We start from the raw sequence: 56423 nt of genomic DNA, 5'->3' as shown, positions 1-56423 counted from the left end.
GCACCATCGCCGGCGCGCCATAGTAGGTGCATCCGCCCTGCAGGGCCATCAGCACGGCGGCGAGCATCGCCAGGAGGATGCGCTTCATGGCGTCACCTTGGTCCAGCCCGGTCCCGGATCGAACGAGGTCGTCGCCGCGGCCTTGGCCGCGGTATCGGTGCCCAGGTCGCGCTCGAAGACTTCGCCCGCATGGCTGACCATGAAGGTCTTCACACCGGTCTGGCCATAGCGGACCGGCCAGGCGATCACGGCGAATCCGCCGAACAGCTTGCCGCGCACCTGATAATCGAAGGCCCCACCCGGGGCATTCGCCCCCTGCTTCGTGAGCAGCTTGTAGTGGTAGCCGTAGTAGCCTTCGGCCCCGGGGCTGCGCTTGCCGGCGGTCAGGAAAGCCTCGCCCAGCGGGCTCGGCTTCTCTCCCGGCTTGGTTGGCCAGTACAAGCCGTCCTGCTTGCCAGGTGAACTGACAAGCTTCGCAGCGTATGCCAGCACACCACTGGCATCGTGATCGACCTCCGCATACTCGGCCTGCGCATCGTAGATGGCCAGCAAGGTCTGCATGACGGCCAGTTCGTTGCGCCCGATCTGGCGCACGCGCATTTCCTCCAGGCCGGCGGCCGTGTCGAAGCGCCAGCCCTGCGCGGTCTTGACCAGCGGGACAGGCAGCGTCCATCCGTCCGTACCGACGGCAATGCGCGCGTGCTGGTCATCCACGGCCTGCACCGTGTGCGATGCGCCCCAGGCAGTCAGGAACCGGGTACGGATGTCGGCACCGACAGGCGGGATCAGTTTTCTGAACCCTTCACCGAAGATCTTCTTCATGGCGGCGTCGTCGCTGCTCTCGACCGCAGACCCAAACGCGGCCATCGCTTCGTCGGCCGTGGGAAAGGTCTGCTGCGCGTGCGCGAACCCTGCGCCGCCAGCGACGAGGGCCAGCGCGACGGCAATCTGCCGGCACCGAGCCGCAAACGCCTTACCGGAAAAGACAAGTGGCTTGATCATGGCTGTTCCCCCCTTCAGCGCCTGCCACCACCGCCACGGCCGCCGCCCCCGCGGCCGCCGCCACCGCTAAAGCCGCCGCCCCCACGCCCACCGCCGCCACTGAATCCCCCGCCTCCGCGGTTGGCCGGCGACGATTGCAGGCTGCTGCGGCCCCGATCGAAGTCGCGCTGCGACGCACCGCCACCACCGACGCCCTGGAACGCGCTATCGCGGCCTCCGCCTCCGCCCCGGTTCGCAGTCGTTGCGCGGTTTCCGGCACCGGCCGCGGAGCCACGTTCGCCTCCGCCCGAGAACCCGCCGCGGTCTCCCGTGCCCGCCCGGTCCGAAACGCCGGCACGATCGCCACCACGATTCCCGGCACCGCCGCGATCGCCAACGCCACCCCGGTCACCTACACCGCCGCGATCGGCGACACCCCCCCGGTCACCTACGCCGCCGCGATCGCCGACACCCCCCCGGTCACCTGCGCCACCGCGATCAGCGAGCCCCTGCCGGCCTCCGGCACCCTCCCGCCCGCGGAAGTCATTGCGCCGATCGGCGCCGGGCACATTGCGGCCGAATTTCTCGCGCGTGGCATTGTCCCGGTAGGCCACGCCCTTGCGGTGGCCCGCGTCGTGCTGCCACTTGCCGTTCTGCACCTTGGTGCGGTCGAAGTTGCGGTCGATATTGGTGGCGCGGTTGACGTTGATATTGACGTCTCCACCACCCCAGTTGCAGCCGCCGAAGATGGCCCCCGCCGCTGCCAGGCCAACCCCCCAGGCAAAGCCGGTGGCCAGCGCGGCGCCCGGATAGTACGCCGGATACGGCGGCCAGTACGTCGGCGGATAGGCCGGATACCCCCATGACCCGTACACCACGGTCGGGTTGTAGGACGGCACGTAGATGACTTCCGGATTGGCCGGCTCGATCTTGACGATGGTCTGCCCTGGCTGCCCCGATACCGTGCCCTGCTCGACGGTCACTTGCTGCTGTTCGTTCGATTTCAGGTTGCCATTCTGCTGCGCCTTGGCGCGCAAGCGCTGCACCGCGGCCAGCACGTCCGATTCCTGCGCCAGGAAGGCATCGCCGAGCTTCTGGGTCCAGTCGAGCTTGTCGTTCATCGGCTCCAGCGCCTGTGGGAATGCGACCAGCGACTTGACGCTGACATCCCACGGCTGGTCGGCCACCGCCTTGACGGCAGCATCGCCCTTGACCTTGGGGTTGGCCTTTACCCAGCGGGCCGCCTGCACGATTTCCAGCGGATAGGTGGACGCCATCAGCACCTGCGACAGCACGGAATCCGGGTACAGCGCAATGGGCGCAACCAGCGCCTCCAGCTCCTCGGGCTTGAACGTGGGCGCCTGTGGCTGCGCGGATGCCTGCGGCGGTGCAGGCGCGGGCGCCTGTTGTTGCGCGATGGCCGTGCCTGCGCCTGACATCAGGCTGGTCACGAGCACGCCGCAAACCGCTCGGACCAGGCTCCTTCCCCAAACATTCATGGCGACTCTCCCCGGCTGAAGTCAGCGGAATCAAGCAGGCATGTAACCGTGCCCGCGCAAACCGTCCGGGCAGCACGAGTGACGGTCACGATACGACGATAGTGCGTCATGGCCACATTTGCAATTTCCGCCTCGTCCAATCCAGCCAATTTGAGTTCCAGTCGCGCGCCGCGTTTGCGTGCCGGCGCGCCACGGAGGGTAATGAAGCGCATCGAGGGACGAACAGATTCATCAGCACAATCGCAACGCCGCTCCGGCATCCGGCCAAGCCTCGGACGCCTGCCTAATATGGGGTGAACAGCGGCTCTTCTCTGCTTCGGCGGTCCTGCCGGAATGCATCTTCGAGCACGCTGGAGACGCCCCCGGCCGCGCCCTACGCGCGCCCTACGCGTTTTCCCCGACTGTCCCGAGATGCAAACAAGTTGTCCCGGATAGTCAAACCGCGACTTGCCAATACACGATACTTCGCCAGTCGCGACCGGAGCCATTCGAGTGCCCGGGCAACCAGCGGCGACGCTCTGCGGCCACTGGCGCAAGTGATCGAGTCTTACAGAAGAGAGACATTCATGCTTGGACAACATTCCACCCACCCCACCATGCTGACCGGCAAGCAGGCCGCAACCGCCTCGCGCCTATATCCGTGGCTGGTGTTCGCGCTGAGCTTCGGCCTGCTGCTGTCGGACTACATGTCGCGCCAGGTGCTCAACGCAGTCTTTCCGTTGCTGAAGGCCGAATGGGCGCTCACCGACACCGAGCTGGGGGCACTGGGCGGCATCGTCGCACTGATGGTCGGCCTGCTCACTTTTCCGCTGTCGATCCTTGCCGACCGCTGGGGCCGCGTCAGGAGCCTGACGCTGATGGCCGCGCTCTGGAGCCTGGCCACGCTGGGCTGTGCGCTGGCCAACAATTTCGGCGAAATGTTCATCGCCCGGCTGTGCGTCGGCATCGGCGAAGCAGCCTACGGCAGCGTCGGCATCGCCGTGGTGCTGTCGGTATTTCCGCGCCACCTGCGCGCCAGCCTCAGCTCCGCCTTCATCGCCGGCGGCGCGTTCGGCTCGGTGCTGGGCATGGCTGCCGGCGGCGCGCTGTCGGCTCAGTTCGGCTGGCGCTGGGCCTTTGCCGGCATGGCAATCTTCGGCCTGGTGCTGGTGGTCATCTATCGTGCCCTCATTACCGAACCGCGCCTGAAGGCTCAACGCCTTGCGCTCGGTGAGGACGCGCCCACCGAGACCCGCCGCGAGGGCCTGGCCCTGCGCCCGCTGCTGTCCGCCCTGTTCTCGGCACGATCGATCCTCTGCGCTTACGTTGGCAGCGCACTGCAACTGCTCGTCATGGGCGCACTGCTGGCGTGGATGCCCAGCTACCTGTCGCGCTATTACGGCATGGCGACCGATCGTGCCGGCGTGACCGCTGCTGCCTTTGTCCTGGCAGCCGGCGTCGGCATGGTAGCGTGCGGCGCGCTGACCGACTGGGTTGCCCGCCGTTGCCCCGCCCGCAAATGGCTGATGGCGATTGCCTATAGCCTTGCCTGTTGCGCCCTGCTGGCCGTGGCGTTCCGGCTGCCAGCCGGCGCCGCCCAGCTTGCGCTGATTGGCGCCGGCATGCTGCTGGTCGGCGGCACGGCTGGCCCCGCCAGCGCCGTGGTGGCAAACCTGACCCATCCGGCCATCCACGCCACGGCGTTCGCCACGCTCACGCTGGCCAACAACCTGCTGGGCCTGGCGCCGGGCCCTTTCGTCACCGGCGTGCTCGCCGACCGCATCGGCCTGCTCGGCGCGCTCCAGTGGATTCCGCTGACCGGCCTGCTCGCCGCAGCGTGCTTCATCGCCGGCCGCCGCTACTACGCCGCTGACCTGCAGCGCCTGGAACACCAGCGCGACGCCGGGTAAGCCAACGACTGACCTACTGGATTTTCTGGAGATCCGATGAGCCCTACCCCCGACACCACTGTCCTGCTGGTTCCCGGTCTGCGCGACCACGTGGCGGAGCACTGGCAGACACTGCTCGAGGCGCAACTGCCGAACGCCCGCTCCGTGGCGCCGCTGGAACACGACAAGCTGAGCCGCGACGCCCGCGTGGCCGCCCTGGACGCCGCACTTGCGGCGATCCACGGCCCCGTGGTGCTGGTTGCACACAGCGCCGGCGTGATGATCACCGTGCATTGGGCCGCAAAGCACCACCGCAAGATCCGCGGCGCGCTGCTGGTGACGCCGGCCGATCTCGAAACGCCGATGCCGGCCGGCTATCCGCAAAAGGAAGCGCTGGCCGAGCACGGCTGGCTGCCCGTGCCGCGCAAGCCCTTGCCCTTCCCCAGCATCCTGGCCGCGAGCCGCAATGACCCGCTGGCGACGTACGAACGCGCCGCGCAGCTAGCAAGCAACTGGGGCAGCGAGCTTGTCGATCTCGGCGAGGTCGGCCACCTCAACCCGGCAGCCGGCTACGGACCGTGGCCGCGTGCCACGGAGCTGATCGACCAGCTGCTCCGCATGGGCTGACGTCTACGACAAGAAGCCGGTAGCGGACCGCACGGTCCCGCACCGGCCAGCCCCCGCAGTACCTCGCAGTACCCCCGAGCACCCCGCAGCACCCCCGCAGCACCCCCGCAGCACCCCTGCAGCACCCCCGTAGCACCCCCGCAGCACCCATTTCGACGGGAATACCCGCATTACAACCAAAGGAAGAAACGGAGATTTGCCCCATGAAATTCAGGAGCACGGCCCTGGCCGCATTGCTTGCCTGTTCGGGAAGCGCATTCGCGCAATCCAACGTCACGCTGTACGGCGTGGCTGACATCAACCTCGAATACGTCAATCACGTCGGCGCCATTCCGCAGGCTGCCAACCAATTCAACCCGGGTCCGGCCCACAGCGTCTACCGCATGGATTCGGGCGGCATCTCCGGATCCCGCTGGGGTCTGCGCGGCACTGAGGATCTCGGCAACGGGCTGAAGGCACTGTTCGTGCTCGAAAACGGCTTCAGCCTGGATTCCGGCACGCTGCAGCAGAGCAGCCGCCTGTTCGGCCGCCAGGCGTACATCGGCGCGCAGAGCGCCACCTTCGGCCAGATCACGCTGGGTCGCCAGTACACCTCGATCTTTGAAGCCCTCGCCAACTTCGTGCCGGGTGCCTATGCCACGCAGTACGAGCCGGCTGCCCTTCTGACCGGCGCGAACTTCCGTGAAGACAACACGGTCAAGTACACCGGCCAGTTTGGCCCGGTAACGGCACTGGCCCACTGGTCGTTCGGCACCGGCCTGGCCCTGCCTGCCTTCATTGGCGTGGCCACGCCGATCGGCGGCAATGGCGAAGTCCCGGGCCAGTTCCGGCGCGACAGCGCCTACGGCGCAGCCCTGGCCTACTCGGCAGGCCCGTTCGGCGTGACCGCCGGTTACGACCAATGGAATCCGACCATTGGCACCGGCAACGGTACGGCCAAAAAGGCTGTGATCGCCGCCAGCTATACCTACGGTCCGGCCAAGGTCATGGGCGGTTATCGCTGGGGCCAGAACAAGAATGCGGCGGACGTGCTGGTCCAGCGCGACGACTTCTACTGGATTGGCGCCGCCTACCAGGTGACGCCGGCCGTCGCACTGTCCCTTGAGTACGACTACGACAACCTCAAGAACCAGTTTGGCAACACCGGCCTCGCCAATCCCTGGCAGGTCGCGTTTATCGCCAACTACGCATTCTCCAAGCGTACCGATGTGTACCTGAGCACGGCTTACTCCAAGCATGCCGGCCTGGCAATGGATTCGGTATCCAACTTCTACGCCACCAGCCTGGCCACGGGCAATAGCTACGCCCTGGCCAATGGGCAGACCTCGATGGTCGGTGTGGCGCTGGGTGTCCGCCACAAGTTCTGAGCGAACTTCAGTACGTATGCTCGTTGCGGCTGTGTCGGGAGACGATCCTGGCACAGCCGTTTTTTTTGGCTCCGCCGGATTGCGGGAATGGGGAAGGGTTGGGCTTTTCGTGCTTGGCGGGCGCCGCTGCTTCGCCGGCACCGCACCCCTCACGCGGAGAAATGCTCAAACGCCCATCTATAATGTGCGCCACCATACCGGCCAGTCGACCTGCGACGCCCCCGGGGCCAGCCGAGATCCATGCCTCTTTACCCTCTCGTCCTCTGCCTGACCATTGCCGTGGTAGGTGCCGTAGGCATGATCCTCACCGCCCTGCCGCGGCGCGATGATCCCACGGTCCGGGCATTCCTGACGCTGGCGGCCGGCGTGGCCATCTGGAGTGGCGGGCGCTTGCTCGAAGTCAGTTCGCCCGAGCTCGACTGGCGCATCCTCTGGGCCAAGATCCAGTACTTCGGCATCGTTGCCGTGCCCATCGGCTGGCTGGTGGCCATGGTGCACCTGAGCCGTCCGCGCTACGTGGTGCCATGGTCGATCCTTTCCCTGCCATGGCTGGCGGCAGTCCTGACGCTCGCACTGGTCTTTACCAACGAATACCACCACTGGATCTGGACGCGCATCACGCTGTCGCCGCCTGGCGTGGCGCCGGGCGCGGTGTTCGAGCATGGTATTGGCTACGGCCTGGCCGCCGCATGGACCTACGGGCTGCTGGCACTCAGCCTGTACTTCCTGCTGACGGCCGAAGTGCCGAACGACGCGCTGTCGCGACGCGGCCGCAACATCCTCGCCGGGGCCCTGCTGCTGCCGCTGTCGGCGCACGTGGCCTACCTTCTGCGTTGGACCGGCCCGCTGGGCGGCGACCTGACGCCCGCCACGTTCTCGCTCATGGCCGTGCTGGTGTGGTTCTGCGCGCTGCGCACGCATCTTGGCGATATCGGCCATTACGCGCGGCTGCGCGTGTTCGACGCCCTCGGCGAAGGCTGCGTGATCCTGAGCCCCGAAGGCATCGTGGTGGATTTCAATCCGGCGTCCGCGCGGCTCCTGCCGGAGATCGCCCGGAACCGGCCAGCGCCCGCGGCGCTGGCGGGCGTGCTGCACGAAACGGTTGGCGGCGCGGGGCCGGCCGTGCCGCCCGGCATGCCGTTCGAACTGCGCGCGGAAGCGGTCCGGCGCATGGACGGCAAGCGCATCGGCACCCTCGTCTTCCTGCGTGATATCAGCCGCTACCGCGAGCGCGAACTCGCACTGACCCAGCGTCTCGGGCAGACCCAGGCCCAGCTTTCGCGCATCCAGGCGGACCTGGACGTCGACGCGCTGACCGGCATTCCGAACCGCCGCTACTTCCAGCGCGAGGCCCACGCCGCCGCGGTGCGCGCGCTGTCGCGGGGCAGCCCGTTGGGCCTGATGATTCTCGATATCGACCGCTTCAAGCAATTCAACGATCTTTACGGCCACCCGATGGGCGACCAATGCCTGCGCCAGGTCGCGGGCGCCCTGGTGGCCGAGCTGGGCCCGGGCCAGTTCTGCGCGCGCCTCGGCGGCGAAGAATTTGCGGTGGTGTTGCCCGATTCGAGCCCGCGCGAGACGCGTGCCGTAGCGCAACGGCTGGTGGCGGCAGTGCGCCGCCTTGGCATCCCGCACACCGGCACGCCAACCCAGCCGATCGTCACGATCAGCCTGGGCTCGGTCTGCGCGGTTCCCGAGATGCCAGGCATCGACAATCTCCTGAACCGCGCCGACAGCGCCATGTACCAGGCCAAGCGCTCCGGCCGCGACCGCTTCGTGCAGGAGGAGCAGGCCCCCGGCATACCGAGTTCCTGAGGCGCCTGCGAGCGGCCGTGTCAGTTCCCGCCGCCGTGCAGGAACTCCCGCACCACGCGCGCGCTTTCACGCGGCGCCGTCAACAGGAAAAGATGGCCGTCGTTATCGAACACATGCAGCGTGGCGTTCGGAATGCACTTTGCCAGGATCCTCGCATTCACCAGCGGCACGATCGGATCATCGCTGCCATGCAGCACCAGCGTGCGCTGCTTCAGCGCCCCGAGCCACGGCAGGCTGCTCCAGCCCCATGCGGCCATCAGCTGATAGAGGTAGCCGCGCCCGCGCGGCGGATGCATGTGGCGGCCATGCTCATCGATCAGCGACGGGTCGTCGCGAAAGGCGCCGCCGTACAGATCGGCTCCCACACGCTTCAGGTACTGCTGATCGGAATAGCGCCGCACGCCGATCATCTTCGACAGCACGGAAGGCCTGCCCGGCACCATCAGGACGCCGGGCGACGTGGCGGCGAGCACCAGCCGGCGGCAGCGCCGCGGATACAGCCGCGCGAACTCCTGCGCGAGCGCCCCGCCCCACGACACCCCGAGCGTATCGACGGGGCCCGAATAGCCGAGGCGCGACAGCAGCTTGTCGGTCATCACGCACAGGTTGGAGAAGCGATAGGGAAGCAGCGGCGCGGGCGAGCCGCCTGCGCCGGGAATGTCGAAGATGATGACTTCCACGTCCTCCAGTGCGTCGACCAACGGTTCGACGAGTTCGAGGTTGGCACCAATGCCATTGAAGATGAGCAGCGGCGGATGCGTGCCGCTGCCGGGCCGGATGCCGACCCTGAGTGACTGCCCGTCCAGGTCTACCGTTCGGGTCTGCATGATCTTTCCAGCTTCGATGCTGGCGTTGTTGGTTGTCATCGAGTGTCCCGGAGAGATTGGCGGCGAAGCATGGCCGGGGGCGGCCATGCTTCCTGGCGCTTACTGCCTGGGGCGCAGGATGCCTTTCACCTCTTCCACGTTTTCCGCCAGGCGCTTGCCCACCGTGGCGATGCTGTCGGCCTGGGCCTTGTACACAGTATCGGTCAGGCCGCGCAGGCCGGACACGGCCTTCTGCAGCGAGCGCGGCAGCACTTCCGAGACCTTGGCCGCGGCCTCGCCGTCTGCGGCCTGGCCGCGGCGCGCGAGCGATTGCAGATCGGCTGCGGTGTCCGTCAGGAACTCGGCCTGCTGGCGCACCAGCGATTGCAGGCCAGCCAGCAGGGTGGCGTTGACGCTGGCGATCGCCTCGATGTCCTTGCGGCGCGATTCGAGGATCGCCGCCGGGTCCAGGCGGTTCTGCTTGACGAAGTCGAACAGCTTCTTGTGCACGGCGGTTGCGCCGGCGGCAGTGGTGGTTTCCATCTTTACTACTCCTTACAGGTTGCGTTGCAAAAATCGACAGGCCGGGATCAGGCCTCGGTCACATAGCGTCCGGGGGCATCGCCAAGCGGTGCGTGGCGCTCGCTGCCCAGGCCGGACGGCGCGGCACGCATCGCGCCGGAGCGCGTCTTGAGCCACTCGCCCCAGTGCTCCCACCAGGACGCCTGCTTGGCCGTGGCGCCTTCGAGCCACGCCTCGGGATCCGCCGCTTGCGCGTCGTTCAGGAAGTACTTCGCCTTGGCATTTCCCGGCGGGTTGATCAGGCTCTGTACATGGCCGCTGGAGCTGAGCACGAACTCGGTCTGCCCGCCAAAGGCGCGCACGGAGCGGAACACGCCCTTCCACGGCGTGATGTGGTCGGTCATGCCGGCCACCACGTACTTGTCGCAGTCCACCGCCGCCAGGTCGATCGGCTCGCCCAGGACGCGCAGCGCGCCCGGCGTCGCCAGCTGGTTCAGCGTCAGCATGTCCAGCAGCTGGCCATGCAGGCCGGCCGGCAGGCGCGTGGTGTCGTTGTTCCAGAAGAGGATGTCGAACGCCGGCGGCGCCTTGCCGAGCAGGTAGTTGTTGACCCAGTAGTTCCACACCAGGTCGTTCGGCCGCAACCAGGCAAATACACGCCCCAGTTCCTCGCCATCGAGCACGCCGCGCGCCTGGCTGCCCTGCCGCGCGGCATCGATGGCCTCCGGCGTGGCGAACAGGCCCAGCTGCGATTGCGAATCGAGGCCGAACACGGACACCATCAGCGTGGCCGCATGCACCAGCTTTTCGCCGCGCGCCGCGCAATAGCCCATCAGCGCCGACATCGTCATCGCGCCGGAGCACGCGCCATGCAGGTTCACATCGGCGCTGCCGGTAATCTCGCGGATTGCGCGGATGGCTTCGACCAGCGACCCCACATAGGTGTCGAGGTTCCAGTCGCGGTGCGCCGCGGTCGGGTTGCGCCAGCTCACCATGAAGACCTGCAGCTCGTTGCGCAGCAAGTGTTCGACCAGGCTCTTGCCCGGCGCAAGGTCGAACACATAGAACTTGTTGACCTGCGGCGGCACGATGAGCTGGGGCCGGGCATGCACCTTCGCGGTGGTCGGCGTGTACTGGATCAGTTCCAGCACATCGTTGCGGAACACCACCGCGCCAGACGTCGCGGCAAGGTCCTTGCCGACGCGGAACGCGCTCTTGTCCACCTGCGTCGGCATGCCCTGGTTGGTCAGCGCATCGGTCAGCAGGTTGACCAGGCCACTGACCAGGTTCAGGCCGCCGGTTTCGAACGTCTTGCGCAGCGCGGCGGGATTGCCCAGCAGCGTGTTGGTCGGCGCCACCGCGTCCATCAGCAGGTCGGTGAAATACTGCGCGCGCTCCTTGCTGCGCCCGTCCATCACCGAACGGGTGACGAAGCCGGTCAGCGCGTCGCGCCAGGCCTGGTATCCCTGCAGGGCCATGCGGTAGACCGGGTTGTCCTGCCAGGCGGGATCGCCGAAGCGGCGGTCGCGCGTGGCGGGCGCGGGTGCCGATCCGTCCACGACGGCCATCAGGTCTTGCGCGAGCCGGGTCTGCTGCTCCAGCAGCAGCGTCGGTTCCTGCACGCACTGCGCGCCGATCTGCTGCGCGGTGCTGACCAGGTCTTCGGGGCGCATGCCCACGAAGGGGTTCGGCCCCGTCACGGCCGGCGCAAGATCCATGTTCGCCGCGGCACCGGCCGCCCTTGCTGCTGTCTTCCTTGCCTTCTTTGCCGGCGCTTTTGTACTCACGGCTGTTGTCATGCTGCCACTCCTCGTCCTGCCTTGTTCGTGCTTGTTACGTGTCTTGCTTATGCCTCAGGCGACCAGCAGCGCGAGCGCCTCGGCCACCAGCGCGGGCTTGCCCTCGCCTTCGATTTCCACCGTGTTCTCCGTCCTGAGCAGCACGCGGCCATCGCCCTTGCGGTCCGCCGCGAGCAGGTTCACACGGTTGCGCACGCGCGCCCCGGCCTTCACCGGCGTCAGGAAACGCGTCTTCTCCAGCCCGTAGTTCACCGCCGCGCTCGCGTCGTGCGGCACCACGCCCATCTCGGTCAGCTGGCTCGCCACCAGCGAGAGCGTCAGGTAGCCGTGGGCGATGGTGCCGCCGAACGGGCTTTCCCGCTTCGCGCGATCCACGTCCACGTGAATCCACTGGTGGTCGCCCGTGCATTGCGCGAACGCGTCGATGCGCGCCTGGTCCACGTCCACCCACTCGGACACGCCGAGCTCCTTGCCGACGAACGCGTCGAGCGTGGCCATGCTGTAGCCTTCGATTGCCATCTTCTTCCCTTCCTTGACTTGTATTCCGCCTGCCGCCTCAGAAGCAGGCTTCGTCCAGCGCCAGGAAGCCGTCCTGGCCCGTCGTGCTGGTGACGGCTGCTTCCAGCGCGGAAGCACGCGGCAGGATGTGGTTGGCGAAGTACTCCGCGGTCGCGATCTTGGCGCCGTAGAACGCCTCGTCCTCGGCACGCTTCTGCGTTGCCACGATCAGCGCGCGCGCCATCTGCCAGCCCGTCAGCACGATGCCGGTCAGCTTCAGGTACGCCACGCTCGTGCCGAACACGGCATTCGGGTCCTTGCGGGTGTTCTCCAGCACGTGATCCACCGCATTGCCCAGGGCCAGGCGCGCAACGCCAAGGCGCATCAGCATGGCGCTGCATGCCGCGTTCCGGCAGCCGTCGGCATATTCCTTCAGTGCCTCCAGCGTCTTGTCGATCTCGGCGAGAATGCCTCGCGCGGCCGCGCCGCCATCGCGCACGGTCTTGCGGCCGATGAGGTCATTGGCCTGGATCGCCGTGGTGCCTTCGTAGATCGGCAGGATGCGCGCGTCGCGGTAGTGCTGCGCTGCGCCGGTCTCTTCGATGAAGCCCATGCCGCCATGCACCTGCACGCCGAGGCTGGTCACCTCCAGCGACATCTCGGTGCTCCAGCCCTTGATGACGGGCACCAGGTATTCGTAGGCCGCGCCAAAGCGGGCACGCGTCTCGGCGTCCGGCGACTGGTGCGCGAGGTCGGAGTAGCCCGCGGCCACCAGGGCCAGCGCGCGTGCGCCTTCGGTGAGCGCGCGCATCTCGGTCAGCATGCGGCGCACGTCGGGATGCCGGATGATCGCCACGGCGTCCTTGGCGGAGCCATCGACCGGGCGGCTCTGCACGCGCTCCTTCGCATAGGCCACGGCCTGCTGGTACGCGCGGTCGGAGATGGCGATGCCTTGCACGCCGACGCCGAAGCGCGCGGCGTTCATCATCACGAACATGTACTCCAGGCCGCGGTTCTCCTCACCGATCAGGTAGCCGGTGGCGCCGCCGTGGTCGCCGAACTGCAGCACCGCGGTCGGGCTCGCCTTGATGCCGAGCTTGTGCTCGATCGACACGCACTCCACGTCGTTGCGCGCGCCCAGCGAACCATCGTCATTGACCAGGAACTTCGGCACCAGGAACAGCGAGATGCCCTTCACGCCTTCGGGCGCGTCCGGCGTGCGCGCCAGCACCAGGTGCACGATGTTCTCGGCCATGTCGTGCTCACCGTAGGTGATGAAGATCTTGGTGCCGGACACCTTGTAGGTACCGTCCGCCTGCCGCTCGGCGCGGGTGCGCACCAGGGCCAGGTCGGAGCCGGCCTGCGGCTCGGTCAGGTTCATGGTGCCGGTCCACTCGCCGGCGATCAGGCGCGGCAGGTAGCGCTGCTTGAGTTCGTCCGAGCCGGCCGTGAGCAGCGCCTCGATAGCGCCGTCGGTCAGCAGCGGGCACAGCGCAAACGACATGTTGGCCGCGTTCATCATCTCGATGCACGGCGCGGCCACCAGCTTGGGCAGACCCTGGCCGCCGAATTCCGCCGGATGCACAATGCCCTGCCAGCCGCCCTCGCCGAACTGGCGGAACGCCTCGCGAAAGCCTTCGGTGGTCGTGACCTGGCCGCCGTTCCAGCTGCTCGGCTGGCGGTCGCCGGCAACGTTCAGCGGTGCCAGCACTTCGCCGTGGAACTTCGCGGCTTCCTCGAGCACGGCCTCGACCGTCTCCGGCGTGGCATCTTCGTAGCCCGGCAGCGTGGCAATCTTTGTCAGTCCGGCCAGTTCGCGCATGGCGAACAGCATGTCCTTGGTGGGCGCGGTATAGCTCATCTCGTTCCTCTCGCGGCGATGCAGCGTCGGCTCCGGCTCCATGCCCGCGGCGCTGCGACATCATTGATGACCCTGATCGTAAGGGGCATCCAAGCGAAAGCGATTACCCAAACCCGCCCTTTGAATGACAAATCCTGCCGCATTGCACAATGCCGCGGCCGGCGCACAGTGAGTGCGGCGTCAGAAGCGCCCGAGGTGGCAGGATTTGTCAGTCGGCGGCCAGCCTTGCCAGCCGCCGCGCGCGCTCACAAGGCGCGCCGGTAGGCGTTTGGCGTGCTGCCTGTCCAGTGGCGAAAGGCGCGATGAAAGGCGGTGGGATTGTCGAAGCCAACGTCGAAGGCAATGGCCGCGATCGGGTCTTCGGAGCGCGTGAGGCGCCGGATCGCGATGTCGCGCCTCACCTCGTCCTTGATGGCCTGGAAGGTGGTGCCTTCGGCCGACAGCCGCCGGCACAGCGTGCGCACCGACTGGTGCAGCGCCTGCGCCACCGCATCGATGGTTGGCGACGCCGGCAGGCAGTCGGCCACGTGCTGGCGCACGCGGTGGCAGGTCATTTCCTCCGCGAACGAGACGAAGATCCAGTCCTCCGGCGCGCGCGCGAGGAATTTCTCCAGATCGGGCTTGCGTTGCCGGATGGGCAGGTCGAGATAGGCGGCATCGAAGACCAGCCGCGTGTGCTGGCGGTCGAAGTGCACGGGTCCCGGGAACAGGTAGAGATGGTCACTGGCGAGCGCCGGCCGCGTGTCCGGCAACTCGACCGCCTGCAACGGTATGCGCTGGCGGATCAGCCACGACGCCACGCCATGCACGAGCTTGAGCATCAGTTCGCGCCCCAGCATGCTCGCGGCCGGGCCGGCCGGGTTGTCCACCAGCTCGACGATGCCGCTCGCATCCTCGCGCCGGGAGGCCATGCGGAAGTCGTCCAGGATCAGGTGGAAGAACTGCCCGAAGCGGCGCAGCGCGACTTCCAGCCTTGGCGCATCGAGCAGGCTCAGGCAAAGGTACTTGAGCGTGCCGTTGCGCAATGGCCGGCTGAAGATGCCGGGCATTTCGTCGTCCAGTTCCTTGGCAAGCAGGCGGTACAGCGTCGAGAACTGCTCCTGCGTGACCCGTGCGGCCGGCTCGGCCAGCAACTCGGAGGCAATGCCCGAGCACTCGGCCAGCCGCGCCATCGCCGCGGGATCGGCGCCGGACAGGAATCCGTTAACGACGGAAATGGGGACGGTGGCGGAGAAGTCGTTCACGTCGTTCACGTCATTCACGCGGGGGCGCTGGCAATGCGTGCGATGAAAAGGTGGCGGCTGGTGCATTCTGTCACAGCCGCCACGTGGTGAGAACCGGTCTGCTACATGTTGTTCCGCGCTTCCTCCTGCCGCGCGCGCCATTTCGACACGCTGCAGCCGAACTGGCTGCCAAACCAGCGCGAGAACGCGCTCAGCGACGAGAAGCCCAGCAAGGTGGCGACTTCGGACAGCGGACGCTCGCGGTTGTCGATATAGCGCACCACCAGGGTCGCACGGACACCATTGACGATATCCGAATAGCTGGTGTTTTCCTGCATCAGCCGCCGGTGCACCGTGCGGCGGTCCACGCCAATGTGCTGCGCCACGCGGTCGACCGAGCACATGCCGGACGGCAGCAGCACATGGACCAGCTCACGCACCTTGTCAGGCAAGGTGGTGTTTGCCTGGGCCAGCAGCGTGCCGAGGTAGCGCTTTACCTGATGCGCCATGACCGGGTCATACGAAGGCAGTGGCCCTTCAAGATCGGCAGCAACGCAGACGATGCCGTCGAAGTCCTGGTTGAACAGGCTCGGCATGCCGAAAACCCGCAGGAAGGTGGCCTGGCTCGCTGGCGCCGCATGCGTGAAGCAGATGCTGCGCGGCCGCCACGATGCGCCGAGGAACACGCTCAGCATGCGGTAAATCACGCCGACCGCAAGATCGGTGGCCTGGCGCAGCGTCCCCGGCTCGTCGTTGAGGATATGCAGGCGGATCATCAGCAGGCCCTCGGACTCTTCGATGCGCATCGCAAGCGCCTCGTTCTGCAAGCCCATGTAGCGCACCATCGACTCCAGCGCCCGCCGCAGCGTCGGCTGTTCACGGACGACGAAAGCCAGCGGGCCGAGGTTGGAGAACTGGCGCAACTCCGCCATGCGCAGTCCGAAATCGTCGACCTGCGCCGCGCGCGCCGAGTCGTCCAGCAGGCGGCCCACCTTCTTCGCCGGAATGCGAATATCAGGATCCAGCAGCACGTCGCGGCTGATCTTGGCCGCGCGCATCTGCTGATGCGGATCGAGGCCCACGGCGCGGGCCACTTCCACATAGTTGGTAAGGCTGGCACTGCGAAGGTAGTAGGACATCGCGTTTTCCCTGACTGTCCCGAAATGTAAATCGTGCGTCCCGAATCGTCAAATTCCTCCACACCATTCGCCGATACTTCGGTCACCGGAACGACAGTTCCCAGGACAAGGCAAGACGGCAGCACAGAGCGTCCGCAGCCACGCACATTCAGGAGCAACGCAATGCAATTCCTCGACGATTCCCTGCACCCCGAGAACCAGGACAAAGTGGTCATCACCGTGGCCCCGTACGGCCCCGAGTGGATGCCCGCCGACTTCCCGGAAGACATTCCGGTGACCATGGAAGAGCAGGTGCAGAAGGCCGTGGATTGCTACAACGCCGGCGCCACCGTGCTGCACCTGCACGTACGCGAACTCGACGGCAAGGGCTCCAAGCGACTGTCCAAGTTCAACGAGCTGATCGCCGGCGTGCGCGCCGCGGTGCCGGACATGATCATCCAGGTCGGCGGCTCGATCTCGTTCGCGCCGGAAGACGACGGCCAGGCAGCCAAGTGGCTGTCGGACGATACGCGCCACATGCTGGCCGATCTTGACCCGAAGCCGGACCAGGTCACCGTGGCGATCAACACCACGCAGATGAACATCATGGAGCTGCTGTACCCCGAATACCTCGCGGGTACATCGCTGTCGCACCCCGCCTACGTCGAGGCCTACCGCGAAATGACGGTGCCGGCCGGCCCGGGCTGGGTCGAAGAGCATCTGCGCCGCCTGAGCAACGCCGGCATCCAGCCGCACTTCCAGCTGACCGGCATCCACGCGCTGGAAACGCTGGAGCGCATGGTGCGCGCCGGCCTGTACAAGGGTCCGCTGAACCTGACGTGGATCGGCATCGGCGGCGGCTTCGACGGCCCCAACCCGTTCAACTTCTTCAACTTCGTGCATCGCGCGCCAGACGGCTGCACGCTGACCGCCGAGTCGCTGCTGAAGAACGTGCTGCCGTTCAACATGATGGCGATGTCCATGGGCCTGCACCCGCGCTGCGGCATCGAGGACACCATCATCGACCAGCACGGCAACCGCATGACCTCGGTGCAGCAGATCGAGCAGTGCGTGCGCGTGGCCAAGGAACTGGGCCGCGAGATCGCCTCGGGCAAGGAGGCGCGCGAGATCTACCGCATCGGCACCTGGTACGACAGCGCCGACGAGACGCTCGAAGCCAACGGCATGGCGCCCAACCGCAAGGCCGGCCAGAAGAACCTGCCGCTGCGCAAGGCCGCCTGATGGACTGCCGGCCGGCCAGGGCGCGTGCCCTGTGCCGGCCGGCATCCCTCGCCATCGCACCTCGCGCTCGCCATCGCCAGTGACCCAAGCCATGAACCCGTCCATTTCCGTCGCGAACCCCTGCATCAACATCTGCCGCATGGACCAGGCGGGCAAGTATTGCCAGGGCTGCGGCAGGACCCTCGTAGAGATCGGCCGCTGGGAACAGATGACCGATGGCCAGCGCGCCGAGGTGATGGCGTCGCTGCCCGCGCGCCGCCCGAACCGCAGCGCGCCGGCGCCGCGCGCCTGACCGCGCCGCGCCCCTCGCGCCCCTTTCTCCGGCGGATTCCCGCTGTCGCCATGACTCCAACCAACATCCTGTCGGTCGAAGCCTACTTCGACCTGATCTGCCCGTGGTGCCTGATCGGCAAACGGCATCTTGAATCCGCCATCGACCTGCTCGCGCGCGAGCGCCCTGACGTTACCGTGCAGGTGGAATGGCGCTCTTATCCGCTCATTCCCGCCACGCCGCCCGATGGCATTCCCTATCGCGACTTCTACGTGGCGCGGCTGGGCAGCCCGCAGGCGGTCGCCGTGCGCCAGGCGCAGGTCTGCCATGCGGCACGCGAAGCCGGCCTGACGCTGGCACTGGACCGCATCGAGACCTTTCCCAATACGCTGCTGGCACATCGGCTGGTGCGTTTCGTCCGCCAGCAAGACGGTGCGGACGCGGCCACGGCTCTGGTCGACAACCTGTTCACGCGCTACTTCATCCGTGCCCAGAACATTGGCGACGGGCAAGTGCTGAGCGACGCGCTGATCGAGTGCGGCATCAACACGCCCGGCAACGCCGGCACGCCGGTGCGGCACGACCTGGACTGGCTGCCTGCGCTGCACGGCCCCGAGGATGCGCCGCCGCGCAACGGACTTGGCGTGCCGCACTTTGTCTTCAACGGCACGCACAGCGTGTCGGGATCGCGTCCGCCGGCCGCGCTGCTGGAAGCCATGCTGCGCGCGCTGGCGCGCGCAAAGCAGATCGCCACACGCGCCGCCGCCTGAATTGCCGCTTGCTGAACGGGACGAAGTCAGTCCCGCATCGACATCATCCGCAGCACCCCGCGCCCGCGCCCGCAGTTGCGGGACGCGGGCGCCTTCACATGTCGCATACCAATAACGGAGACAACACAACATGAAGAAACGCCCAGCCCTGCTTCGCATGCGCCGTGCCACGCTCGCCACCGTCATGGCCCTGGCCATGCCCGCGGCCATGGCCTGGACCAACAAGCCGGTGCGCATGCTGGTGCCGGCCCCTGCCGGCGGCACCATGGACGTCATGGCCCGGCTGCTGGCCGACCAGCTATCCGCGGACCTCGGGCAGCCGGTCATCGTCGACAACAAGCCGGGCGCGGGCGGCGGCATCGCCATCAACACGCTGCTGGCCGCGCCGGCGGACGGCCAGACCATCATGGTGACCGCCACCAACGTGCTGACGGAAGTCCCGCACGTAATGAAGGCGTCATACGACACCATGAAGGACATTCGTCCCGTAGCCGCCGTGGCGCGCTCGCGCATGGTACTGGTCGGTGCGCCGACGCTGCCTGCCAAGGACCTGCCCTCCCTCGTCAGCTATGTCAAAGCCAATCCTGGCAAGCTGAGTTTCGCGTCCTACAGCGCGGGCACGGCGTCGCACTATGCCGGCATGATCATGAACCAGAAGGCCGGGATGGACCTGCAGCACGTGCCGTTCGCCGGCTCGGGGCCGGCCTTGGCCCAGGTCATGGGCGGCCAGATCGCGGTCATGTACGACGGCATGGTGACGTCGTTGCCGATGATCAAGGCGGGCAAGGTGCAGGCTTATGCGGTGGCTTCCAGGAATCGCTCGCCGCTGCTGCCGCAGGTGCCGACCTTTGCCGAACTTGGGTATGCGGATATGGACTTCAGCAACTGGATCGGGGTCATCACGTCCGCGCAGGTTCCGGTTGAACTGGCGCAGAAGATCCAGTCGGCGGCCTATAAGGCGGCTGCGACCCCCAAGGTGCACGACCGGATGGAAGCGCTCGGCTATGAGCCGATGGCGGCACAGACACTGCCTCAGCTTAGTCAGTCGCTGCGGGCGGAGTATGAGAGGAATGGGCAGATAGTCAAGGCGTTCGATATCAAGCCTTGATGGGATGGGTTGACTGGTATCTGGTGGTTGGGAGGCGCTCTCCGCTGTGGAGGGCGCTTTTTTTTATCTATCCTGATCGCCAGGGCTCGCCGGCAGCGCTGAACTCGCGGGCTGAGCACGCTGCTGTTTCGCCGGCGTGGCCGGCGGGGCCCTTCAATGAAGGATCGGATGATCGTGCTTGGCAGGCGCCGCTGTTTCGCCGGCGTAGCCGGCGACCTACTTCTTGTCCGAGCGACAAGAAGTAGGCAAGAAGCGCGTCGCCTGGCGGCTGGCCATCAACGATACGCTCCTTGTGTTCAAGCGGCTTTGGTCTCGCGATGCGTGGTTGCCCGTTCGGGCCTGCTACGCATAGTGATTCAGAACCAGTGCCTCCGATAACCGGCTCTTGTACGATCCCCATGTAGGGCTCGGGTACAGCGTTCCAAAAGCGTCAGTGGTGGGACGCCTACGGCTGCGCTGCGCGCACGCCCTAGTCGGTCTGCGACGGGCATCATCATCGCCAGTGCCGACGGTTCGGTTTCTCTGGTTCGCTGTGGCGCGGTTTGCCTGCGGCCTGGGTGCTCAGACCAGGGCTCTGCGCGTAGCGCAGCCGAAGGCGATTACACGATGTCGGTTGCAGCAGGGACCACGGACAGTTTCGGGGCTCGTTCAATCAGCGCTCTAATCCTGCCGCGGACGCGCACCACGCGGCAGGCAGCCAGGCACTCTCTGAAGCCCATCCCCGTACAACACCCGCAGCACACTACGATCAATATTCGCCCGCTAGGGCAACTCAACGCGCTTTTTGGTTACTTTTTGTCGCTCGGACAAAAAGTGACTCGCCGGCTACGCCGGCGAAACAGCGGCGCATGCCAAGAACGACACCCCCACCATCACCCATTCCCCGCAATCCGATAAAAAAAAGACGCTGGTCCCCCTTCAAGAACCAGCGCCCAAACTCTCCCTTCCCTACCTTCAGACTGCCTGTTCCCGCAGCTGCTTCTTATTAATCTTCCCTACACTAGTCTTCGGAATCTCCGCCACGAACGCGATCCGTTCCGCCTCAGGCACCGCGTACTTGCTGATGCGTTGCGTATCCACGTGTCCAAGCAATTTCTCGCGAATGGATTCCGCTCCAACCTCCGCGCCGGCCTTGCGCACTACAAACGCCATCGGCCGCTCGCCCCACTTGGCATCGGGCACGCCGATCACCGCGCATTCCTGCACGCCGGGCACTTCGCTGATGAGGTTCTCGACCTCGATCGACGACACCCATTCGCCACCGGTCTTGATGACGTCCTTGATGCGGTCGACGATCTGCACGAAGCCGTCCTGGCCCATGACCGCGACGTCCTGCGTATGCAGGTAGCCGCCCGCCCACAGATCCTCGGAAGCCGCCGGCTTCTTGAAGTACGACTGCGTCAGGTAAGGCGCGCGCAGCACGATCTCGCCGCGGCTCGCACCGTCGCGCGGCAAGTCCTGCATGTCTTCGCTGACGACGCGGAAGTCGACCATCACCACCGGGCGCCCCGTGGAGCAGCGCATGCGCACTTCGTCGGCGCGGTCCTTGGGCGTTACGCGCGGCGGCAACTGCGCCAGCGAGACGATCGGCCCGGTTTCCGACATGCCATATCCTGCAAAGATGTCGATGCCGCGTGCCAGCGCCGCTTCGCACAGCGCGGGCGGCAGCGCCGAGCCACCGATGATGATCTTCCAGCCCGACAGGTCCTGCCCGCTGCCCTGCGAGGACTGCAGCAGCATCTGCAGGATGGTCGGCACGCAGTGCGAGAACGTGACCTGCTCCTGCTCGCGCAGCTTGAGCAGCATGTCTGGCGCGTAGCGGCCAGGCAGCACGGTGCGCAGGCCGAGCATGACCGCCACGTACGGAATGCCCCACGCCAGTACGTGGAACATCGGCGTGATCGGCATGTACACGTCTTCGCGGTGCATGCGCTGCCCTTCGCGCGGCGAGCACAGGCTGGCGGACGTCGTCAGCGTATGCAGCACGATGTCGCGATGGCTGTAGCACACGCCCTTAGGGTCGCCGGTGGTGCCGGTGGTGTAGAACGTGGCAGCCTTGGTGTTCTCGTCGAACTCGGGGAATTCGAAGTCCGGCGATGCATCGGCCAGCAATGCCTCGTATTCGCCCGACAGCGGCAGCGCGGTCTGCGGCGCGGCCTGGCCATCGGCCAGCAGCACGAAGCGCGGATTGCACGTGAGCTCGCCGCGAATCTGGTCCAGCACCGGCACGAAGTCGGGATGGACCAGTACGATGTCCGCGGCGGCATCGTTGAGCGTGTACAGGATCTGCTGCGGCGACAGGCGCACGTTCACCGTGAACAGCGTCGCGCCCATCATCGGCACGCCGAAATAGCACTCCAGGTAGCGATGGCTGTCCCAGTCCATCACGGCCACGGTGGAGCCATGCCTGGCGCCAAGCGCAGCCAGCGTCGAAGCGAGCTGGCCCACGCGGCGGCGGAAGTCGCGGTAGGTGTAGCGCATCTCGCCGCGGTAGCTGATCTCCTGGTCGCCGTAGAGGCTGAGCGAGTGAGTCAGCAGTTGCTTGACCAGCAGCGGATAGGAGTACGCCGACGGCGTGGATACGATCAAATTGTTCTGCATGTAGTCTTCCTCCGGCCGGAGCTTCAGTACGGCTTGGTGCCGATGATGCCGGCGCGTTCCATCTTGCGGTGGCAAGGCGGGTAATCCATCACGGCGTAATGCTGCGTGGCGGTGTTGTCCCAGATCGCGACGCTGTTGGGTTCCCAGCGCCAGCGCACCTGGTATTCGGGGATATAGGCCTGGCTGATCAGGTAGCGCAGCAGGTCGGGCGCGCCCGGATTCGCATCCTGGCCGAAACGCACGCGGTCCGGCGTATGGAAATTGGTGAAATGGGTCGTGAACGCGTTCACGTACAGGATCTTCTCACCGGTCTCCGGGTGCGTGCGCACCACCGGGTGCTCGGCATCGGGATACTGGGCCTTGAGCGCCAGGCGCTTTTCGATCGGCATGGCCGCACCGAAACTTGCCTCGATGCTGTGGCGCGCGCGCAGGTCGGCGATCTGCGTCTTGATGTGTTCCGGCAGGCGTTCATAAGCCAGCGCCATGTTCGCCCACATGGTGTCGCCGCCGACCGGCGGGCACTCCACGCAGCGCAGCACCGCACCGAACTGCGGCGCCTCGCGCCACGTGGTGTCCGAATGCCACGCGTTTTCGTAGCGGTCGTTGGGCTGGTCCGGCGTCTTGTAGATGCGGACCAGGCCCGGATGCTCCGGATCGCTGCCGGCAACCGGATGGTCTTCCAGTTCGCCGAAGCGGCGCGCGAACGCGACGTGCTCGGCGCGGCTGATGTTCTGGTCACGCAGGAACAGCACGCGGTGCTTCAGCAGCAATGCCCGGATCTCCGCAAACAGGCCATCATCGCGGACGGCATCGCCGAGGTTCACGCCAACCAGTTCCGCGCCCAGCGAGCAGGTGAGTTGCTTGACTTGCATGGCTCAACTCCCTCAGATGACGAAAATCGACGAACCGGTGGTCTTGCGCGACTCCAGGTCCCGATGGGCCTGCACCGCGTCTTCCAGTGCATAGCGCTGGTTGATCTCGATCTTGATCCGGCCCGCGCCGACATGGCCGAAGATTTCGCCGGCCAGTTCCGCCTTCTCGGCAGGATCGGCGATGTAGTCGGCCAGGGCCGGACGCGTCACGAACAACGAACCCTTCATCGCCAGCAGCACCGGATCGAACGGCGGGATCGGGCCCGACGCGGTGCCGACGCACACCATCAGGCCGCGGCGCTTGAGCGAATCCAGCGAAGCCATGAAAGTGTTCTTGCCGACGCTGTCGAAGACCACCGACACGCCGACGCCGTCAGTCAGTTCGCGCACGCGCTTGGCCACGTCTTCGTGGCTGTAGTTGACGATGTGGTCGCAGCCGTGCGCGCGCGCCACTTCGGCCTTGGCCTCGCTCGATACCGTGCCGATCACCGTCAGGCCCAGCAGCTTCGCCCATTGCGACACGATCAGGCCGACGCCACCCGCCGCCGCGTGCAGCAGGATGGTGTCGCCTTCCTTGAAGTTATAGATGCGGCGCATCAGGTACGCCGAGGTCAGCCCGCGCATGGTCATGGCCGCAGCGGTCTCGAAGCCGATGGTCTCGGGCAGCTTGATCAGCGGCGCGGCCGGCACGAGGCGCTCGGTGCTGTAGGCGCCCAGCGTGTTGATGAAGCCGGTATAGGTCACGCGGTCGCCCACGGCAACGTTGGCGACGCCGGGACCGACCGCCAGCACCACACCGGCGGCTTCCACGCCCATGCCGGCCGGCAGCGGCACCGGGTAGGTGCCATTGCGGAAGTACGTGTCGGCGTAGTTCAGGCCCACCGCCACGTGGCGGATGCGTACCTGCCCCGGACCGGGCTCGCCCACGTCCATCTCTTCAACGCGAAGCACTTCCGGTCCACCGGTCTCGTACATGCGCACGACTTTTGCCATTTGCTCGTCTCCTGGATCTGCGTCGGCGCAAGGGGGCGCCGCTCATGCCCTGAAATGTAGGATGTGCCGGCGCGCACCGCTTTGCATTGGTCTCCACCGACTTTGCATTTCATGCCACGCACGCCTATCATCCTGCTGCGAAGACAAAACACAAGACAGTGCGCGCCGCGGCATCGGCGCGTGCCGCACACAGAACAAGATTGGGAGACAGCCTTGGACACGCTGGTACGCGCGGGCGCAGTGACCAATTTCTTTGAGGTTGCCCAGGGACTCGGCCTCAACCCGCAACCGCTGCTGCGCGAAGCCCGGCTGAGCCGCGCCCTGCTGGGCGACCCGGACCAGCGGGTCTCGGTCAATGCCTGCGCCAGGCTACTGGAACAGGCGGCGCAGGCGGCGCACTGCGAGACCTTCGGCCTGCGCATGGCCGAATCGCGCCAGCTGTCCGACTTCGGCGTGATGAGCCTGCTGATCAGCCAGCAGCCCACGCTGCGCGATGCGCTGGCCACGATCATCCGCTACCGGCACCTGGTCAACGAGTCGCTTGCAATCCTGCTCGAGGAAGCGGGAAAGGTGGTCATCATCCGTCAGGAGGTGGTTCTCGATACACCGTCGCGGCAGGCCAGCGAGCTGGCGGTCGGCGTAACCTTCCGCCTGTGCCGGGCGCTGCTCGGGCCGCACTGGCATCCGCTCAATGTCAGTTTCACGCATGCCGCCCCGGCCGACCTGCAGGTCCACCGGCGCCTGTTCGGCTGCCCGCTGGAGTTCGACTGCGAGTTCAACGGGATCACCTGCCTGGCGGCCGACCTCGATGCGCCCATCCCGACCGCCGACCCGGGCATGGCGCGCTATGCGCAGCGCTTCGTCGACACGCTGCCGCGCGTGAACGCGCCGTCGATCGGGCGCGACGTGCGCAGTGCCGTGTACCTGATGCTGCCGATGGGCCGCGCGACATGCGAAGGTGTGGCGCAGGGGCTTGGCATGAGCCTGCGCACCATGCAGCGCCAGCTCGACGAGGCCGGCGAAACCTTCACGGACATCCTGAACGAGGTGCGCCGCGAACTCGCGCAGCGCTATGTGGAGAATCCGCAGTACTCGCTGCTGCGCGTGGCCGAACTGCTTGGGTATGGCTCGGCGAGTTCCTTCACGCGGTGGTTCTCGTCGCAGTTCGGCGAGGCGCCGGTGGTGTGGCGGCGCAGGCGCGAGGCGCGCGCGCCGCAGGCTGCGGAGGGCAATCTTTAAGACTCGCTCCGGCGGCGGGGGTTCTCTGGTCCGGATTGGCGTTTTGTTCGACAAACCCCAACTCTTCCTCAATCTTTAGTGCGCCGCGAGCACTACCAGCGCGCGCCGAGGCGCGGATCCCACGTCGCGCCTGGCGCGCTCCCGTCGAGCGCGCTCAGTGAGCGCCCTTGGGCGTCACAGAGACCGCCAATGCCTCCGTATATACCGCCTGAACCTGGTCCCCCTTGCGAATGCCCTTCAGTTGCTCCGGATCATCGACATGGAGGTCCACCGTCCGGCCCTTCGGGCCCTTCAGTGTCACCTTGCCGGTCTTGGCGTTCACGGCAACCACATCGGCGGTCACGGTCACTTCGCGCCCGACCACGCCGCCGGGCTTGGCGCCGGGCGCGGCGCGGTCTTCGATCGCGCGCTCGGTACTGGAACGCATGCCGGACTGCTTCGTCAGGGCGACCGACAGCGCTTCCTTGTATTCCGCCGTGACCACGTCACCGACCCGGAGCTGGTCGAAATTGCGCACCTCGTCGCCGACATGGATGTCGGTGACCTTGCCCTGCTTGTTCTTCAGCGAGACGGTCCGCGTGGCGGCATCGATCGCCGTGATCGTCGCCGTGGACTTGACCGTGCCGGTCACCATGGCAGCTCCCACGCCGGAGGCTGCTTCCACGCGGGTCTCCGGCTGGGCCATGGCCAGGTGGGATGCCGCGGCCAGGGCGGCTGCTACCAGTACCTTGCTGGGGTTCATGCTTGGCTCCTTGCGCCAGTGTTGAAAGTCGGACGGCGAATTCCGCCCGCGGGCTACAACATGCGTGCTGCCTCGTCCAGCAGCGTGGCCTGCGACAGCATGTCGGCCCGCGCATACCGCACGATCGAAAACCACCGCACGAGCGGCGGATCGCCGGGCACGTGGGCGCAAAGCAGTTCCAGGTCGACACCGGGCACGGTGCTGCCCGGGGACAACATCACGTTCACCTGGCTCAGGCGGATCTGGCGCCTTTCGACATGCATGCGGCTGGCGGCATCGCCCAGGATTTCGCCCAGGCACTCGAGCTGACGCGCGAGGACGTCGCCGCCATGGCCCAGCGCGGCCAGCGCGCTGTCGTTCTGCGCGATCTCGTCCCTGACGGCCTGGACCGATGTTGCATCGGCCGTCTCCCCGCCGACCATCGAGCGCAGGCCCATGCCCTGCCGCTCATAGAGCTTGAGCTGCGCCTTGAGCAGGGCCTGCTCGCGCTCCAGCACGTCGCGCCGGCCCTTGCCCGCCGCATACTGCGCCATCGCCTCGATCGCGAGCTGGTCCAGCATGCGCAGCAGGATTTCCGCACGCAACGCTGCGTCGGATTCGGCGCAGATCCTCACCTGGTGGTCGCTGAAGGACACCAGCGTCTGCGGCACGTCCGTGCGCATGACATCGCCTTCCAGCGCCACACCAAGCGTGCGGCGTTCGTTCATGGCCATGCCGAGCACGGCATAGGCGTGTTCGGCAGACGGCGTACGCTCGAAGAACTCGCGCAGGTCGGGCGAACGACTGAAGGCGTGGACGACGTCGGCCCCCGTACCGAAGTACGCGTGGATATGCGGATCGCTGTCCCAGGCCGCCTCGCTTGCCTCGCGCGGCGCGGGCAGGCCTGCCACGGTGGCGCGGATCGCCGCCAGCGCCGTGGCGAGCCGGGGCGCCAGCCGCTTCTCGTAGTGCGGGACGAGCCGCAGGCGCGGGTTCAGGGCCGTGACGCGCGCGGTCAGCGCGACGAGTTCCTTGTCGTCGCGCTGCCGCGGCTGGCTGCCCTGCCGCTGGATCCACCGCAGAAAGCCCATGGCGGCGCCTGCCGGTGAGTGCCCGGCCTTACCTGTAACGCTCGGCCATCACCATCGCGCTGATCTTGTGTCCCTTCCAGAACATGCCGTGGATGCGCGGCTGCAGCTTGCGCAACGCCTCCGGATCCAGCTCGTTGAAGACCAGCGTCACGCCCGGATGGGTGCCGTCGCCTTGCACATGCTCGATCTCGTCATAGGCCGGCAAGCCATACTTGATCAGGAAATCCCGAACTTCCTCGTCGGTAGTCGCGGCGTCGATGTTCCCCAGAAACAACACTGCCATGGTCAGTCCCCCGTTCCTGGCCGCGTGCGCGGCCATCCTTGTATGTTCTAGATCATCTTTGGTGAAGTACAAGGCGGTTGATGTGCACAAGCCGGCTCAGTTCTTTGAATTCTGCCGCTTCCAGTCACCATCGGGGGTCTCGCAGAACCATCCTGCCCAGCGTTCCTTGCGGCCAGCCTGCGTCAGGTCCGAGCGCACGCGGCGGCACTTTCCGCCCGGGTCGTTCCGGCTGCGCTCCAGCGTCAGGGTGCCGTCAATGGCCGGACGCCGGTCGAGGGCGGGGAACCGGACGGGCACGGTGCCACCGTCGGGCGTATTGGCGAGGGCGTCCTTGTAGAGGCGGACATACTGCGGGACCTCATCCTTACGGAGGGTCCCGACGATGGTGCCGCTCAGGAAGTAGTCGAAATACGCGTGAACCGGCAATGTCGCCGCAGCGAGCGCCAGCACGGCAGCAGCCCGCGCATGGCGGGAACGGATCAGACGCATGGAGGCCCCCCTCTCGAATCCGGTCCGGGCGTACCGCTTTGACATACCGAGCCCGGCATCGCTACCCTTAGTCTAGTCCGCCGGGCAGGCCGGCGGCATTCCCGTCCTCCGGAGAGTCTATGCGCAAACCCCTTCCGTTGTTGCTGACCGGCCTGATGCTGACGGGCCTCGCCTCCATGACCCTGGCGCAGACCGCGCCAGGCCCGGGCCAGGGCGCGGCGAACGCCATCTCCGAGGCCGTCCAGGAAGGCGGCAACCCGTATCGCCCGCCTTCGGGCGGCAGCACCGATCCCGAGGAAGCCAGGCGCGCCAGGTGCGAAGCGCTCAAGGACGAGTTCAACGCGACCTCGAAACAGCGGACCTACCAGTCATCGGGTACCGCCACGCACAACGCACAGGGCCGCCCGATCCCCAAGATCGAACGGGACAAGAGCCACAAGGCATTGCAGGAGACGTACCGCGCCAACTGCACGTGACCAGACCGGGCGTGCAGGAGGGAGCAGGAGCCTGAGCGTTGCGCCCGGCGGGAAGGGCCTCGGACGGTCGATGTGCAAATGGCAAGACTGGCGGCATGGCCCTGGCGGCCGTGCCGCTGTGCATTGGCTGCGCGCGCCTGCTGCCCCGCGCTGCAGCCACGGATAGCGCTCGGTGTCGCTGTCGCCATGTCCGGATCCAGGTACACATAGCAGCGCTGGATACGGAAATCCCGGCGCGCGTCCGCGCGCGATTCCCATTTCGGAAAGTAGAACGCCGCATGCTCGTCGAACAGGTCCGCAACGCAACTGGCCATACGCAGCCCACCGCCTGCCCTGGCCGACGAACAGTTCCGCACGCTTGCCGCGCGCAAGACCGATCCGTACACGGATGGCGCCCTGCGTAGCTTCGACCCATACGCGGACAGCGCCGCCAAGCCGGTCGACGCATTCACCGATGGCGCCTGACGGCGTCTTGCCGCGGTCTGCGACTGCCGGCGCTTCGGAGATTTGCCTGGGCGCGCCGGCGACAAGCGCACCCGAAATCCCCCTGATTTCGATCCGCTTTGCTGACAGCGAGGCGTGCGCGCTCTGTCTCCCATTGACTCCCCCGTCTGCACGGACCGCCGAGTCTATTCGATCGCGCAACTACGCCAATACGCTGTGCACCACCAGCAGCGTGCCGGTCATCCGCGTGCCGTCCGGCGATAGCGTGGGGCCGCCCAGGCGCACCACCACCGCATGTTCGCCCGGCGCGCGCAGGTAGGCGCGGTGCGCCGGCCGCACGCGCTCCCGTGTAGTGGCCATGTCCGGCTTGTCGGTGGCGAACACGGCAAAATAGCGGCCCGTCATGCGCCCTCCGCCAGCACGAAGTCGTACCTGCCCTCGTGGAACGGCCCCTCGATCCCGAAGCGGCTGCCCAGTGGCCCGCCCTGCCCGGCTGGCCGCCGACGACGAGGTTCGACCGCTGGCGAGTTCGCGAAACGCGAGCCTCGTACCCCACCGCCGGAAGACATGAACGGCACCACCATGTGGCGGCGCCGCAAAGGCCCTACTGCTCGGCCGCAGGGTTGAGAATACCGCGCGGGATCAGCGCGATCAGCACGCAGCTCACCAGCAGGCAGGCACCCAGCGCATAGGTGCCGTTGTTGATGTTGCCGGTCATTTCCTTGGCGATGCCGGTAATCATCGAGCCCGTGAAGCCGGACAGGTTACCCACCGAGTTGATCAGTGCAATGCCCGCGGCCGCGGCCGTGCCGGACAGGATCTGCCCCGGGAAGGTCCAGTAGATCGGCATCAGCGCCAGGATGCCGCAGGTGGCGATGGTCAGGAACAGGATCGACAGCGCCACGTTCTGCGCGCACGCCGCGCTCAGGATCAGGCCGACGCCGCCGATCAGCGCGGGAATGGCCGCGTGCAGGCGGCGCTCGCCGGTCTTGCGCGAGTGCGATGCGTTCCACACCATCGCGAAGATCGCTGTCAGGTACGGAATGGCGGTGAGCAGGCCGATATGCAGCGGGCTCTGCACGCCCGACGCGCGGATGATCGACGGCAGCCAGAAGGCCAGGCCGTAGAAGCCGGTGTTGAACGTGAGCAGGATGAAGGTCAGCAGCCAGACGCGCGGGCTGCGCAGCGCGGCGCCGACACTGTGCGACTTGTGCGCGGCCTCGCGTTCGAGGTTGCGCGACAGCACCGCCTTTTCCTGCGCAGACAGCCACTTCGCCGACTGCGGGCCATCGCCGAGGAAGGCCAGCACGATGAACGCCACCACGATCGACGGCAGGCCTTCGAGCAGCAGCATCCATTGCCAGCCGCTCATGCCGGACAGGCCGTGCGTCTGCTCCATCAGCCAGCCGGAAACCACGCTGCCCAGCGTCAGGCTCAGCGGGATCGCCACCAGGAAGCCCGACATGGCCACGCTCTGGCGGCGCGCCGGGAACCAGTAATTCATGTACAGGATGACGCCCGGGAAGAAGCCGGCTTCGCACAGCCCAAGCAGGAAGCGCAGCGTGTAGAACATGGTCGACGTCTGCATGTGGAAAAACTGCGCGAGCGGCACGATGAAAGCCATCGACGACGACACGATGCCCCACGTGATCATGATCCGAGCGATCCAGAAGCGTGCGCCGTAGCGGTGCAGCAGCAGGTTGCTGGGCATCTCGAACAGGAAATAGCCCCAGAAGAAGATGCTGGCGCCGAGGGCATAGACGCTGTCGCTGAGGCTTAGGTCATCGAGCATTTGCAGCTTGGCGAATCCCACGTTGACGCGGTCCAGGTAAGCCACCACGTAGCACAGCAGCAGCAATGGCAGGATGCGCCGCATGACCTTGCGGTAGAGGGCGTCTTCGGACGAGTCGGCCGCGGCCGGCACGGCAGCGGTCTGCGTGAGGGATGACATCGGATTGTCTCCTGATTGTGTAGGTCTTCTTCGTACCGGCAGGCTCGCGGATGCTCAGATGTTACCGATAACATATCGCGGCCAAAAAAATCCGCCGGCGGGCGACGGGGCAACCGGCGTTCTGATACCGGTAACGGACCCGAAGGTAGCATGCCGCGCCATGCGGGTTCAAGTCTCGGCGAACAAGGGATTTCCCTAATGCAGGCGATGATGCAATGGGCGCGCGGCGGCCGGTCTGCACGATGCGCCGCACCGGTATCATGTCGCCTTTACAGGCTTCTCCCGATCGCGATTCCGATGCCCAGCCCCACCGCCGTCCGGCCTGCCGGACCGCCCCGCATGTCCGATGTAGCGCGCCTGGCCGGCGTATCGAAGATGACGGTGTCGCGCGTGCTTGCCGGCCACAGCGTGGCCGCCGAGACGCGCGAACGGGTCTGCAAGGCCATCGACCAGCTCGGCTATGTGGCCGACGCCGCCGCGGGCGCGCTGTCGTCGGGCCGCTCCGAGTTCGTCGCGGTACTGGTGCCATCGCTGTCGAGTTCCAACTTCTCGGACACTGTGCGCGGCCTGACCGATGCGCTCGAACCACATGGCCTGCAACTGCTGCTCGGCGACACCGACTACGACCTGGAGCGCGAAGAACGCCTGGTGCGCTCCATGCTGCGCCACCAGCCGCGCTGCATCGCGCTGACGGGTGCGCAGCACACCGATGCGACGCGCAAGGTGCTGGAGCGCTCCGCGATTCCCGTGGTCGAGATGTGGGACCTGCCCACGCGTCCCATCGACACGGCTGTGGGCTTCTCCAACGTGCGCGCCGCGCGGGCGATGGTGCGGCATCTTGCCGGGCGCGGCTACCAGCGCATCGGCTTTCTCGGCGGCGCCAGCGCACTGGACCGGCGCGGCCTGGACCGCCTCAAGGGGTATCAGGCGGAGATCAAGGCACTCGGGCTCGGTGAGCCCCGCGTCGTGCGGCTCGGCGAATCCCCCATCACCATGAGCCACGGCGGCCCCGCCATGGCGGCGCTGCTGGAGAAGTGGCCGGACACCGACGCGGTGATGTGCGTGAGCGACATGTCGGCATTCGGCGCGATCATGGAATGCCACCGGCGCGGCCTCTCCGTGCCGGGCGACATGGCGGTAGCCGGCTTCGGGAACTTCGAAGTTGCGGCATGGTGCTACCCCGCCATCACCACCGTATCGGTCGACGCCTATGGCATCGGCCTGCGCACAGGCGAAGCCTTGCTGGCGGCGCTGCAAGCGCGTGACAACGGCGAACAGATCGAGTCGCAAAGCATCCGCATCGACTACACGATCGTCGCACGGGAAAGCGCTTGATGGGCTGAAGACGGGCCGGTGGACCCGTGCGGGAACGGGGCGCGTCTCGATGTGCGACGCGCGCGACTTGGCAGAAGCTTCCCGCCGCTCACACGCAAAATCTCCTTTCGCAACGTAAAACGGCCGTGCTAACATCCGCAAATGTTACCGGTAACTATCCGGCAGACAAACCAAGCAAGACATCCACCCGGAGATAGCCCCACATGTCACAAACCCCTCGCCGCCTGCGCAGCCAGGAATGGTTCGACGACCCCGCGCATGCGGACATGACCGCGCTCTATGTCGAGCGCTTCATGAACTACGGGCTGACGCGTGAAGAGCTGCAGTCGGGCCGGCCCGTCATCGGCATCGCGCAGACCGGCAGCGACCTGGCACCGTGCAACCGCCACCACATCGAACTGGCCGAGCGCACCAAGGCGGGCATCCGCGACGCGGGCGGCATTCCGATGGAATTCCCCGTGCATCCGCTGGCAGAACAGAGCCGCCGGCCCACGGCTGCGCTCGACCGCAACCTGGCCTATCTGGGGCTGGTGGAAGTGCTGCATGGTTTTCCGCTGGATGGCGTGATCCTGACCACCGGCTGCGACAAGACCACCCCCGCCTGCCTGATGGCAGCCGCCACCGTGGATATGCCCGCCATCGTGCTGTCGGGCGGCCCGATGCTCGACGGCTGGCACGAGGGCAAGCGCGTCGGTTCCGGCACGGTGATCTGGCACGCCCGCAACCTGCTGGCTGCCGGCGATATCGACTACGAAGGCTTCATGAAGCTGACTACGGCATCGTCGCCGTCGATCGGTCACTGCAACACCATGGGCACTGCGCTGTCGATGAACAGCCTGGCCGAGGCACTGGGCATGTCGCTGCCGGGGTGCGCGAGCATTCCGGCCGCTTACCGCGAGCGCGGCCAGATGGCTTACGCCACGGGCAAGCGCGCCGTCGAACTCGTGCGAGAGGACCTGCGGCCGTCGAAGATCATGACGCGCGCGGCGTTCGAGAATGCCATCGTGGTTGCGTCCGCACTCGGCGCGTCGAGCAACTGCCCGCCGCACCTGATCGCCATTGCGCGCCACATGGGCGTGGAACTGAGCCTGGACGACTGGCAGCGCTTTGGTGAATCCGTGCCGCTGCTCGTCAACTGCATGCCCGCCGGCGAATACCTCGGCGAGAGCTTCCACCGTGCCGGCGGCGTGCCGGCGGTGCTGCGCCAACTCGATGCGGCCGGCCTGCTGCGGCGCGACTGCCTGACGGTGTCGGGCCGTGCGATCGGCGAGATCGCCGACACCGCGCAGGACGCCGACCGCGACGTGATCCGCACGCCCGAGGCGCCGCTCAAGCACGGCGCCGGCTTCATCGTGCTGTCGGGCAACTTCTTCGACAGCGCCATCATGAAGATGTCGGTGGTAGGCGAGGCGTTCCGCCAGACCTACCTTGCCGAGCCCGGCGCGGAGAATACCTTCGAGGCACGCGCCATCGTCTTCGACGGCCCGGAGGACTACCACGCCCGCATCAACGACCCCCGCCTGGAGATCGACGAACGCTGCATCCTGGTGATCCGCGGCTGCGGCACGGTGGGCTACCCGGGCAGTTCGGAGGTCGTCAACATGGCGCCGCCCGCCGAATTGGTGAAGCGTGGCGTGACGTCGCTGCCATGCATGGGCGACGGACGCCAGAGCGGCACGTCGGCCAGCCCCTCGATCCTGAACATGTCGCCGGAAGCCGCCGTCGGCGGCGGCCTGGCGCTCCTGCGCACGAACGACCGCATCCGCGTGGACCTGAACCGCCGCAGCGTGAACGTGCTCGTAGATGAAGACGAACTCGTGCGCCGCCGCGAGACCGCAAGCTTTACCGTACCTCAGGCGCAGACACCCTGGCAGGAACTCTACAGGCAGCTCGTTGGCCAGTTGTCCACCGGCGGCTGCCTGGAACCGGCCACGCTGTACCTGAAGGTGATCGAGCAGCGCGGCAACCCGCGCCATTCGCACTGACCCCACCGCACACGACATTTGCCGAGCTGACCATGCGTACTCTTTCCGTTTCCGACTGCCTGCCGCACGACCTTGCGCGGGCCCTGCTGATCGGCCGCGTCTGGCGGCACGATGGCGCCCACGCGGGCCCGAGCGTCGTCGCGGTCCGCGGCGGCGAGGTGTTCGACATCACGCGCACCGTGCCGACCACCGCCGACCTGTTTGACCGCCCCGACGCCGCCGAGATCGCCCGCACCGCCCCCGGCGAATCGCTGGGCCGCGTCGAGCTGCTGCTGCAGGCGGCGCTGGACGGCAAGCCCGCTTCGACGCACCTGCTCGCCCCGTGCGACGTACAGGCCATCAAGGCCTGTGGCGTCACCTTCGCGGTGAGCCTGATCGAACGCGTCATCGAAGAACAGGCCGGCGGCGATCCCGCCAAAGCGCGGGACGTGCGCGAAACCATTGCCGCGACCATCGGCACCGACCTGTCGAAGATCATTCCCGGTTCGGACGCCGCCATGCGCCTGAAGGCGGAACTGGAGCGCCGCGGCGCGTGGTCGCAGTACATGGAAGTCGGCATCGGCCCCGATGCCGAGGTGTTCTCCAAGTCGCAGCCGATGTCCGCCGTGGGCTTTGGTGCAGATGTGGGCCTGCTCCCAGTGTCGGTGTGGAACAACCCGGAACCGGAGATCGTGCTGGCGGTCAGCTGCGATGGCAGGCCCGCAGGCGCCACGCTCGGCAACGACGTGAACCTGCGCGATATCGAAGGCCGCTCGGCACTGCTGCTCGGCAAGTGCAAGGACAACAACGGTTCGTGCGCGATCGGCCCGTTCGTGCGGCTCTTCGACGACGGCTTCACGCTGGATAGCGTGCGGCAGGCCAGCGTGTCGCTGCGCGTGGAAGGCGCGGATGACGACTTCGTCCTCGACGGCATCAGCCACATGCGCGAGATCAGCCGCGACCCGGTCGACCTCGTCGCGCAGACCTGCGGCCGGCATCACCAGTACCCGGACGGCTTCATGCTGTTCCTGGGCACGATGTTCTCCCCGATCCAGGACCGCGACGCACCCGGCGCCGGCTTCACCCACCACCTGGGCGACCGCGTCACCATCTCCACGCCGACGCTCGGCGCGCTCGTCAACACCGTGCGGCTTTGCACCGAGATCACGCCGTGGACCTTCGGCGTACGTGCCCTCTACGCCAACCTGGCCGCGCGTGGCCTGCTCAATGCCTGATGCCCCGAAACCCAGCAAGAACATGAAGACACTCGCCAACTACATCGACGGACAGTGGATCGAAGGCAAGACCACTGCGCCCAACGTCAACCCGTCCAACCTGGACGACGTGATCGGCCAGTTCGCGCAGGCCGACGCCAATGACGCCCATCGCGCGATCGCCGCCGCACGCAAGGCGTTCGGACCGTGGTCGGTGTCGACCCCGCAGCAACGCTTCGATGTGCTCGACCAGGCCGGCACGACCATCCTGGCGCGCAAGGCCGAACTGGGCCGCCTGCTCGCACGTGAAGAGGGCAAGACGTTGCCCGAGGCCATCGGCGAAGTCGCGCGCGCCGGCCAGATCTTCAAGTTCTTTGCCGGCGAGGCCCTGCGCCTGGGCGGCGAGATCCTGCCGTCCGTGCGCCCCGGGCTGACCGTCGAGGTCACGCGCGAGCCGCTCGGCGTGATCGGCCTCATCACACCATGGAATTTTCCGATCGCGATTCCCGCGTGGAAGATCGCGCCCGCGCTGGCGTACGGCAACTGCGTGGTGTTCAAGCCCGCCGAACTGGTCCCTGGCAGCGCGTGGGAACTTGTCAATATCCTGGTCGAATCCGGCCTCCCTCAGGGCGTGCTCAACCTGGTGATGGGACGCGGCGCGGTGGTCGGCGAAGCCATGGTCGCGTCGCCCGACGTGGATGCCATCAGCTTCACGGGCTCCGTCGCCACCGGCAGCGCGATCGCCGCGCGCTGTGTGGCGTCGGGCAAGAAATTCCAGCTTGAGATGGGCGGCAAGAACCCGATGGTCGTGCTCGACGATGCCGACCTCGACGTAGCCGTCGAAGCCTGCATCAACGGCGCGTTCTATTCGACCGGCCAGCGCTGCACGGCATCGAGCCGCCTGATCGTCACCGACGGCATCCATGACCGCTTTGTCGAGGCCATGGGCAACCGGCTGGCCGCGCTGCGCATCGGCGACGCGCTGTCGGCGGATACGCAGATCGGTCCCGTGGTCGATGCGCGCCAGCTCGAACAGGATGAGCGCTACATCGCCGTCGCGCGCGAAGAAGGCGGTACCGTCATCGGTGGCGAACGCCTGGAACGCACCACGCCGGGCTTCTTCCTGGCGCCGGCACTGGTGACGGGCACGACGGCGGGCATGCGCATCAACCGCGAGGAAGTGTTCGGTCCCGTGGCCTCCGTGATCCGCGTGAAGGACTACGACGAAGCGCTGGCCGTGGCCAATGACACGCCGTTCGGGCTGTCAGCGGGCATCTGCACGACATCGCTGAAGTACGCCACGCACTTCCGCCGCCACGTGCAGGCGGGGATGGTGATGGTCAACACTGCCACCGCGGGCGTCGATTACCATGTGCCGTTCGGCGGCCGCAAGGGTTCCAGCTATGGGCCGCGCGAACAGGGCAGCTACGCGCGCGAGTTCTACACCACGGTGAAGACCGCCTACATCCACGCCGGGCAGGTGTAAGCTAGGCCTCCGTGTCCACTTGGCTGGCCCAGTGGACAACGACCCGCACGAGCTATGCCCGGAGTACGAGCGCCACATCCTGGTTTCCAGCGTGCCGGTCGCTCGAGTCGTGTTGCTTCTCAACTAGCGCGTGGCCTATTTCTTGGCTACGCGCCCGAAGACGGCGGCCAGCTCGGCATCCTCCAGCACCGGCATGATCTCCAGCTCCATCAGATCGCTCCACTGATAGGCGAACTCGGTGAGCTTGGCCGCGTCATCGGTTTCGAGCAGATCGAAGCCCGACCCGAGATCGGCGCGGGTCCATCTGCCAAGCAACTGGACGCCCTCCGGGGGTACCCCACCGGTTCGCAGAAAGCGCTCGATCGCTTCGGCGCGCTGCTCCGTATCCGGAGCCCAATGGAAGGTCATCACGAATTTCATGGCGGCATCTCCTGATAGTGGTGTGTCTCACCTCCTCCTACTTCTATATACGTTCCGGCGCGCCATGCGGATGCGATCGAGCGCGCGCGTCGCCGCGCGTGTGTGTCGCATGTGACGCCGTCGATGCTGATGTTGACGTTTCAAGCTGCAGATCTGACATGTGCAGCGCTTGCCGCGCCGGTGCTGGTTCCCATGGGTTACCGTGCGCTGTTGCTTGCCGAAGCTGGGCCGCAGGGTCGACTGCGTGCCCATGCGCGTTTAGGGCTTGATTCCACGCACGACAGCACTATCCTTTGGCGATAGTGGAACCAAGATCTGCTGACCCGCCAGGGTGCAAACTCAGGCTTCAGGCCCAGATGAAGGTCCAGCCTTGAAGGCGCTAGCAGCGCTGCTGACGACCTGGGTCATCCAGTGGGACCGATTGAATGAGCTGGGCAATGGATTCCTTCCGTGTTTCCTTCGACGCGTACTTAAACATGATTGCCAAGGCTACCTCCGACGGGAGTCCGGTGGTGCTGGAGACAGAGCGCACGCTTTCGCTCCGTTTCAAAGGGCTTGCGACCCAGAGCCTCATGTCTCGGCGCGACCCCGATAAGCTGATGCTCGGCTATACCCGGTCGATGATGAGCTTTCTGCTGCTGCACCCGACGCCTGCCCGGGTCTCCATGATTGGCCTGGGTGGGGGCTCCCTCGCCAAGTACTGTTACCATCATCTTCCGAATACCAAGGTTGTCGCCATTGAAATTGATCCGGCAGTGATCGCCTTGCGCGATATGTTTCGGATCCCACCCGATGACGACCGCCTGGAAGTGCTCTGCGCAGATGGCGCCGAATACGTCAAAGGCCACGATGCGCGGCCGGAGGTGATTCTGGTGGATGCCTTTCTGGCGCACGGCATGCCCGCGACATTTGGGAGGGCGGCATTCTATGCCGCCTGCCACGCGCGGCTCGCCGACGATGGCGTACTAGTCGCCAACTTCGTGGGGAATGACGAGGACGTCCCCATATATCTGGAGGAAGTTCGCTCGGTGTTCGGTGAGTCGTTCTCCATTTCGCTGGCGGAGGACAGCTGCAATTTCATACTGTTCGCCTGGAAGGGCGCATGGGATCTCCCTTCGCTGGACACGCTGCTCGCGCGTGCGCGCATTCTGGAAACCACCCATCCTCTCAAATTGCGCTTGGCGGCCGGTCGCCTGAATCAGGGCAAGCGGCTCGCATCGCGTCTCAAATTCTGACCAAAGCCGGCGAGCTGACTGCGTGCGGACGAATGCTGGGCGAAGTGCAGTTCCGGCGCAGTGAGACCGGCAAACCGGCTCTGGCGGGGAGCCGTGTTCTCTTTCTGCATCACGTTGATTTGCGGGAATGGTCGATGGTCCGACGGCAAAGTTCGACCATCTACGGACGCTCGATTTTGTGACGATGCTGCCGCATGGGACGGGTGCCGCCTCATCCGGTGGCTTGGTGTGCTTTCCTGAGGCCAGGATGGGACTGCGTGAGGGGGCCGCAATCTCGGCAGAGATGCCAGTGAAACTCCAGAGCCGCCAGACCGACCGGCTATGTGTATCATTCGGATTTTGCCGCGCGTCCGTGCGTGCCAGCATTACTGAATGGACAAGATCATTGTCTACGCCTTGCCGTTGTTTTTCGTGCTGATGGCGTGCGAATTCGCCTACGGCCTTGCAAGGCGCAAGAACACCTACCGGCTCAGCGACTCGCTGAGCAGCCTGAGCCAGGGCTTGCTTAGCCAACTGGTGGCCGGCATTACCCAGTTGTTCCAGATTGGCCTTTACACGCTGGTCTTCCGGCGCGTGGCACTGTTCGCCGGCTCACCGATCTGGCACGCCTGGTACGGCTGGTTGATCGCCATCGTGCTGTTTGACTTTTGCGACTATTGGCTGCACCGCATGGGGCACGAAAGCGCGGTGATGTGGGCCGCCCACGCGGTGCACCACCAGAGCCAGCACTTCAACCTGTCCACAGCGCTGCGCCAGGAGAGTACCGTCGCCTTGCTCGGCTGGCCGTTCTACCTGCCGATGGCGGTACTGGGCGTGGCACCGGAGCAGTTCGCGCTCGCCGGCCTCATCGTGCTGCTCTATCAGTTCTGGATCCACACCGAGCACATCGGCAAGCTCGGCTGGTTCGACCGCGTATTTTCTTCACCGTCCAACCACCGCGTGCACCACGCGGTGAACGACCAGTATCTCGACAAGAACTATGGCGGCATGCTGGTGATCTGGGACCGACTGTTCGGCACATTCGCCGAGGAACGCGAGCCCTGTGTCTACGGGACCCGCACCCAGTTGCGCAACTGGAACCCGCTGTGGGCGGTGGCGGTAGGCTACAGCGACATCGCCAAACTGGCGCGCCGCACCAGGCGCTGGTCGGACAAGCTGCGCCTGTGGTTCAAGCCGCCGGGCTGGCTGCCCGAAGACCTGAAGGCCGCGGCCAGCACCGTGCCCTATGATCTGCAGGCTGCCGCCCAGCGCTACGACCCACAGTTATCGCGCGGCCGCCGCTGGTTCGCCGCAGCGCAGTTCCTGCAACTGATGGCGGCCACCGGCAGCTACCTGTGGTTTGCCGACGACTTGTCCTTCGGCCAGACCGTGCTAGTGGTTGCGCCGATGGTGGCGGGGCTGTGGTCGCTTGGCATGCTGCTGGAAGGCCGCCTGAAGATCGCCCAGATATGTTGGGTGAACTTGGCGAGTGCCGGCGCCGCGCTGGCGATCTGGCTGAGCCTGTACCCGCGCTGACCTCGGCCGTTTCCGTCTTCGGAGCGGCGTTTTCGTCCAGATAGCGAACCCGCACGCGTCTACCGCGATGCCTGATGATCCAGGCGCGCCGACGCTTCAGCGATTCCTGCTGGCGTGCGCACGGTAAACCTGCATAGAGACTGGCGCGTCCTAAAGGATTCGAACCTCTGACCGCTCGCTAGAATGGCCGGTCGACTTCACAAACAGTCGCTTGACTATTGATAGATTTCGCAGCTCATCGGCGTCTGGCGACGGTCCCATCACCATTCGGTTCCACCGTAACCCGGCGCAGAACGGGAGACGTTGCCCGGTCCCTGTTTCGCAGGAGAGGCTTGGTCGTGGCGGCCTGTCCGTAGGCAGACACGACACCAGGGCGGCCGGGCAAGCGGCTCAGATCACGCAGTCGGAACAGTTCCTCCGTCGATGACGTACTCAGTGCCGGTGATGGCGCTGGCGCGGCCAGAGACGAGGAAACCAATGAGTTCTGCCACTTCCCGGGGCGAGCAGGGCCGGCCAAGAGGAATGCCGCCAAGCGAATCCATGATGATCTTGCGGGCGCCTTCCGTGTCGATGCCGCTTTGTCGGGCGACCTCGGCAACGAGACCTGCGGCGGCATCAGTCTCGACCCAGCCCGGGGAGACACGCACGACGCGAACGCCCTTGGGACTCACCTCCTTGGACAAGGCTTTGCTGTAGTTTGACAGGGCAGCCTTGGCGGCGGCATAGGCAATCGTCGCCTCCGGCAACGGTAATTGCCGCTGGATCGACGTGACGTGGATAATGACGCCCGAATGCTGCTCGACCATAGAGGGCAACAGCGCGCGATCGATGCGCACTGCCGGGAATAGGTTCAGGCTCAATGCCTTGTTCCATTCATCGTCATCTAGCACGCTGAAGCCACCGGCCGGTGCAGATGAGCCGCCCACGACGTGCACGACTATATCGACGCCACCGAACCGCTCTAGCACGGCGTCGACAATAGCTTTACAGCCCTCGGCCGTCGTGATGTCCGCCCCGATGAACCGTTCTTCGGCAAGTTCATCGGGACGGGAACGCGCCGTCGTCAGAACGTTCGCACCTGCCTCGCGAAGGCGTGCGACGACGGCTTTGCCGATGCCTTTGGTTCCGCCTGTAACGAGCGCCCGAAGCCCCAGAAGTTCAGGTGCGGAGCTCATTAGCGAATCTCCAGCGACGCAATCCTGCCGCCGGCCAGGACGAACGTGTAGGTCAGCTCGACTGGGCTACCGGGGAATGTGCCCTTGAGTCGTGCGTGCATCGTCACAGTGGCGCCGTCCTGGGATACGTCCAACGGCTCAATGCTGTACTGGTACCTGGTTTTGCTGTCTTTCTTCCAGGCCTGGATTGCTTCCAGCCCCTTGATCGTGCGGCCTTCGTCCCGCACAACGGCATCGGCGGTAAAGCAGTTCAAGAGAGGGGCGGTGTCCGTGACGGTTTCCGCGAGCAGATAGGCATCCAGTGGCGGAGGCAGCATCATGTTCATTGGGGTTCACCTCAACGTGAAGGTTTGCATGCCCCAATCATGGCGCTACAGTTACCGTATCGCAAGAACGCACAAAAAAGTAAGTAACCCCTTGGCTAACCGAAAAAACTACACCCCCGCGGCTGCCGCAATCGATGTCGAAGCCGCATTCAAGCTGCTGGAAGGCCGCTGGAAGCTGGTGATCCTGTTTCACCTCTTCGGCGGTCAGGTACAGCGCTTTTCGGACCTCGAGAGACTGATCCCCGGCATCACACAGAAGATGCTTGCCCAGCAGCTACGCTGCCTCGAAGCGGACGGCATCGTGACGCGTACGGTCTATCATCAGGTGCCGCCGAAGGTGGACTACCGCCTGACTGACTGGGGCCAGGCGTTGTGCCCGGCACTGGATGCGATCCTGACATGGGCGGAGCGCCGTGAAGACTTTCCGTAGGCTGCGCCGAGCTTGTGCGGCTAGCAGCCCGTCATCCAGAATCCAATTTCGCAAGTCGGCGACGTGGTCTCATCCGCGACCGTCTCATGTCGCGCCGGAACCTGACGGTCGTAAATCTCATTTGAGGGGCAGCACTGGGGCGTCTTCTGCCCTACGCGGACCAGTCCAGGAGGAACGCTCGGCTGTGCTGAGCGTCGGGCCGTTCCCGGCCAGTAAGGGACCTTCGTCCGACGCGTCGCCGAGACACTCACATGGCAGCTCCCCTCGGCAAGCGGTCGTTCGATCGCCGAGAGATGGTATCGCGACATCGACTGCATTCAGTGCACACCTCCATTCCACGGTCTCAAAGCAGAATCCCCCTCCGCGGGTGCCCCTGAAACGACAGGCTGCAAATTTGGAACGCGACCCGATCAGTCGGCGGTCACACCAGCCGTCTTGGATACCCGCCCCCAACGCTCGGTCTCCAGGCGGATGAACTCGGCAAGCTTCGCTGGCGTCATGTCGCCAGCCGTCACACCCTGCTCTTCGAAGCGCTTCAACACGTCCGGCTGTTGCAGCGCCTTGGCCAGTTCCGTGCCAAGCCGCCGCGTGACCGCGTCGGGCGTGCCCCGAGGCGCCATCAGCGCATACCACGTGGTCACCTCGTAGCCTTTGATGCCGCTTTCGTCCAGCGTGGGCACGCCGGGATACGCCGAGGAACGCTTCGCCGTGGTCACCGCCAGCGCGCGGAGCTTGCCCGAGCGCACGTGCGGGGCTGCCGAGGGACTCGTCTCCACCGCCATCTGGATCTGCCCGGCGATCAGGTCGGTCATCATCGGCGCACCGCCCTTGTATGGGACGTGAACAATGTCGGTGCCAGTCATCGACCGGAACAGTTCGCCAGAAAGATGCTCGGTGCTGCCGGGGCCGGCCGATCCGTAGTTCACCTTACCCGGATGCGACTTGATATACGCGATCAGCTCCGCCACCGACTTGACGGGCAGCGATGGGCTGACCAGCAGCACGTTCGGGGTCAACGCCACCAGGCCGACCGGCACCAGGTCGCGCGTGAAATCGTACGGCAGTTTCTTGTAAATGCCGGGCGCCATCGTGTGCGCGACGGTGGCAAGCAGCAGCGTGTAGCCGTCGGGCGTGGCGCGCGCCACGTTGCCCGCGCCGAGCGTGCCTCCTGCGCCCGGGCGGTTGTCCACCACCACCGGCTGGTGCAACGACTCGCCCATCTTGTGGCCAATGGTGCGGGCAATGATGTCGGTGGTGCCGCCGGAAGCGAAGGGCACCACGACAGTGACGGGTTTCTCCGGCCAACCTTGTGCGGCAGCCGGCACCATGCTGCCGAGCGCGAGGGTTGCGCCTGCCAGACAGGCGATGGCGGTGCGGCGGGTCATGTCGGACATGTGACGGTCTCCTTGAGGTTCGATGATTTTCTTGTCGGCGTTGCGGTTCTTCAGTGCTGCACTGCCTCAGTCGGAGCCGAGCTGCAACGTATTGGGCTGGCGCTTCTCGATGGACGACTTCAGAAGCGCCGCGCAGCGGTAGATGCCGTGGGCGAACTTGCCGAACGGCAGCGTGGCGAACAGCGCCATCACCACGCCAAGGTGGATGGCCAGCAGCATCGCCATGGCTCCGGTCCCGCGGCCGGCCAACAGGCCAAGCCCGGTAGCCGCTGTGAGTAGCAGGAGCGCGATGAAGCCGCGATCCATGGGCCGCTGGGCGGCATCACCCCGGTTGGGGTCGCGCCGCAGGTTCAGCCACAGCAGGCCGGCCGGCCCGATCAATAGCCCGATGCCGCCGGCCGTGCCGAGGATCACCGGCAGGCTCGTCACCGCATACGGCGCGTGGAGGTCCAGCAGGTAGTGGTACAGCGTGGCCACGCCAGTGGAGGCGAAACAGGCCATGAAGCCGTAGAACGTCAGGTGGTGGAAGCGGCGACGCGCCAGCGTGAATCGGTCGTCCTGCTCGTTGCAACCCTGCCCGTGTCCGCCGTCGAGGTAGGTGAGCGTGAGCGCGTCACGCGCGGCCTCCCCCAGCGCGGGCGGGGTGGCACGGCCCGGCGATACATCGCGCCAGAACGTCCGTATGCCAATGCCCAGCGAGAGCACCGCGAAGCCGAACACTGCCCCGAACATCGCAGCCATCATATTGTGCGGAAAGATCGCGTAGAAATTGCCGGCCAGCGGCGCGTGCCACAAGGCGCCGTGGCGCGAAATGGCCAGCAGCAGGAACAAGGCCAGGCCGAAGGCAAGCGCCAGCGCAACGGTGAGGCCGTTGCGCCGGTACAGTGCGCCCAGCGGCGCCGGCCATGCATATTCGGCGTAGGTCTCCCCACGTACGCGAGCCATGGCCTGCGGCACGTTCACCGCGAATTCGTGCGGCGGCGCGTACTGGCAGGCGTGGTAGCAAGCCCCACAGTTGTGGCAGAGGTTGGCCAGGTAGTTCACGTCCGCCTTGCCGAATGACAAGCGCCGCGTCATGGCCGGGAACACCGCGCAAAAGCCTTCGCAGTAACGACAGGCATTGCAAATCTGCATCTGACGGGCAACTTCGGCTTCATTGCCGGTCAGCGGCAGCACCTGGATGGGAATGATCTTCCGAGCGCCGGTTTGACGGATGTCGCCCGCCGTCTCCACGGCCGCCGCCGCCCCCACCGCCGTTTCGCCGGCCTCGCGCACCAGCGCCTCAAGCTGCTTCATGTTGTACTCCTTTCGCTTGTGCGGCCGCGCGCGCGGCCCGGGTGCCTGCAATCCGGCCGAACGCGGTGCCGATGGACATGCCAACGCCCGCCGTGTAGCCCTTGCCCAGCACGTTGCCGGCCATCATCTCGCCGGCAACGAACAGGTTGTCGCTCGGCTCACCTCCAAAATGGACGGCGGCGTGCTCGTCGACCTTAAGGCCGAGATAAGTGAAGGTGATGCCGGGACGCAGTGCATAACCGTAGAAAGGCGCGGTGTCGATGGGACGCGCCCAGTGAGTCTTGGGCGGGATCAGCCCTTCGGTGCGGCAGTCGTCCAGCGCCGTATGGTCGAAGGTGCCAATGCGGCACGCGGCGTTGTAGTCGGTCACGCTTTTCACGAACGACTGCTCCGGGAGGCCGAGCTTGCGCGCCAGTTCGGGCAGTGTGTCGGCCACCGTGCCGGGGAAGACCGGCGGCATGAAGCGGCCGATGGCCTTGGCATCGATGATGGAGTAAGCAATCTGGCCCGGTTGCTGGGCGACCAGACGGCCCCAGATCGCGTAGCGCTTCGGCCAGAAGTCCTCGCCCTCGTCATAGAAGCGCTCTGCTTCCCGGTTCACCACCACGCCGAGTGACACGCAATCGATGCGCGTGCAGATGCCGCCGTCATACAGCGGCGCGCGCGCGTCGATAGCCACACAGTGGGATTGCGACGGGTCGCCGATGGCATCGGCCCCCGCCTCGATCATGTGCTTGAGCAGTACGCCCGTATTGAATCGGGTGCCGCGGATCAGGAAGTTGTCGGCCGGCCATTCGCCGCGCTCGTTGCGGCCCCAGGCTTCGCGCAGCCATTCCCGGTTCGATTCGAAGCCGCCCGCCGCCAGCACGCAAGTGTGTGCCTCGAAGCGGTGTGCGCCGCTGCGCGCAGCCACAAACCGGCTGCCATCGAGTTCGATGGCATCGACCGGCGTCTCGTAGCGGATCTCCACCCCGAGGTTTTCGGCGCTGCGATAGTAGGCATTCACCAGAGCCTTGCCGCCGCCCATGAAAAACGCATTGGTACGGGCTACATGCAGCGCGCCCGACAGGGGCGGCTGGAAATGCACACCGTGGCGGCGCATCCAGGGTCGGCAGGTCGATGACGCGCGGATCACCAGCCGCGCCAGCGCCTCATTGGTGATGCCGCCGGTGACCTTGAGCAAGTCTTGCCAGTACTCCTCCTCGGGGTAGCTGTCGACCAGCACATCCTGGGGCGCATCGTGCATGCATCGCAGATTGCGGGTGTGCTGGGAGTTGCCGCCGCGCCATGCCTTGGGGGCCGCTTCCAGCAGCAGCACACTGGCGCCAGCTTCGCGCGCCATGAGGGCGGCGCACAGTGCCGCGTTGCCCCCGCCGATTACGAGTACGTCCCACATGAGTACAGTCTCCGATTGTTGGCTGCGACTGTACTGAGCGGGGCGGGCGCCCGCCAGAAGGGAACGGAAAAGAGGTGTTTACAAATCGTGAAGGGTCGCCCCTTGCCAGCTTCCGCTCAGCACCAGTTCCCGCGCGACGGAAGCCAGCGTGCCGCGCGCAGCGAGCCCGGCCGGCGACAGTTCTTCGTCCGACAAGCTGGCCAGCACGTTGGGGCGACGGGCCGCGGCGTCCGCAATGGGGATCATGGCCAGCGGCTCGCCGCCGAGTCGCGCGACTGCCGCGCCGGGCTGCACCGTCGCCCCGAAGCCTGCCCGTACGGCATCCATTAGCATCGCCAGTCCGTCTATCTCGGCCACCAGGTTTGGCTGGAATTTGCCCCTGGCAAACGCCACGTCGAGCACTGACCGCAATCCGTGCGGACTGCTGGGCAGAATCAGCGGCAAGTCGCGCAACTGGGCCAGCTTCGCGGTTTTTCCCGCGGGCATGCCGGGCATGTCGCGCCGGAAGATGAGAAAAAGGCGTTCGGTGAGCAGTGGCGCCACACTCCAGCGGTGGTGTCCGTCCGCCTGGAACAGGATGGCCAGGTCGAGTTGGCGAGTATCGATCATGGTGGCCAGGTTGCCCGACAGACTTTCCACCAGATGGAGCCGGATGTCAGGGTAGCGATTCCTCATGGCCTGCATGAAGGGCAAGCCGAGTACGGAGATCGTACTCGGCGCCATACCGACGCTGACATGGCCCGACAGTCTCGCAAGCTGCGCGGCACGGACAGCATCGTCGGCATGGCGCACGGCCAGTTGCGCCTGCCGCCAGAAAGCCAGGCCAGCGTCCGTTGGCACCACGCCGGCGGATGTGCGCTGCAACAACCGTGTCGCCAATTCCCCTTCGAGCCTGCTAATCTGCTGACTAAGGGCCGACGTGCCCACGTCCAGCTTCTGCGCGGCCTTTCCCATGCTGCCGAGTTCGACCACCTGCAGGAAATACCGCAACTGCCGGAGCTCCATTCGCTTCCTCCTTCTGGCTCTATCCTTAAGACGCGCGCGCCTGTCCGGCACGCTCGCACCACATCGCAATGCGGTCGACAGCCTTTTCGCGGCGCGCTCCCCCGCCCGTCCGACGCATCTGTCGCGTCCACGGCATGCGCTGACGACCTTGTTCACTGCGGACTCCGCAATGCTACTGCCGTGCAGTGTAGAGGGAACGGTCGCCTTCCGCGTCGGCGAGGATAGCGCTTACTAGTTGCCAGACAGAGCCAGGATGCGCTTCGCCTGCTCGATGACGGGCTTGTCGACCATCTTGCCATCGACCTGCACGGCATGGCTGCCGGACGAGGTGGCCACGATCACGCGGCGGGCCCAATCGGTCTGCTGCGCGGACGGCCGAAAGCCCGCTCGCACGCCGGCCACCTGCGACGGGTGGATACACAGCTTCCCGGCGAAGCCGAGTTCCCGGGCATAGGCAACGTCGTCGGCCAGAACGGTCTCATCCTTCAGCGCGGTGGTCACGCCGTCAACGGGCGGCGGCAAGCGGGCGACGCGCGAGGCCAGCACGAGGCGGCTGCGTGCGTAGGCCAGTGCGTCACGGGTGTGCTCGCAGCCGAGGTCGACGGCGTAGTCGATGGAGCCGAACGCCAGCCGCGCCACGCCAGGCGCCGTGGCGATGGCGTCGGCCTGATGCACCCCAATGGCGCTTTCGATGAGCGCCACCAGTACGCCGTGCGGATTGACCCTGCGCAGCGCCTCGGCGATGCCGCCCAACGCCGCAGGTTGTTCGGCCTTGGGAACCATTAGCCCGGCCAGCGGCGTGCCGGCGGGCAGGTTGGCGAGCCACTCCAGGTCGGCACTGAAATAAGGCGAGGCGGCGTCATTGATCCGGACAAGGACATTCGCCGCCTGCCCTGAAAGCTGCCTTGCCGCGAGCCACGAGGCGATTGCCACGCGGGCGGCGTCCTTGCCGTCGGGGTGGACTGCATCCTCCAGGTCGAAGATTGTGACGTCTGCGCCGGCGGCAACGGCCTTGTCGAAGCGCTCGTGCCGGTTGCCCGGCACGAAGAGATAGGTGGTGGCAATGTTCATGGCGGTGCCTTTCAGCGGGCGGCAAGGTGGAACACGGAGTCTTCGTGCACGTCGTCCCTCAACCACGTGCGACGAGGCGCCGTTGATCAGCGCCGCAGTACGGCGAACTGCGGCGGCAGTCGACCTGATGCAAGAAATGAAGACAATGGCTTGCCACGGAAGCGGCGGCGTACCGTTCGGAGCTCGCCATCGTCGAGAAGGGCTAGTTGTATCCCAAGAACGCGATATCGGTCACGTCTTGCCGGTCATTCAGATTCTCCATCAGCACCTCGGTCGGTGTCCGTATCCAAGAAATGGCCATTGGATCGGGGTCCTTAACCGCAACCGGTGCGACGGCGTAGCAAGGCCGGGATACCAGCTCCGGCCTCTTTTCGCTGCCCGAGTGAGCTTCGACTATGGTCATGATTTCTCCTATTGCTGAATCCGTAGAAGGCTTAAAGCGGATTTCAATTTGCCGCCGACATTGGCTTAAACGTCGGATTCGCCGCCATGCCCATATTGCGACGACCGAGTCACCCGGCTGATATGCAGTTGCAAGACTGTAGGTAGTCCTTGGCCGGCTCCTCACAGCGCAGTTAACACGAGTCGGCTAATTGAGGATGTGGAGCGGGAAGTGCTGGCGCCAGCCTTGACTCCGTAACGACGCGCCGCCATCGCGTCAGCTCGGACTCTACTTTTGCCGTCAGCGCCTCGGGACTGCTCGGCTCCGCCGTCGCGCCATAACTTTCAAAGCCTGCAATGACGTCCGGGTCTCGCAAAACTTCGTTCAAGACCTGGTTTAGCTCATCCACCTTCGCGGCGGGAGTGCCAGCAGGCGCGAACAGCGCGTACCACTGTGTCAATTGCACGCCGGAAATCCCCGCTTCAGCAAGGGTAGGAACATCCGGCAAACAAGAGAGGCGTTGCGGACCGGCAACCGAAAGCGCATGAAGGCGCCCGGCCCGTAGCGGCCGATACGCAGTGAGCAGGCTAGAAAACATCACCTGTGTGCGCCCTTCGATGGTGGACGCAATTGCCGGCGCAGCGCCGTCAAAGGTGAGAGAGCGCATCGATGTGCCAGTGGCAAGCTGGAAGAGTTCCGCACCGAAATGAGGCGGTGTGCCGTCGCCTGCGGACGCGTAGCGCAGACCATGTGGCTCTTGTTTCAAGCGGGCAATCAGAGCCTCCACGTCAGCCGGCACGTTCGACGGATTTGCCACCAGCAATATCGGAGAAGACCCAATGAGACCTATCGGCGCAAAGCTGCGGAGGGGATCGTATCCAACCTTCTGAAGTGCGGGATTCATCGCATGTGTTCCCACGTAGCCAAGGAGCAACGTATGTCCATCGGGGACCGCCCGCGCAACATACTCGCAGGCTATGCCTCCGTTCGCACCGGCCCGGTTATCGATGACCACCTCTTGCCCCAGCAGGCGCCCGATGCGGGGACCGATGAGGTGAGCCACAGCGTCATTGCCACCGCCTGCGCGTGTAGGAAGGATGATTTGCAAAGGCTTCGCCCGCGATCCCACCGAGGGCTTTGCCATTGGCTCGGGCCGGGAGAAAACGTAGTCGGGCAGATGGAGTTCACCAGCCATGATTTTTCGGGCCGTTCGAACAAGCGCTGCACGAGTGACTTTTGTGGCATCACCCTCGCCCTCCAGTTCTACTTCGACTTCGATCCGCCCAGCAGGATGAAGCACCACGAGGGCATGTCGGCCAGAGTGCCTTTCGTTTTGGCTCGCGACGGTACCCGACAATGCGAAGGCGCTGGCCACGCCGATAGCTCCCGTAACGGCATGAGAGGCATGGCACTTGCGCGGAGTGAAGTAGCGCGATGTGATGCTATCCCGCGAGTCGCCCGGGCTAACCAACACAGGCTTCGGAATGACGCTGTCAGACACATCGCCGAGACCCATCAGCAGGCCGGCTTGCAATCGCAGCGACTCCAGTCGCGACAGCAATGCTGCATCACTGTCAAGCGTGGCCGGTGCTTCACGGCCGCTGACACCCAGGTCGCAGGCCCGGACAATCATCAGCGGCATGGCCGCGTCGATGCAAGTCACCTCGACGCCGTCGATCACATCGATGCGGTTTCCCGTCGGGAATACTTGACCTGTCACGGCGCCCCAGGCATCCACAAAATCAAGCAAGATCGGAGCGCCGGTTCCAGCGACGCCGTCGATGCGGGTGTCACCGTCATAGGTTATCCGGCCATCCGGCGTACGTACGGTCACGTCAATTCGAGCGCCAGTATTGACGTTATGCACGCGTACGCGAGTCGTGTCGCGCTCGACCTTGACGAGACCCTGCTCGATGGCAAAAGGCGCGACGCCTGACAGCATGTTGCCGCAGTTGGGGCGCGTATCCACCGAGCAATTCCCGACTCCCACCTGTACAAAAAGGTAGTCCAAGTCGCAATCGGGCTGCGTGGACCGTGACACAATGGCTACCTTGCTGTTAAGCGTGCTGCCGCCCCCAACGCCGTCAAGTTGCAAGGGGTCCGATGCTCCGATAGCGCCAATCAACGCCTGGTCACGCTCCTCATCGCTTTCCGGTAGCCATTCGCGCAGGAAAAACGGTCCGCGAGAGGTGCCGGCGCGCATCAGGACACAGGGAATAGTTTTACTCATCTCAGTCCGCCTTCAACTTCGCCGCCTGCACGACCGCCTTCCATTTCACTTGCTCCTGTTGCATAAAAATTTGCATTTGACCCGGCGTCATCGTCGCGACCTCCGCGCCCTGGCCTTCCAGACGTCGAACAACGCTTTTCTCCGCAAGCGCTTGGTTGAGCGCCTTGTTTAACGCTTCTACGACCGGCATTGGGGTATTGGCAGGCGCGAAGTTCCCATGCCACTGCGAAACGTCGACATCATTAATGCCCTGCTCTTTCAGTGTGGGGACGTTCGGCATCAATGCAGAACGCTTGCTGCCCGCGACGCCAACTACCTTAAGCTTGCCGCCCCTTACATAAGGAATGGCCGTAAGAAGACTTGAAAACATCACTTGTGTCTGGCCTGCTATAGGACCTCTCCGCCCGCAAACGTATCGTCATACTTTTCTGATACCTATGGAATTGCATAATTGCGAACGGTTGATGCACACTATGGATCAGTGACGACGACGCAAGGCACACCGATGACCATCAATTTCAACCTCAACGACTTACAGGCATTCCGTGCAGTTGCCGAGTTGAACAACTTCCGGAAGGCGGCCGACGCACTGCATATTTCGCAGCCGGCCTTCAGTCGCCGAATCGAAAAGCTGGAAGAAGCACTGGGTGTCCGCTTGCTGGATCGCACCACGCGACGCGTTAGCCTCACATCGGTGGGGCGGGAGTTCGACCGCAAGCTACAACAGATTCTGGATGACCTGGACCAGACACTGCTTGGCATACGAGGGGTAACGACCACGCGCATGGGGGAAGTGACTATCGCCTGCGTGCCTTCAACGGTCTATTACTTTTTGTCTCAGGTCATCTCCCGCTATCACGAACGCTATCCGAAGATTCGCGTCAAGCTACTTGACGCCAGCGCAAACGAGGTCTTGTCCGCGGTATCGTGCGGCGAAGCGGACTTCGGAATTAATTTCGTGGGCAACCAGGAGCCGGAAATCGAGTTTCGCCCCCTTCTTGAAGAGAGATTCGTGGCGGCATGCCGGCGCGACCACCCACTCGCGAAGCATCGGCGCGTCAAATGGGCAGACTTGGCTGAGTATGACTATATTTCTGTGAGCAAGGCATCCGGCAACCGACTGCTGTTAGACCAGGCGCTATCCAACGTATCCGGCCTCCCATACAGCATCTATGAGACTCAGCACGTCACAACAACGCTGGGACTAGTGGAAGCCGGGCTCGGCGTTGCGGCTGTGCCTTCGATTGCCATGCCTGGTCCGGATCATCCGCTACTTGTAAGCGTTCCGCTGACCGACCCCGTCATTACGCGCAATATTGGACTCATTCGCCGCAAGGGGCGTTCGTTGCCGCCCGCGGCACAACAACTCTATGATTTCCTCAGCGAAATGAAGTCAACCCGGGGCAAGCGCGGGAGCCGCCGCGCATAGTTGCGAGCGGCCGCAATCATTCAGCGCGGCGACGGACCAGCCATGACCACGGACGGCGTATCGCCCGCCTCAAGTTTTTCCTCCGTGAATGGGTAGTTCGATGTCAACTCGCGCTTCAGTACTTCACGATCGCAAGCCTTTTCCCACATCGAAACCACGATACAGGCGACGACGTTACTAATCGTACTCGTCAGGGCGCGAGCCTCGGACATGAAGCGGTCAATGCCCACGATAAGAGCGACGCCGGCAACGGGAAGGTCCGGCATGACGGTCAGCGTAGCTACCAGTGCCACGAATCCGCTCCCCGTTACCCCCGCTGCGCCCTTCGAGGTCAACAACATGATGCCGAGCATGGCAGCAATCTGATGCCAGGTCAGGTGGATGTCGCACGCCTGGGCAATAAACATCGACGCAAGCGTCAGATAGATAGCAGTGCCATCCAGGTTGAAGGAGTACCCTGTCGGAAGTACCAACCCGACGACGCCCTTCTTGCAGCCAAGGCGCTCGAGTTTCAACAACAACCGAGGCAGCACCGGCTCGCTTGACGATGTACCCAGGACGACAAGCAGTTCTTCCTTGACATAACGTAGCAACTGCCAAAGTCGGAACCCGTGCAGGCGACACAGGAGGCCGAGTACCACTACGACGAAGAAGGAACAGGCTACATAGAAAGTCCCGATGAGGAGCCCCAAAGATCCAATCGACTTGATTCCATAGCGTCCGACCGTGAAAGCCATCGCCCCGAAAGCCCCGATGGGTGCCGCCCGCATGATGACGCCAAAGACGGCGAAAAGCATGTGGGAGAAGCCATCGATGGTGTCCAGTACGGGACGAGCCGCGGACCCAATGCGCGAGAGCCCGAAACCGCACAACACCGCGAGCAACAGGACGGGAAGGACCTCACCTTGCGCGAACGCCCCGACGAACGCATTAGGGATGATGTGCAATGCAAAGTCGGCAAAGCCGTGGATTTGGATGTCGTTGGCAAAGCGCGCCGCAACACTCGCATCGAGCTGCTTCGGGTCGATGTGCATACCTGCGCCGGGCTGCATCAGAAATACCGTGACGAGACCGGTTAGCAAGGCAATGATGGTCAGTACATAAAATAACCCCATCGACTTCAGCAGAGTCTTTCCAATCTCCTTGGTATCGCTAAGCGACGTAATGCCGGTCACTATCGTACAGAACACGACCGGCGCGATCATCATCTTGACCAGCTTGACGAACCCATCGCCGAGCGGTTTGAGGGATGCACCGATATCTGGCCAGTAGTGCCCGACAGTGATGCCGAGCATCAGTCCGATGAGCACCTGGACGTATAAGTGCTTGAATGGGCTCCGTAGTTTCACAATGGTGTCTCCTTATATTCTTGCGACCGGCATGAGAATTGCCGGAATTTTTTCGCCAAGCGTGTCGATCTTTCAACGCCGGCTTGCAAGCACGCGGTCGACCATCACGCCAGCCTGCCCCAAGTTATTGGCGGGGTCGCACATCGCCTCGAGTTGAGATCGTGTGACATGTCCGCTGATTTCCGGGTGAGCCGCGAGTATGTCGATCAATGGCCGGTCTTCGTCGATGGCCTTGCGGCATAGGTCATAGACCAAGTCATGCGCATATTCCCGGCCGATGTACGGGCCCAACCCCATCATCACCGCTTCGGACATCACAAGCCCGTTGGTCATATCGATGTTGGCGCGCATGCGGTCAGCGTCTACTTCAAGCCCTTGCAGGACAAATTTGGCCTGTTTCAATGCGCCGGAGATCAGGCAGAAGATCTCGGGCAACGACACCCATTCAATCTCCCATGGCCCGGTGGAGCGCTCATGGTCGGCGACCATCGCATCCATCAGGGCCGCTGCGTGCTGTCGCGCCACTGAAATGTTCGCGTGGATGTATAGGCACGAAATGGGGTTGCGCTTCTGCGGCATGGTAGACGACGAGCCGCGCCCGGGCGCGAATGGCTCGAACACCTCCGCCACCTCCGTCTGCATCATCAGCTTTACATCCATGGCAATCTTGCCAAGCGATCCACCGACGAGACCCAGGAAGGCGCCAACCTCGGCTACGGTGTCGCGTACCGTGTGCCAGGAGATGAGCGGCTGCGCCAAACCCAGCTCTTTCATCAGCGCGGCTTGCGTCTCCATAGCGCCCGTCTGCAGGGAAGAAAGCGTACCGGAGGCGCCGCCGAACTCTCCCATCAGTACACGCGGCTTAAGCTGCTGCAACCGCTCGCGGTGACGGTCAATGCCAGCCAGGATGCTGGCCATCTTGTAGCCGAACGTAATCGGTGTGGCTTGCTGCAAGTTAGAACGGCCGATGACTGGGGTGTCCCGATATGTCTTCGCCAGCTTAGCGAGCGCCCCAGCAATATCGTCCAGATCCGCCTCGATCAGTGCGAGACCCTCACGCATTTGCAGCACAGCCGCAGTGTCAGTAATGTCCTGGGTCGTGGCCCCCCAGTGACAGAACTCGCCGAGGCCGTCCCGGCAGTTCTGGTTAATCTGGTTGACCACGGCGATGATTGGATAGCCGATTTGCTCGGTTTTGGCTTTGAGCTTTACCCAGTCAATCTGCGAAAGTTCGCAGTTGCGCACGATTTCGTCGGCGGCCTCTTTCGGGATGATACCGAGTTCGCCCTGCACCTTTGCCAAGGCGCGCTCGATGTCAAGGTACTTGGCGGTCCGGTTCTCGTCCGACCACACCTCGCGCATGCGCGCATCACTGAACATGTCGCCAAAGATGCGCGAGTCAATAATTGTGGAAGCCATAATGTTCTACCTCTGCTTAATCTTGTCGAATGAGTCGACGGATGGAGTCGGATTCACACCGCATTGTCCGAACGCAGTGCCGTAATCTCGTGGGAGGCGTATCCGAGTTCCGCAAGAATGGAGTCGGTGTGTTGACCAAGGGCAGGGATCGGGTCCATACGCGGCCCTTCGTTCCAAGTGCCAGGCGGCAACAGGGCCGGCAGCGTGCCCTGGGGCGACCCAACCTCAGTCCAGCGGCACCGCGCTTTGAGTTGCGGATGTTCCCAGACCCCGTTCATATCGTTGACACGGGCATTGGCAATCTGCGCGATTTCCAGCCGCTCCACCACCTGCGCGCCGGTCAGGGAAGCGAAGGCGTCCACGATAATCTGCCGCAAGGCTGTACGCGCAGCCACCCGCTTCGAGTTAGAGGTAAACCGCGGATCCTCGACAAGTTCGGGCTGCTGCAACACTTTCAGGCAGAAGCTCGCCCACTCCCGTTCGTTCTGCAGACCCAGCATCACCGTGACGCCATCGCCTGCAGGGAAAGGACCATACGGATAGATAGTGGCGTGACTTGCGCCAGTGCGCGGCGGCGGCTCTGCGCCGTCGAACGCATAGTAAAGCGGGTAGCTTGTCCACTCCGCCAGCGATTCAAGCATCGAGATATCGATACGCTGACCGCGCCCGGTCTGACCGCGCTGGAGCAGCGCGGCCAGAATATTGGTGTAGGCATACATGCCCGCGGCAATATCGGCGATGGAAGGTCCAGCCTTGCAGGGTTCCTCCGGGGTCCCTGTCACCGACACGAAGCCGGCCTCGCTTTGAATCAGGAGATCATAGGCCTTCTTGTCCCGATAGGGGCCCGGATTGACCGGGTCATCGCCGTAGCCGGAAATGTCGCAAACAATCAGTTCCGGCTTGACTGCGGAGAGCCTCTCATAGCCCAGGCCCAAGCGGGCGGCCGCCCCGGGCGCGAGATTCTGCACCACGACGTCCGCCTTATTCATGATGAGACGCTCGAGCACGCCAGCAGCCGCCGGATGCTTGACGTCCAGCGTCAAGCTCTCCTTCGAACGATTGGTCCAAACGAAATGCGACGCCAAGCCGCGCACCCGTTCGTCGTATCCGCGAGCGAAGTCGCCCACGCCCGGCCTTTCGATTTTGATGACACGGGCGCCCAGATCGGCTAGCTGACGGGTCGCGAACGGCGCCGCGATAGCATGCTCGAACGTAACGACGGTGATGTCTTTAAGTGGTTGCATCGTGAGAATCCGGGAGGCAAATCAGCGCAAGACGGCAGTGGCGTCCATGGTCAACCATCCTTCATGGTCCGACGCCCAAAGATGAATGGTCTTGCCATCAGCCTGAGGCTGCCCATTGACGTGGAAGGGGTGCAGGTCGAATGTCGGACGCACTGCGCGAAAGCGGAAGCTCACCACGTCAGCTTGCGGCAGCTCGCGCCGAAGCAGGTCCAGCAGCAGCGTCGCGATAAGCGGTCCGTGTACGATGAGGCCGGGGTATCCTTCTACTTCCGTCACATAGCGGCGGTCATAGTGAATGCGGTGGCCATTGAATGTCAGCGCCGAATAGCGGAACAGCAGTACATCGTCCGGCACGATTTGGCGCCGCCAGGCCGCTTCAGAAGGCGCCGCTTGGGGTGTGGCGGCAACATCACCCGATTGCTGTGCCTCGCGATAGACGATGTCATGAAACTCCACGAGCGAGGGCTCAAGGAGCCCTTCGACGCACACCTCATGACGGACCTTGACGAAGACCAATTTGCCGGTCCTGCCCTCCTTGGTCGAGACGTCATCGATGGTCGAGGTGCGCAC

52 protein-coding genes (2 of these 52 cut by a window edge) are annotated in these 56423 nt (G+C 65.0%); 18 read left to right on the top strand and 34 right to left on the bottom strand.

What is annotated here, in order from left to right:
* The 3 genes in view from AC3FNH_RS13615 to AC3FNH_RS13605 are tightly spaced (at most 14 nt apart) and all read right to left on the bottom strand, a layout consistent with a single transcriptional unit that may run on beyond the window.
* Positions 1–88 carry the 5' end (the start) of a hypothetical protein gene (locus tag AC3FNH_RS13615; protein ID WP_488720393.1) on the bottom strand. It extends 245 nt beyond the left edge of the window, so only the first 88 of its 333 coding nucleotides appear in the window; it begins with the start codon at positions 86–88; its stop codon lies beyond the left edge, outside the window.
* On the bottom strand, positions 85–1002 hold the full coding sequence (locus AC3FNH_RS13610) for a DUF2950 domain-containing protein (RefSeq protein WP_488720392.1): 918 nt from the start codon (positions 1000–1002) through the stop codon (positions 85–87). The genes AC3FNH_RS13615 and AC3FNH_RS13610 overlap by 4 nt, the downstream gene beginning before the upstream one ends.
* A gap of 14 nt (positions 1003–1016) precedes the next feature.
* Complete coding sequence (locus tag AC3FNH_RS13605; protein ID WP_488720391.1) at positions 1017–2480, bottom strand: DUF3300 domain-containing protein; 1464 nt, start codon at positions 2478–2480, stop codon at positions 1017–1019.
* 566 nt (positions 2481–3046) lie between these two features.
* Here AC3FNH_RS13605 and AC3FNH_RS13600 point away from each other — a divergent pair.
* The 4 genes from AC3FNH_RS13600 (at position 3047) to AC3FNH_RS13585 (ending at position 8160) form a co-directional block, all read left to right on the top strand.
* Positions 3047–4369 (top strand): MFS transporter, encoded by a 1323-nt coding sequence (locus tag AC3FNH_RS13600; protein ID WP_276100056.1) that lies wholly within the window; start codon positions 3047–3049, stop codon positions 4367–4369.
* A gap of 36 nt (positions 4370–4405) precedes the next feature.
* A complete protein-coding gene (locus tag AC3FNH_RS13595; protein WP_488720390.1) occupies positions 4406–4975 on the top strand; it encodes an RBBP9/YdeN family alpha/beta hydrolase in 570 nt (189 codons plus the stop codon).
* Between the two features lie 203 nt (positions 4976–5178).
* Positions 5179–6342: a porin gene (locus tag AC3FNH_RS13590; RefSeq protein WP_488720389.1), complete on the top strand. Its 1164-nt coding sequence runs from the start codon at positions 5179–5181 to the stop codon at positions 6340–6342.
* A gap of 240 nt (positions 6343–6582) precedes the next feature.
* Entirely contained in the window at positions 6583–8160 is a 1578-nt protein-coding gene (locus AC3FNH_RS13585) for a GGDEF domain-containing protein (RefSeq protein WP_488720388.1), read from the top strand.
* A 20-nt stretch (positions 8161–8180) separates the two neighbouring features.
* Here AC3FNH_RS13585 and phaZ read toward each other — a convergent pair whose 3' ends face one another.
* The 7 genes from phaZ to AC3FNH_RS13550 form a co-directional block, all read right to left on the bottom strand.
* Positions 8181–9026, bottom strand: a complete 846-nt coding sequence (gene phaZ, locus AC3FNH_RS13580) for a poly(3-hydroxyalkanoate) depolymerase (RefSeq protein ID WP_488720387.1) — start codon at positions 9024–9026, stop codon at positions 8181–8183.
* 60 nt (positions 9027–9086) lie between these two features.
* Positions 9087–9509 (bottom strand): phasin family protein, encoded by a 423-nt coding sequence (locus AC3FNH_RS13575; RefSeq protein WP_488720386.1) that lies wholly within the window; start codon positions 9507–9509, stop codon positions 9087–9089.
* A 47-nt stretch (positions 9510–9556) separates the two neighbouring features.
* Positions 9557–11287: an alpha/beta fold hydrolase gene (locus tag AC3FNH_RS13570; protein ID WP_488720385.1), complete on the bottom strand. Its 1731-nt coding sequence runs from the start codon at positions 11285–11287 to the stop codon at positions 9557–9559.
* A 54-nt stretch (positions 11288–11341) separates the two neighbouring features.
* Positions 11342–11806, bottom strand: a complete 465-nt coding sequence (locus tag AC3FNH_RS13565; protein ID WP_276100049.1) for a MaoC family dehydratase — start codon at positions 11804–11806, stop codon at positions 11342–11344.
* Positions 11807–11843: 37 nt separating this feature from the next.
* Positions 11844–13646 (bottom strand): acyl-CoA dehydrogenase, encoded by a 1803-nt coding sequence (locus tag AC3FNH_RS13560; RefSeq protein WP_276100685.1) that lies wholly within the window; start codon positions 13644–13646, stop codon positions 11844–11846.
* Positions 13647–13891: 245 nt separating this feature from the next.
* On the bottom strand, positions 13892–14890 hold the full coding sequence (locus AC3FNH_RS13555; protein ID WP_488720384.1) for an AraC family transcriptional regulator: 999 nt from the start codon (positions 14888–14890) through the stop codon (positions 13892–13894).
* A gap of 101 nt (positions 14891–14991) precedes the next feature.
* Positions 14992–16008 carry an AraC family transcriptional regulator gene (locus AC3FNH_RS13550; RefSeq protein WP_276100048.1) on the bottom strand — a complete coding sequence of 339 codons (1017 nt, stop codon included), beginning with the start codon at positions 16006–16008 and terminating at the stop codon, positions 14992–14994.
* A 162-nt stretch (positions 16009–16170) separates the two neighbouring features.
* Here AC3FNH_RS13550 and AC3FNH_RS13545 point away from each other — a divergent pair, with 162 nt between their 5' ends.
* The 4 genes from AC3FNH_RS13545 (at position 16171) to AC3FNH_RS13530 (ending at position 19378) form a co-directional block, all read left to right on the top strand.
* A complete protein-coding gene (locus AC3FNH_RS13545; protein WP_276100047.1) occupies positions 16171–17229 on the top strand; it encodes a beta-keto acid cleavage family enzyme in 1059 nt (352 codons plus the stop codon).
* Positions 17230–17320: 91 nt separating this feature from the next.
* The gene (locus AC3FNH_RS13540; RefSeq protein ID WP_276100046.1) at positions 17321–17521 is read left to right on the top strand and encodes a DUF1289 domain-containing protein; all 201 of its coding nucleotides are present in this window, start codon (positions 17321–17323) and stop codon (positions 17519–17521) included.
* A 50-nt stretch (positions 17522–17571) separates the two neighbouring features.
* Positions 17572–18270, top strand: coding sequence for a DsbA family oxidoreductase (locus AC3FNH_RS13535; protein WP_276100045.1), 699 nt, complete (start codon positions 17572–17574; stop codon positions 18268–18270).
* A 130-nt stretch (positions 18271–18400) separates the two neighbouring features.
* A complete protein-coding gene (locus AC3FNH_RS13530) occupies positions 18401–19378 on the top strand; it encodes a tripartite tricarboxylate transporter substrate binding protein (RefSeq protein WP_276100044.1) in 978 nt (325 codons plus the stop codon).
* Between the two features lie 954 nt (positions 19379–20332).
* Here AC3FNH_RS13530 and AC3FNH_RS13525 read toward each other — a convergent pair.
* The 3 genes from AC3FNH_RS13525 to AC3FNH_RS13515 are packed head-to-tail and all read right to left on the bottom strand — an operon-like array spanning position 20333 to position 23844.
* The gene (locus tag AC3FNH_RS13525) at positions 20333–21979 is read right to left on the bottom strand and encodes a fatty acid--CoA ligase (RefSeq protein ID WP_488720383.1); all 1647 of its coding nucleotides are present in this window, start codon (positions 21977–21979) and stop codon (positions 20333–20335) included.
* A 23-nt stretch (positions 21980–22002) separates the two neighbouring features.
* The gene (locus AC3FNH_RS13520) at positions 22003–22851 is read right to left on the bottom strand and encodes a TauD/TfdA dioxygenase family protein (protein WP_488720382.1); all 849 of its coding nucleotides are present in this window, start codon (positions 22849–22851) and stop codon (positions 22003–22005) included.
* A gap of 12 nt (positions 22852–22863) precedes the next feature.
* The gene (locus tag AC3FNH_RS13515) at positions 22864–23844 is read right to left on the bottom strand and encodes a quinone oxidoreductase family protein (protein ID WP_276100040.1); all 981 of its coding nucleotides are present in this window, start codon (positions 23842–23844) and stop codon (positions 22864–22866) included.
* A 213-nt stretch (positions 23845–24057) separates the two neighbouring features.
* Here AC3FNH_RS13515 and AC3FNH_RS13510 point away from each other — a divergent pair, with 213 nt between their 5' ends.
* Positions 24058–25083, top strand: coding sequence for an AraC family transcriptional regulator (locus AC3FNH_RS13510; protein WP_276100039.1), 1026 nt, complete (start codon positions 24058–24060; stop codon positions 25081–25083).
* Between the two features lie 154 nt (positions 25084–25237).
* Here the strand turns inward: AC3FNH_RS13510 and AC3FNH_RS13505 are convergent, their stop codons facing one another.
* From AC3FNH_RS13505 to AC3FNH_RS13490, 4 genes are all read right to left on the bottom strand, one after another.
* The gene (locus tag AC3FNH_RS13505; protein ID WP_276100038.1) at positions 25238–25825 is read right to left on the bottom strand and encodes a hypothetical protein; all 588 of its coding nucleotides are present in this window, start codon (positions 25823–25825) and stop codon (positions 25238–25240) included.
* A gap of 53 nt (positions 25826–25878) precedes the next feature.
* Positions 25879–26895, bottom strand: coding sequence for a hypothetical protein (locus tag AC3FNH_RS13500; RefSeq protein ID WP_488720381.1), 1017 nt, complete (start codon positions 26893–26895; stop codon positions 25879–25881).
* A 28-nt stretch (positions 26896–26923) separates the two neighbouring features.
* Complete coding sequence (locus tag AC3FNH_RS13495; RefSeq protein ID WP_276100036.1) at positions 26924–27178, bottom strand: RNA-binding protein; 255 nt, start codon at positions 27176–27178, stop codon at positions 26924–26926.
* A gap of 96 nt (positions 27179–27274) precedes the next feature.
* Positions 27275–27667 carry a hypothetical protein gene (locus AC3FNH_RS13490; RefSeq protein ID WP_276100035.1) on the bottom strand — a complete coding sequence of 131 codons (393 nt, stop codon included), beginning with the start codon at positions 27665–27667 and terminating at the stop codon, positions 27275–27277.
* Between the two features lie 119 nt (positions 27668–27786).
* Here AC3FNH_RS13490 and AC3FNH_RS13485 point away from each other — a divergent pair, with 119 nt between their 5' ends.
* The gene (locus AC3FNH_RS13485) at positions 27787–28143 is read left to right on the top strand and encodes a hypothetical protein (protein ID WP_488720380.1); all 357 of its coding nucleotides are present in this window, start codon (positions 27787–27789) and stop codon (positions 28141–28143) included.
* Positions 28144–28788: 645 nt separating this feature from the next.
* Here AC3FNH_RS13485 and AC3FNH_RS13480 read toward each other — a convergent pair.
* Complete coding sequence (locus AC3FNH_RS13480; RefSeq protein WP_488720379.1) at positions 28789–28992, bottom strand: YciI family protein; 204 nt, start codon at positions 28990–28992, stop codon at positions 28789–28791.
* Positions 28993–29191: 199 nt separating this feature from the next.
* A complete protein-coding gene (locus AC3FNH_RS13475) occupies positions 29192–30538 on the bottom strand; it encodes an MFS transporter (RefSeq protein WP_488720378.1) in 1347 nt (448 codons plus the stop codon).
* A gap of 297 nt (positions 30539–30835) precedes the next feature.
* Between AC3FNH_RS13475 and AC3FNH_RS13470 the strand changes: the two genes are divergently transcribed.
* The 4 genes from AC3FNH_RS13470 (at position 30836) to AC3FNH_RS13455 (ending at position 36537) form a co-directional block, all read left to right on the top strand.
* Positions 30836–31873: a LacI family DNA-binding transcriptional regulator gene (locus AC3FNH_RS13470; RefSeq protein WP_488720377.1), complete on the top strand. Its 1038-nt coding sequence runs from the start codon at positions 30836–30838 to the stop codon at positions 31871–31873.
* Positions 31874–32076: 203 nt separating this feature from the next.
* The gene (locus AC3FNH_RS13465; RefSeq protein ID WP_488720376.1) at positions 32077–33858 is read left to right on the top strand and encodes an IlvD/Edd family dehydratase; all 1782 of its coding nucleotides are present in this window, start codon (positions 32077–32079) and stop codon (positions 33856–33858) included.
* Between the two features lie 32 nt (positions 33859–33890).
* Positions 33891–35072, top strand: coding sequence for a fumarylacetoacetate hydrolase family protein (locus AC3FNH_RS13460; protein ID WP_488720375.1), 1182 nt, complete (start codon positions 33891–33893; stop codon positions 35070–35072).
* 22 nt (positions 35073–35094) lie between these two features.
* The gene (locus tag AC3FNH_RS13455) at positions 35095–36537 is read left to right on the top strand and encodes an aldehyde dehydrogenase family protein (protein ID WP_488720374.1); all 1443 of its coding nucleotides are present in this window, start codon (positions 35095–35097) and stop codon (positions 36535–36537) included.
* A gap of 135 nt (positions 36538–36672) precedes the next feature.
* Here AC3FNH_RS13455 and AC3FNH_RS13450 read toward each other — a convergent pair whose 3' ends face one another.
* Entirely contained in the window at positions 36673–36957 is a 285-nt protein-coding gene (locus AC3FNH_RS13450; RefSeq protein ID WP_488720373.1) for a DUF3303 domain-containing protein, read from the bottom strand.
* Between the two features lie 437 nt (positions 36958–37394).
* Here AC3FNH_RS13450 and AC3FNH_RS13445 point away from each other — a divergent pair, with 437 nt between their 5' ends.
* Positions 37395–38192: a fused MFS/spermidine synthase gene (locus AC3FNH_RS13445; protein WP_488720372.1), complete on the top strand. Its 798-nt coding sequence runs from the start codon at positions 37395–37397 to the stop codon at positions 38190–38192.
* Positions 38193–38564: 372 nt separating this feature from the next.
* Positions 38565–39707, top strand: a complete 1143-nt coding sequence (locus tag AC3FNH_RS13440) for a sterol desaturase family protein (protein ID WP_488720371.1) — start codon at positions 38565–38567, stop codon at positions 39705–39707.
* Positions 39708–40102: 395 nt separating this feature from the next.
* Here the strand turns inward: AC3FNH_RS13440 and AC3FNH_RS13435 are convergent, their stop codons facing one another.
* Positions 40103–40882, bottom strand: a complete 780-nt coding sequence (locus tag AC3FNH_RS13435) for an SDR family oxidoreductase (protein ID WP_488720370.1) — start codon at positions 40880–40882, stop codon at positions 40103–40105.
* Positions 40882–41208 (bottom strand): nuclear transport factor 2 family protein, encoded by a 327-nt coding sequence (locus AC3FNH_RS13430; RefSeq protein WP_488720369.1) that lies wholly within the window; start codon positions 41206–41208, stop codon positions 40882–40884. Before AC3FNH_RS13430 ends, AC3FNH_RS13435 begins: the two co-directional genes overlap by 1 nt.
* 91 nt (positions 41209–41299) lie before the next feature.
* Here AC3FNH_RS13430 and AC3FNH_RS13425 point away from each other — a divergent pair, with 91 nt between their 5' ends.
* The gene (locus AC3FNH_RS13425) at positions 41300–41638 is read left to right on the top strand and encodes a winged helix-turn-helix transcriptional regulator (protein WP_276100683.1); all 339 of its coding nucleotides are present in this window, start codon (positions 41300–41302) and stop codon (positions 41636–41638) included.
* Positions 41639–42048: 410 nt separating this feature from the next.
* On the opposite strand, the gene AC3FNH_RS13420 is transcribed toward AC3FNH_RS13425, so the two are convergent.
* From AC3FNH_RS13420 to AC3FNH_RS13385, 8 genes are all read right to left on the bottom strand, one after another.
* A complete protein-coding gene (locus tag AC3FNH_RS13420) occupies positions 42049–43032 on the bottom strand; it encodes a Bug family tripartite tricarboxylate transporter substrate binding protein (RefSeq protein WP_488720368.1) in 984 nt (327 codons plus the stop codon).
* A 66-nt stretch (positions 43033–43098) separates the two neighbouring features.
* Positions 43099–44328 carry a tricarballylate utilization 4Fe-4S protein TcuB gene (gene tcuB / locus AC3FNH_RS13415; protein WP_488720367.1) on the bottom strand — a complete coding sequence of 410 codons (1230 nt, stop codon included), beginning with the start codon at positions 44326–44328 and terminating at the stop codon, positions 43099–43101.
* The gene (gene tcuA, locus AC3FNH_RS13410; RefSeq protein WP_488720366.1) at positions 44315–45724 is read right to left on the bottom strand and encodes an FAD-dependent tricarballylate dehydrogenase TcuA; all 1410 of its coding nucleotides are present in this window, start codon (positions 45722–45724) and stop codon (positions 44315–44317) included. The genes tcuB and tcuA overlap by 14 nt, the downstream gene beginning before the upstream one ends.
* Positions 45725–45802: 78 nt before the next feature.
* Positions 45803–46729: a LysR family transcriptional regulator gene (locus tag AC3FNH_RS13405; RefSeq protein WP_488720365.1), complete on the bottom strand. Its 927-nt coding sequence runs from the start codon at positions 46727–46729 to the stop codon at positions 45803–45805.
* Positions 46730–46960: 231 nt separating this feature from the next.
* Positions 46961–47800, bottom strand: coding sequence for an HpcH/HpaI aldolase/citrate lyase family protein (locus tag AC3FNH_RS13400; RefSeq protein WP_488720364.1), 840 nt, complete (start codon positions 47798–47800; stop codon positions 46961–46963).
* Positions 47801–48002: 202 nt separating this feature from the next.
* Positions 48003–48203, bottom strand: a complete 201-nt coding sequence (locus AC3FNH_RS13395; protein WP_488720363.1) for a hypothetical protein — start codon at positions 48201–48203, stop codon at positions 48003–48005.
* A gap of 172 nt (positions 48204–48375) precedes the next feature.
* Positions 48376–50412 carry a 4-oxalomesaconate tautomerase gene (locus AC3FNH_RS13390; RefSeq protein WP_488720362.1) on the bottom strand — a complete coding sequence of 679 codons (2037 nt, stop codon included), beginning with the start codon at positions 50410–50412 and terminating at the stop codon, positions 48376–48378.
* Between the two features lies 1 nt (position 50413).
* A complete protein-coding gene (locus AC3FNH_RS13385; protein WP_488720403.1) occupies positions 50414–50803 on the bottom strand; it encodes a Bug family tripartite tricarboxylate transporter substrate binding protein in 390 nt (129 codons plus the stop codon).
* A 114-nt stretch (positions 50804–50917) separates the two neighbouring features.
* Between AC3FNH_RS13385 and AC3FNH_RS13380 the strand changes: the two genes are divergently transcribed.
* Positions 50918–51841, top strand: coding sequence for a LysR family transcriptional regulator (locus tag AC3FNH_RS13380; RefSeq protein ID WP_488720361.1), 924 nt, complete (start codon positions 50918–50920; stop codon positions 51839–51841).
* 20 nt (positions 51842–51861) lie between these two features.
* Here the strand turns inward: AC3FNH_RS13380 and dctA are convergent, their stop codons facing one another.
* From dctA to AC3FNH_RS13360, 4 genes are all read right to left on the bottom strand, one after another.
* Entirely contained in the window at positions 51862–53190 is a 1329-nt protein-coding gene (gene dctA, locus AC3FNH_RS13375) for a C4-dicarboxylate transporter DctA (protein ID WP_488720360.1), read from the bottom strand.
* 72 nt (positions 53191–53262) lie between these two features.
* On the bottom strand, positions 53263–54609 hold the full coding sequence (locus AC3FNH_RS13370) for a class-II fumarase/aspartase family protein (RefSeq protein WP_488720359.1): 1347 nt from the start codon (positions 54607–54609) through the stop codon (positions 53263–53265).
* 53 nt (positions 54610–54662) lie between these two features.
* Positions 54663–55853, bottom strand: coding sequence for a CaiB/BaiF CoA transferase family protein (locus tag AC3FNH_RS13365; RefSeq protein ID WP_488720358.1), 1191 nt, complete (start codon positions 55851–55853; stop codon positions 54663–54665).
* Between the two features lie 21 nt (positions 55854–55874).
* On the bottom strand, positions 55875–56423 hold the 3' portion of the coding sequence (locus tag AC3FNH_RS13360) for an HTD2 family dehydratase (RefSeq protein WP_488720402.1). 297 nt of this gene lie beyond the right edge of the window; 549 of the gene's 846 nt are visible here — the last part of the coding sequence; its start codon lies beyond the right edge, outside the window; the stop codon is at positions 55875–55877.

It is taken from the genome of Cupriavidus sp. 22TCCZM01-5 (assembly GCF_057798915.1).
This window is presented reverse-complemented; position numbering and strand designations above follow the sequence as displayed.

What these genes read in the sequence shown, in the direction of transcription:
- AC3FNH_RS13440 (WP_488720371.1), top strand. Translation starts at nt 38,565, where the DNA reads ATGGACAAGATCATTGTCTACGCCTTGCCGTTGTTTTTCGTGCTGATG.
- AC3FNH_RS13450 (WP_488720373.1), bottom strand. Translation starts at nt 36,957, where the DNA reads ATGAAATTCGTGATGACCTTCCATTGGGCTCCGGATACGGAGCAGCGC.
- AC3FNH_RS13495 (WP_276100036.1), bottom strand. Translation starts at nt 27,178, where the DNA reads ATGGCAGTGTTGTTTCTGGGGAACATCGACGCCGCGACTACCGACGAG.
- AC3FNH_RS13455 (WP_488720374.1), top strand. Translation starts at nt 35,095, where the DNA reads ATGAAGACACTCGCCAACTACATCGACGGACAGTGGATCGAAGGCAAG.
- AC3FNH_RS13400 (WP_488720364.1), bottom strand. Translation starts at nt 47,800, where the DNA reads ATGAACATTGCCACCACCTATCTCTTCGTGCCGGGCAACCGGCACGAG.
- AC3FNH_RS13395 (WP_488720363.1), bottom strand. Translation starts at nt 48,203, where the DNA reads ATGACCATAGTCGAAGCTCACTCGGGCAGCGAAAAGAGGCCGGAGCTG.
- AC3FNH_RS13470 (WP_488720377.1), top strand. Translation starts at nt 30,836, where the DNA reads ATGCCCAGCCCCACCGCCGTCCGGCCTGCCGGACCGCCCCGCATGTCC.
- AC3FNH_RS13435 (WP_488720370.1), bottom strand. Translation starts at nt 40,882, where the DNA reads ATGAGCTCCGCACCTGAACTTCTGGGGCTTCGGGCGCTCGTTACAGGC.
- AC3FNH_RS13420 (WP_488720368.1), bottom strand. Translation starts at nt 43,032, where the DNA reads ATGTCCGACATGACCCGCCGCACCGCCATCGCCTGTCTGGCAGGCGCA.
- AC3FNH_RS13445 (WP_488720372.1), top strand. Translation starts at nt 37,395, where the DNA reads ATGGATTCCTTCCGTGTTTCCTTCGACGCGTACTTAAACATGATTGCC.
- AC3FNH_RS13460 (WP_488720375.1), top strand. Translation starts at nt 33,891, where the DNA reads ATGCGTACTCTTTCCGTTTCCGACTGCCTGCCGCACGACCTTGCGCGG.
- AC3FNH_RS13520 (WP_488720382.1), bottom strand. Translation starts at nt 22,851, where the DNA reads ATGCAAGTCAAGCAACTCACCTGCTCGCTGGGCGCGGAACTGGTTGGC.
- AC3FNH_RS13525 (WP_488720383.1), bottom strand. Translation starts at nt 21,979, where the DNA reads ATGCAGAACAATTTGATCGTATCCACGCCGTCGGCGTACTCCTATCCG.
- AC3FNH_RS13565 (WP_276100049.1), bottom strand. Translation starts at nt 11,806, where the DNA reads ATGGCAATCGAAGGCTACAGCATGGCCACGCTCGACGCGTTCGTCGGC.
- phaZ (WP_488720387.1), bottom strand. Translation starts at nt 9,026, where the DNA reads ATGACAACCAACAACGCCAGCATCGAAGCTGGAAAGATCATGCAGACC.
- AC3FNH_RS13500 (WP_488720381.1), bottom strand. Translation starts at nt 26,895, where the DNA reads ATGGGCTTTCTGCGGTGGATCCAGCGGCAGGGCAGCCAGCCGCGGCAG.
- AC3FNH_RS13430 (WP_488720369.1), bottom strand. Translation starts at nt 41,208, where the DNA reads ATGAACATGATGCTGCCTCCGCCACTGGATGCCTATCTGCTCGCGGAA.
- AC3FNH_RS13545 (WP_276100047.1), top strand. Translation starts at nt 16,171, where the DNA reads ATGCAATTCCTCGACGATTCCCTGCACCCCGAGAACCAGGACAAAGTG.
- AC3FNH_RS13585 (WP_488720388.1), top strand. Translation starts at nt 6,583, where the DNA reads ATGCCTCTTTACCCTCTCGTCCTCTGCCTGACCATTGCCGTGGTAGGT.
- AC3FNH_RS13530 (WP_276100044.1), top strand. Translation starts at nt 18,401, where the DNA reads ATGAAGAAACGCCCAGCCCTGCTTCGCATGCGCCGTGCCACGCTCGCC.
- tcuB (WP_488720367.1), bottom strand. Translation starts at nt 44,328, where the DNA reads ATGAAGCAGCTTGAGGCGCTGGTGCGCGAGGCCGGCGAAACGGCGGTG.
- AC3FNH_RS13390 (WP_488720362.1), bottom strand. Translation starts at nt 50,412, where the DNA reads ATGAGTAAAACTATTCCCTGTGTCCTGATGCGCGCCGGCACCTCTCGC.
- AC3FNH_RS13605 (WP_488720391.1), bottom strand. Translation starts at nt 2,480, where the DNA reads ATGAATGTTTGGGGAAGGAGCCTGGTCCGAGCGGTTTGCGGCGTGCTC.
- AC3FNH_RS13475 (WP_488720378.1), bottom strand. Translation starts at nt 30,538, where the DNA reads ATGTCATCCCTCACGCAGACCGCTGCCGTGCCGGCCGCGGCCGACTCG.
- AC3FNH_RS13610 (WP_488720392.1), bottom strand. Translation starts at nt 1,002, where the DNA reads ATGATCAAGCCACTTGTCTTTTCCGGTAAGGCGTTTGCGGCTCGGTGC.
- AC3FNH_RS13365 (WP_488720358.1), bottom strand. Translation starts at nt 55,853, where the DNA reads ATGCAACCACTTAAAGACATCACCGTCGTTACGTTCGAGCATGCTATC.
- AC3FNH_RS13560 (WP_276100685.1), bottom strand. Translation starts at nt 13,646, where the DNA reads ATGAGCTATACCGCGCCCACCAAGGACATGCTGTTCGCCATGCGCGAA.
- AC3FNH_RS13590 (WP_488720389.1), top strand. Translation starts at nt 5,179, where the DNA reads ATGAAATTCAGGAGCACGGCCCTGGCCGCATTGCTTGCCTGTTCGGGA.
- AC3FNH_RS13405 (WP_488720365.1), bottom strand. Translation starts at nt 46,729, where the DNA reads ATGGAGCTCCGGCAGTTGCGGTATTTCCTGCAGGTGGTCGAACTCGGC.
- AC3FNH_RS13550 (WP_276100048.1), bottom strand. Translation starts at nt 16,008, where the DNA reads ATGTCCTACTACCTTCGCAGTGCCAGCCTTACCAACTATGTGGAAGTG.
- AC3FNH_RS13535 (WP_276100045.1), top strand. Translation starts at nt 17,572, where the DNA reads ATGACTCCAACCAACATCCTGTCGGTCGAAGCCTACTTCGACCTGATC.
- AC3FNH_RS13490 (WP_276100035.1), bottom strand. Translation starts at nt 27,667, where the DNA reads ATGCGTCTGATCCGTTCCCGCCATGCGCGGGCTGCTGCCGTGCTGGCG.
- AC3FNH_RS13485 (WP_488720380.1), top strand. Translation starts at nt 27,787, where the DNA reads ATGCGCAAACCCCTTCCGTTGTTGCTGACCGGCCTGATGCTGACGGGC.
- AC3FNH_RS13575 (WP_488720386.1), bottom strand. Translation starts at nt 9,509, where the DNA reads ATGGAAACCACCACTGCCGCCGGCGCAACCGCCGTGCACAAGAAGCTG.
- AC3FNH_RS13465 (WP_488720376.1), top strand. Translation starts at nt 32,077, where the DNA reads ATGTCACAAACCCCTCGCCGCCTGCGCAGCCAGGAATGGTTCGACGAC.
- AC3FNH_RS13595 (WP_488720390.1), top strand. Translation starts at nt 4,406, where the DNA reads ATGAGCCCTACCCCCGACACCACTGTCCTGCTGGTTCCCGGTCTGCGC.
- tcuA (WP_488720366.1), bottom strand. Translation starts at nt 45,724, where the DNA reads ATGTGGGACGTACTCGTAATCGGCGGGGGCAACGCGGCACTGTGCGCC.
- AC3FNH_RS13480 (WP_488720379.1), bottom strand. Translation starts at nt 28,992, where the DNA reads ATGACGGGCCGCTATTTTGCCGTGTTCGCCACCGACAAGCCGGACATG.
- AC3FNH_RS13505 (WP_276100038.1), bottom strand. Translation starts at nt 25,825, where the DNA reads ATGAACCCCAGCAAGGTACTGGTAGCAGCCGCCCTGGCCGCGGCATCC.
- AC3FNH_RS13515 (WP_276100040.1), bottom strand. Translation starts at nt 23,844, where the DNA reads ATGGCAAAAGTCGTGCGCATGTACGAGACCGGTGGACCGGAAGTGCTT.
- AC3FNH_RS13540 (WP_276100046.1), top strand. Translation starts at nt 17,321, where the DNA reads ATGAACCCGTCCATTTCCGTCGCGAACCCCTGCATCAACATCTGCCGC.
- AC3FNH_RS13380 (WP_488720361.1), top strand. Translation starts at nt 50,918, where the DNA reads ATGACCATCAATTTCAACCTCAACGACTTACAGGCATTCCGTGCAGTT.
- AC3FNH_RS13600 (WP_276100056.1), top strand. Translation starts at nt 3,047, where the DNA reads ATGCTTGGACAACATTCCACCCACCCCACCATGCTGACCGGCAAGCAG.
- AC3FNH_RS13570 (WP_488720385.1), bottom strand. Translation starts at nt 11,287, where the DNA reads ATGACAACAGCCGTGAGTACAAAAGCGCCGGCAAAGAAGGCAAGGAAG.
- AC3FNH_RS13370 (WP_488720359.1), bottom strand. Translation starts at nt 54,609, where the DNA reads ATGGCTTCCACAATTATTGACTCGCGCATCTTTGGCGACATGTTCAGT.